The organism is Odoribacter sp. N54.MGS-14, from assembly GCF_000980295.1.
GTDB lineage: Bacteria > Bacteroidota > Bacteroidia > Bacteroidales > Marinifilaceae > Odoribacter > Odoribacter splanchnicus.
Genome location: NZ_LARL01000010.1, coordinates 1 through 57,671, shown reverse-complemented (window position 1 = coordinate 57,671; position 57,671 = coordinate 1). Strand labels below are relative to the sequence as shown.

Annotated in this window: 49 protein-coding genes, 4 tRNA genes and 6 riboswitches (1 of these 59 running past the window's edge); of the genes, 34 read left to right on the top strand and 19 right to left on the bottom strand. The window is 44.6% G+C overall.

Translation table 11 applies throughout. From position 1 onward, the window contains the following. Nucleotides 1–1,513, top strand: the 3' portion of a protein-coding gene (locus WS42_RS03905; RefSeq protein WP_046450765.1) for a helix-hairpin-helix domain-containing protein. 548 nt of this gene lie to the left of the window's left edge; 1,513 of the gene's 2,061 nt are visible here — the last part of the coding sequence; its start codon lies beyond the left edge, outside the window; its stop codon occupies nucleotides 1,511–1,513. Between the two features lie 6 nt (nucleotides 1,514–1,519). Here WS42_RS03905 and WS42_RS03900 read toward each other — a convergent pair whose 3' ends face one another. After that, a complete protein-coding gene (locus tag WS42_RS03900; RefSeq protein WP_013612288.1) occupies nucleotides 1,520–2,263 on the bottom strand; it encodes a hypothetical protein in 744 nt (247 codons plus the stop codon). Between the two features lie 85 nt (nucleotides 2,264–2,348). Next, nucleotides 2,349–2,507: a 50S ribosomal protein L34 gene (gene rpmH, locus WS42_RS15285; protein WP_013612287.1), complete on the bottom strand. Its 159-nt coding sequence runs from the start codon at nucleotides 2,505–2,507 to the stop codon at nucleotides 2,349–2,351. 208 nt (nucleotides 2,508–2,715) lie between these two features. Here rpmH and WS42_RS03895 point away from each other — a divergent pair, with 208 nt between their 5' ends. Further along, a complete protein-coding gene (locus WS42_RS03895; RefSeq protein ID WP_013612286.1) occupies nucleotides 2,716–3,585 on the top strand; it encodes a sigma-70 family RNA polymerase sigma factor in 870 nt (289 codons plus the stop codon). A 50-nt stretch (nucleotides 3,586–3,635) separates the two neighbouring features. Here the strand turns inward: WS42_RS03895 and WS42_RS03890 are convergent, their stop codons facing one another. After that, nucleotides 3,636–5,267, bottom strand: coding sequence for a sodium/sugar symporter (locus WS42_RS03890; RefSeq protein WP_022159336.1), 1,632 nt, complete (start codon nucleotides 5,265–5,267; stop codon nucleotides 3,636–3,638). A gap of 20 nt (nucleotides 5,268–5,287) precedes the next feature. Further along, nucleotides 5,288–6,442 (bottom strand): galactokinase, encoded by a 1,155-nt coding sequence (locus WS42_RS03885; RefSeq protein WP_046450764.1) that lies wholly within the window; start codon nucleotides 6,440–6,442, stop codon nucleotides 5,288–5,290. 264 nt (nucleotides 6,443–6,706) lie between these two features. Here WS42_RS03885 and WS42_RS03880 point away from each other — a divergent pair, with 264 nt between their 5' ends. Genes WS42_RS03880 through pdxT form a run of 3 tightly spaced genes read left to right on the top strand, consistent with a single transcriptional unit; the run spans nucleotide 6,707 to nucleotide 9,211 of the window. Beyond that, entirely contained in the window at nucleotides 6,707–7,681 is a 975-nt protein-coding gene (locus tag WS42_RS03880) for an aldose epimerase family protein (RefSeq protein WP_013612282.1), read from the top strand. 51 nt (nucleotides 7,682–7,732) lie between these two features. After that, on the top strand, nucleotides 7,733–8,602 hold the full coding sequence (pdxS, locus tag WS42_RS03875) for a pyridoxal 5'-phosphate synthase lyase subunit PdxS (RefSeq protein ID WP_013612281.1): 870 nt from the start codon (nucleotides 7,733–7,735) through the stop codon (nucleotides 8,600–8,602). Nucleotides 8,603–8,638: 36 nt separating this feature from the next. After that, a complete protein-coding gene (gene pdxT / locus WS42_RS03870) occupies nucleotides 8,639–9,211 on the top strand; it encodes a pyridoxal 5'-phosphate synthase glutaminase subunit PdxT (RefSeq protein ID WP_022159334.1) in 573 nt (190 codons plus the stop codon). A gap of 52 nt (nucleotides 9,212–9,263) precedes the next feature. On the opposite strand, the gene rfaE1 is transcribed toward pdxT, so the two are convergent. The 3 genes from rfaE1 to WS42_RS03855 all read right to left on the bottom strand — a co-directional run bounded on the left by rfaE1 (nucleotide 9,264) and on the right by WS42_RS03855 (nucleotide 14,540). Then, complete coding sequence (gene rfaE1, locus WS42_RS03865) at nucleotides 9,264–10,202, bottom strand: D-glycero-beta-D-manno-heptose-7-phosphate kinase (RefSeq protein WP_022159333.1); 939 nt, start codon at nucleotides 10,200–10,202, stop codon at nucleotides 9,264–9,266. Nucleotides 10,203–10,213: 11 nt separating this feature from the next. Beyond that, nucleotides 10,214–11,327 (bottom strand): peptide chain release factor 2 gene (gene prfB / locus WS42_RS03860; RefSeq protein WP_013612278.1). Its coding sequence is split into 2 segments (ribosomal slippage): nucleotides 10,214–11,263 and nucleotides 11,265–11,327, totalling 1,113 coding nucleotides; the frame shifts between segments, so codons are not numbered across the junction. A gap of 69 nt (nucleotides 11,328–11,396) precedes the next feature. After that, the gene (locus WS42_RS03855) at nucleotides 11,397–14,540 is read right to left on the bottom strand and encodes a glycosyltransferase family 117 protein (RefSeq protein WP_013612277.1); all 3,144 of its coding nucleotides are present in this window, start codon (nucleotides 14,538–14,540) and stop codon (nucleotides 11,397–11,399) included. A 261-nt stretch (nucleotides 14,541–14,801) separates the two neighbouring features. On the opposite strand from WS42_RS03855, the gene WS42_RS03850 reads away from it, so the two are divergent. From WS42_RS03850 to WS42_RS03830, 5 genes are all read left to right on the top strand, one after another. Further along, a tRNA-Gln gene (locus WS42_RS03850) sits at nucleotides 14,802–14,872 on the top strand. Between the two features lie 9 nt (nucleotides 14,873–14,881). Further along, a tRNA-Leu gene (locus WS42_RS03845) sits at nucleotides 14,882–14,968 on the top strand. 95 nt (nucleotides 14,969–15,063) lie between these two features. Next, nucleotides 15,064–15,147, top strand: a tRNA-Leu gene (locus tag WS42_RS03840). 60 nt (nucleotides 15,148–15,207) lie between these two features. Beyond that, a tRNA-Leu gene (locus WS42_RS03835) sits at nucleotides 15,208–15,291 on the top strand. Between the two features lie 169 nt (nucleotides 15,292–15,460). Beyond that, a complete protein-coding gene (locus WS42_RS03830) occupies nucleotides 15,461–16,465 on the top strand; it encodes an aminoglycoside phosphotransferase family protein (protein WP_087381465.1) in 1,005 nt (334 codons plus the stop codon). Nucleotides 16,466–16,468: 3 nt separating this feature from the next. Here WS42_RS03830 and WS42_RS03825 read toward each other — a convergent pair whose 3' ends face one another. Beyond that, nucleotides 16,469–17,077, bottom strand: a complete 609-nt coding sequence (locus tag WS42_RS03825; protein ID WP_022159330.1) for an NUDIX hydrolase — start codon at nucleotides 17,075–17,077, stop codon at nucleotides 16,469–16,471. A gap of 42 nt (nucleotides 17,078–17,119) precedes the next feature. Between WS42_RS03825 and pyrE the strand changes: the two genes are divergently transcribed. After that, entirely contained in the window at nucleotides 17,120–17,749 is a 630-nt protein-coding gene (gene pyrE / locus WS42_RS03820) for an orotate phosphoribosyltransferase (protein ID WP_013612274.1), read from the top strand. Between the two features lie 320 nt (nucleotides 17,750–18,069). Then, nucleotides 18,070–18,552 (top strand): hypothetical protein, encoded by a 483-nt coding sequence (locus WS42_RS03815; protein ID WP_013612273.1) that lies wholly within the window; start codon nucleotides 18,070–18,072, stop codon nucleotides 18,550–18,552. 70 nt (nucleotides 18,553–18,622) lie between these two features. Here the strand turns inward: WS42_RS03815 and clpX are convergent, their stop codons facing one another. Continuing rightward, nucleotides 18,623–19,837 (bottom strand): ATP-dependent Clp protease ATP-binding subunit ClpX, encoded by a 1,215-nt coding sequence (gene clpX, locus WS42_RS03810; RefSeq protein ID WP_013612271.1) that lies wholly within the window; start codon nucleotides 19,835–19,837, stop codon nucleotides 18,623–18,625. 51 nt (nucleotides 19,838–19,888) lie between these two features. Next, complete coding sequence (clpP, locus tag WS42_RS03805) at nucleotides 19,889–20,566, bottom strand: ATP-dependent Clp endopeptidase proteolytic subunit ClpP (protein WP_013612270.1); 678 nt, start codon at nucleotides 20,564–20,566, stop codon at nucleotides 19,889–19,891. A gap of 148 nt (nucleotides 20,567–20,714) precedes the next feature. Between clpP and WS42_RS03800 the strand changes: the two genes are divergently transcribed. The 3 genes from WS42_RS03800 to WS42_RS03790 all read left to right on the top strand — a co-directional run bounded on the left by WS42_RS03800 (nucleotide 20,715) and on the right by WS42_RS03790 (nucleotide 23,738). Beyond that, nucleotides 20,715–21,239 carry a superoxide dismutase family protein gene (locus tag WS42_RS03800; protein ID WP_087381466.1) on the top strand — a complete coding sequence of 175 codons (525 nt, stop codon included), beginning with the start codon at nucleotides 20,715–20,717 and terminating at the stop codon, nucleotides 21,237–21,239. Nucleotides 21,240–21,360: 121 nt separating this feature from the next. Beyond that, nucleotides 21,361–23,307 (top strand): heavy metal translocating P-type ATPase, encoded by a 1,947-nt coding sequence (locus tag WS42_RS03795; protein WP_022160228.1) that lies wholly within the window; start codon nucleotides 21,361–21,363, stop codon nucleotides 23,305–23,307. Next, nucleotides 23,307–23,738: a Fur family transcriptional regulator gene (locus WS42_RS03790; protein WP_013612267.1), complete on the top strand. Its 432-nt coding sequence runs from the start codon at nucleotides 23,307–23,309 to the stop codon at nucleotides 23,736–23,738. The genes WS42_RS03795 and WS42_RS03790 overlap by 1 nt, the downstream gene beginning before the upstream one ends. 175 nt (nucleotides 23,739–23,913) lie before the next feature. Here WS42_RS03790 and WS42_RS03785 read toward each other — a convergent pair whose 3' ends face one another. The 5 genes from WS42_RS03785 to WS42_RS03765 are packed head-to-tail and all read right to left on the bottom strand — an operon-like array spanning nucleotide 23,914 to nucleotide 28,827. Then, nucleotides 23,914–24,432: a threonine/serine exporter family protein gene (locus WS42_RS03785; protein ID WP_013612266.1), complete on the bottom strand. Its 519-nt coding sequence runs from the start codon at nucleotides 24,430–24,432 to the stop codon at nucleotides 23,914–23,916. Then, nucleotides 24,429–25,208, bottom strand: coding sequence for a threonine/serine exporter family protein (locus WS42_RS03780; RefSeq protein WP_013612265.1), 780 nt, complete (start codon nucleotides 25,206–25,208; stop codon nucleotides 24,429–24,431). The genes WS42_RS03785 and WS42_RS03780 overlap by 4 nt, the downstream gene beginning before the upstream one ends. Nucleotides 25,209–25,216: 8 nt before the next feature. After that, nucleotides 25,217–25,738, bottom strand: coding sequence for an acyl-CoA carboxylase biotin carboxyl carrier protein subunit (locus WS42_RS03775; RefSeq protein WP_013612264.1), 522 nt, complete (start codon nucleotides 25,736–25,738; stop codon nucleotides 25,217–25,219). A gap of 9 nt (nucleotides 25,739–25,747) precedes the next feature. Continuing rightward, complete coding sequence (locus tag WS42_RS03770; RefSeq protein WP_022160230.1) at nucleotides 25,748–27,232, bottom strand: acetyl-CoA carboxylase biotin carboxylase subunit; 1,485 nt, start codon at nucleotides 27,230–27,232, stop codon at nucleotides 25,748–25,750. A gap of 53 nt (nucleotides 27,233–27,285) precedes the next feature. Further along, nucleotides 27,286–28,827 carry an acyl-CoA carboxylase subunit beta gene (locus tag WS42_RS03765; protein WP_013612262.1) on the bottom strand — a complete coding sequence of 514 codons (1,542 nt, stop codon included), beginning with the start codon at nucleotides 28,825–28,827 and terminating at the stop codon, nucleotides 27,286–27,288. A gap of 217 nt (nucleotides 28,828–29,044) precedes the next feature. Next, nucleotides 29,045–29,230: riboswitch (cobalamin riboswitch) on the bottom strand. 359 nt (nucleotides 29,231–29,589) lie between these two features. Continuing rightward, nucleotides 29,590–29,793, top strand: a riboswitch (cobalamin riboswitch). A gap of 277 nt (nucleotides 29,794–30,070) precedes the next feature. Between WS42_RS03765 and WS42_RS03755 the strand changes: the two genes are divergently transcribed. From WS42_RS03755 to WS42_RS03675, 17 genes are all read left to right on the top strand, one after another. After that, nucleotides 30,071–31,534 (top strand): 4-hydroxyphenylacetate 3-hydroxylase family protein, encoded by a 1,464-nt coding sequence (locus WS42_RS03755; protein WP_013612261.1) that lies wholly within the window; start codon nucleotides 30,071–30,073, stop codon nucleotides 31,532–31,534. Beyond that, nucleotides 31,512–31,823, top strand: coding sequence for a NifU family protein (locus tag WS42_RS03750; RefSeq protein WP_013612260.1), 312 nt, complete (start codon nucleotides 31,512–31,514; stop codon nucleotides 31,821–31,823). Before WS42_RS03755 ends, WS42_RS03750 begins: the two co-directional genes overlap by 23 nt. A 14-nt stretch (nucleotides 31,824–31,837) precedes the next feature. Continuing rightward, the gene (locus tag WS42_RS03745) at nucleotides 31,838–33,130 is read left to right on the top strand and encodes an acetyl-CoA hydrolase/transferase family protein (RefSeq protein WP_046404257.1); all 1,293 of its coding nucleotides are present in this window, start codon (nucleotides 31,838–31,840) and stop codon (nucleotides 33,128–33,130) included. Nucleotides 33,131–33,196: 66 nt separating this feature from the next. Next, nucleotides 33,197–34,309: a 4-hydroxybutyrate dehydrogenase gene (locus WS42_RS03740; RefSeq protein ID WP_013612258.1), complete on the top strand. Its 1,113-nt coding sequence runs from the start codon at nucleotides 33,197–33,199 to the stop codon at nucleotides 34,307–34,309. Between the two features lie 172 nt (nucleotides 34,310–34,481). Beyond that, nucleotides 34,482–35,837: an aldehyde dehydrogenase family protein gene (locus tag WS42_RS03735; RefSeq protein ID WP_013612257.1), complete on the top strand. Its 1,356-nt coding sequence runs from the start codon at nucleotides 34,482–34,484 to the stop codon at nucleotides 35,835–35,837. Nucleotides 35,838–35,964: 127 nt separating this feature from the next. Further along, complete coding sequence (locus tag WS42_RS03730) at nucleotides 35,965–36,561, top strand: MarC family protein (RefSeq protein WP_013612256.1); 597 nt, start codon at nucleotides 35,965–35,967, stop codon at nucleotides 36,559–36,561. 154 nt (nucleotides 36,562–36,715) lie between these two features. Beyond that, complete coding sequence (locus WS42_RS03725; RefSeq protein WP_013612255.1) at nucleotides 36,716–37,306, top strand: DUF2284 domain-containing protein; 591 nt, start codon at nucleotides 36,716–36,718, stop codon at nucleotides 37,304–37,306. Nucleotides 37,307–37,509: 203 nt separating this feature from the next. Next, nucleotides 37,510–37,712, top strand: a riboswitch (cobalamin riboswitch). 225 nt (nucleotides 37,713–37,937) lie between these two features. Next, nucleotides 37,938–38,139, top strand: a riboswitch (cobalamin riboswitch). 127 nt (nucleotides 38,140–38,266) lie between these two features. Beyond that, on the top strand, nucleotides 38,267–39,370 hold the full coding sequence (locus tag WS42_RS03720; protein ID WP_046450763.1) for a 5-methyltetrahydropteroyltriglutamate--homocysteine S-methyltransferase: 1,104 nt from the start codon (nucleotides 38,267–38,269) through the stop codon (nucleotides 39,368–39,370). 8 nt (nucleotides 39,371–39,378) lie between these two features. Next, nucleotides 39,379–40,518, top strand: a complete 1,140-nt coding sequence (locus WS42_RS03715; RefSeq protein WP_013612253.1) for an acyl-CoA dehydrogenase — start codon at nucleotides 39,379–39,381, stop codon at nucleotides 40,516–40,518. Between the two features lie 43 nt (nucleotides 40,519–40,561). Next, nucleotides 40,562–41,344, top strand: coding sequence for an electron transfer flavoprotein subunit beta/FixA family protein (locus WS42_RS03710; RefSeq protein WP_013612252.1), 783 nt, complete (start codon nucleotides 40,562–40,564; stop codon nucleotides 41,342–41,344). 133 nt (nucleotides 41,345–41,477) lie between these two features. Then, complete coding sequence (locus WS42_RS03705; RefSeq protein ID WP_013612251.1) at nucleotides 41,478–42,470, top strand: electron transfer flavoprotein subunit alpha/FixB family protein; 993 nt, start codon at nucleotides 41,478–41,480, stop codon at nucleotides 42,468–42,470. Nucleotides 42,471–42,725: 255 nt separating this feature from the next. After that, nucleotides 42,726–42,926, top strand: a riboswitch (cobalamin riboswitch). A gap of 400 nt (nucleotides 42,927–43,326) precedes the next feature. Further along, nucleotides 43,327–44,232 carry a hypothetical protein gene (locus WS42_RS03700; protein ID WP_022160234.1) on the top strand — a complete coding sequence of 302 codons (906 nt, stop codon included), beginning with the start codon at nucleotides 43,327–43,329 and terminating at the stop codon, nucleotides 44,230–44,232. A 72-nt stretch (nucleotides 44,233–44,304) separates the two neighbouring features. Beyond that, complete coding sequence (locus tag WS42_RS03695; RefSeq protein WP_046450762.1) at nucleotides 44,305–46,707, top strand: DUF5018 domain-containing protein; 2,403 nt, start codon at nucleotides 44,305–44,307, stop codon at nucleotides 46,705–46,707. 99 nt (nucleotides 46,708–46,806) lie between these two features. Continuing rightward, nucleotides 46,807–47,328, top strand: coding sequence for a cob(I)yrinic acid a,c-diamide adenosyltransferase (locus tag WS42_RS03690; protein ID WP_013612248.1), 522 nt, complete (start codon nucleotides 46,807–46,809; stop codon nucleotides 47,326–47,328). A 12-nt stretch (nucleotides 47,329–47,340) separates the two neighbouring features. Next, the gene (locus WS42_RS03685) at nucleotides 47,341–48,465 is read left to right on the top strand and encodes an ABC transporter substrate-binding protein (RefSeq protein WP_370751979.1); all 1,125 of its coding nucleotides are present in this window, start codon (nucleotides 47,341–47,343) and stop codon (nucleotides 48,463–48,465) included. Beyond that, nucleotides 48,462–49,499 (top strand): FecCD family ABC transporter permease, encoded by a 1,038-nt coding sequence (locus WS42_RS03680; RefSeq protein ID WP_022159327.1) that lies wholly within the window; start codon nucleotides 48,462–48,464, stop codon nucleotides 49,497–49,499. The genes WS42_RS03685 and WS42_RS03680 overlap by 4 nt, the downstream gene beginning before the upstream one ends. A gap of 2 nt (nucleotides 49,500–49,501) precedes the next feature. Next, nucleotides 49,502–50,515, top strand: a complete 1,014-nt coding sequence (locus tag WS42_RS03675) for an ABC transporter ATP-binding protein (RefSeq protein WP_046403055.1) — start codon at nucleotides 49,502–49,504, stop codon at nucleotides 50,513–50,515. 70 nt (nucleotides 50,516–50,585) lie between these two features. Here the strand turns inward: WS42_RS03675 and WS42_RS03670 are convergent, their stop codons facing one another. From WS42_RS03670 to WS42_RS03655, 4 genes are read right to left on the bottom strand one after another with little or no spacing between them, the layout of a single operon-like run. Beyond that, nucleotides 50,586–51,539, bottom strand: a complete 954-nt coding sequence (locus WS42_RS03670; protein ID WP_046403056.1) for a PKD-like domain-containing protein — start codon at nucleotides 51,537–51,539, stop codon at nucleotides 50,586–50,588. Between the two features lie 13 nt (nucleotides 51,540–51,552). Further along, nucleotides 51,553–52,881 (bottom strand): DUF5074 domain-containing protein, encoded by a 1,329-nt coding sequence (locus tag WS42_RS03665; protein WP_046403058.1) that lies wholly within the window; start codon nucleotides 52,879–52,881, stop codon nucleotides 51,553–51,555. Between the two features lie 35 nt (nucleotides 52,882–52,916). Continuing rightward, on the bottom strand, nucleotides 52,917–54,944 hold the full coding sequence (locus tag WS42_RS03660; protein ID WP_046403060.1) for a TonB-dependent receptor plug domain-containing protein: 2,028 nt from the start codon (nucleotides 54,942–54,944) through the stop codon (nucleotides 52,917–52,919). A gap of 13 nt (nucleotides 54,945–54,957) precedes the next feature. After that, the gene (locus tag WS42_RS03655; protein ID WP_046403061.1) at nucleotides 54,958–56,097 is read right to left on the bottom strand and encodes a DUF5074 domain-containing protein; all 1,140 of its coding nucleotides are present in this window, start codon (nucleotides 56,095–56,097) and stop codon (nucleotides 54,958–54,960) included. Nucleotides 56,098–56,135: 38 nt separating this feature from the next. Beyond that, nucleotides 56,136–56,336, bottom strand: a riboswitch (cobalamin riboswitch). Between the two features lie 219 nt (nucleotides 56,337–56,555). Between WS42_RS03655 and WS42_RS03650 the strand changes: the two genes are divergently transcribed. Further along, nucleotides 56,556–56,738 carry a hypothetical protein gene (locus tag WS42_RS03650; RefSeq protein WP_013612240.1) on the top strand — a complete coding sequence of 61 codons (183 nt, stop codon included), beginning with the start codon at nucleotides 56,556–56,558 and terminating at the stop codon, nucleotides 56,736–56,738. Between the two features lie 66 nt (nucleotides 56,739–56,804). Beyond that, nucleotides 56,805–57,671 (top strand): EFR1 family ferrodoxin (locus tag WS42_RS03645; protein WP_286728220.1); only part of this gene is annotated, 867 nt, incomplete at its 3' end.

Here is a 57,671-nt window from a genome sequence, read left to right as displayed (position 1 = left end):
CAAGTATAAAGCGACGATCGGGCAACATCTGCAAGCTGGTTTGACTCTTGAAAATGATCCGGGTGAAGGATATTTTACCCGGTATCAGAAAACCGGTTTTGATTTTTTATCAGCCCACATAAGTATTCATACAGATCGTTTTTTCCAACGGATTCTTTTGGGTAATTACCGCTTACAATGGGGGCAAGGCTTAGTGGCCTGGGGTGGTTTTGCTTCCGGGAAATCGGAGGTTGTCGTCGGAAACGAGAAATCGGGCAAAGGTTTTTCGCCCTACACTTCTGCCGATGAAAATAATTACCTGAAAGGCGTTGCCCTGACTTTGAAACCCTGTCGGCAGGTAACGGCGGATGTGTTTTTTTCCAGGAAGAAAACCGATGGTAATATCGTGCAGGCGGATACACTGGCAGAAGAGGATCTGCTGTCGGTTTCTTTGTATGAATCCGGTTATCACCGTAATAATAACGAGTGCCGGAAAAAACATACCCTGGAAGAACTGACTACGGGAGGAGCCGTACATTGGAATGCACCGGCCTTTAAGCTCGGTCTGAACGCTTTGTATTATGATTTTAAACCGGCCTTGATGATCGGGGATCGTATTTATCAGCAATATAACGATACAGGGCACAAACGTTTTTTGATGAGTGTGGATTATAAAACTTCGTTTCGCGGAATATATTGGTTCGGAGAAACGGCTTTTAGCGGAATCGGTTCCTGGGCTACGATCAACGGGCTGAGGTGGGGAAATTCATTCTTATCTGCCTGTTTGCTTTATCGTCGTTACGATAAAAAATATATCTCCCATTATGCTGCCGGATTTGGCGAATATTCCAATACATCCAATGAGGAGGGGGTGTATTTCGGTACCGATATATCTCCTCTGAAAAACTTGAAGATTAATCTGTACTATGATTGGTTTCGTTTTTTCAGTCCCCGTTATGGAGCTACTATTCCCGGATCGGGGTGGGAACTGTTGGGACAGATCGGTTACCGGCATGGGAACTGGGAACATCGTTTTCGGTTAAAACGGGAGATCCATCCCGAAGATACGAAAGAAAAAATCTCTGTTCAGCGGGAAAAAAGTGAATACCGTTATCAGATCGGTTATCGGGTAACTCGTCAGTTGGAGTTAAGAACACGTTTCAGCCTTTCTCATTACCATAAAGAACAGATCAAGGAAAAAGGTTTCCTGGTCTATCAGGATTTGATTTATGCAACCCGGAATAGTCGTTTTAAAATGCAATATCGTTTGGCTTGGTTTAAGACCGATTCCTATCAGTCCAGGATTTATGCATACGAGAATAATGTGCTGTATGGATACTCCTTTCCTTCTTTTATGGGAGAGGGGTGGCGTACTTACCTGAACTTGAGTTGGAAACCGTTAAACAGCCTGACTTGTTACCTAAAGAGTGGATTTACGGTGTATCCCGACCGGGAAGTAATCGGTTCGGGAGTCACGAAAGTAGAAGGAAATAAATGGTATGATCTTGCTTTGCAGCTACGTTTTACCTTTTGAGATCGTTTATTCCGGTTTGTTTTTGGCATGCAACAAATGCATGATTTCTTCATCCGTCAATTTTTTCACGTTTGTGATGATCATATTCTCATGTAAGAAATTACCGTATTGATTACATTCGTCGATAATTCCTGCGAAAAGGGGTTGAAGCTCTGTTTTCAGAGGAAGGAGCAACAGCATCACGGCATAATTCCCTTTAAATTCCGTAGATTCGATACAGCCTTGAGCATTGTTAATGGCTGTTTCTGCTTCATTTTTCAGCGTATTTTGCTGAAAAGAGGGTAAGTCGCCGGGAACGCGGTAAAAAAACACACAGAAATACCGCAATAATAACCCTTGACCTCCCAGCCCTGTAGAGATAAACACACCGGGATCATCCAGCAGAGTCGATTGTAATAACATTCTGGATTGTTGGAGCGCTATAATCGCCCATTTTTTTAAGGGAGTGTCTTGTTTCGAAAAATTTTCGATAGCACGGTATACCGAAACATCGTCCAGAGTTGCCAATACGACCAGCATTTTCTTTTTGATTTCCGGGTCGATCGTATCGTCATAGAGGTCATTGATGTTTTCCAGGTATTGTTTGCTTGTTTTTTGGTAGTTTTCAGTTCGTTTACTGAGTAAGTTTACCATTTCGAAGTATTCTTTCTGCACCTTGATATCCACTTCTTCCTCCAGGATGCTGAGGTTGGAGCCGGCCATGGCCAGTAATTGATCGATATCTTCTATTTTCTTTCCCTGTTTACTCATGTTCGATGTATTTCTCAGACAAATTTAAGCTATTCCATATAAAAAAAGCTGCCCTCGGAGCAGCTTTTTTTATATCTGTAAAGAATTAGGCCTTGTGTCTGCGTTCATCAGATACGGTCAGCTTCTTTCTTCCTTTTGCTCTTCTTCTGGCTAATACTGCTCTACCTCCGGCAGTTGCCATTCTTTCTCTGAAACCGTGTTTGTTTCTTCTTTTGGTGTTTGAGGGTTGAAATGTCCGTTTCATTGTAAAATATATTTTAGCATTATTTTCTCACTTCGGACTGCAAAAGTAGGGATTTTTTTGGTGTCTCCAAAAAAAAGTTACTTTTTTTTATCTGATTACTTGTAACTAAGCCTTGGCTGGTCTCGTATTATTACTGAAAGATGAAAAAGAAGTCTGAAAATTTGTTTTTATAAATCAAATTATTAACTTTAAGAGCGATTATCCTGATATGAGACAGCTTAAGATTACCAAGCAAATTACGGGGCGCGAGTCGTACTCCATCGAGAAATATCTTCAGGAGATAGGTAAAATCCATGTTTTATCTCCCGAAGAAGAAGCCGATTTGGCAAAAAAAATCAGAAGTGGAGACCGGGCGGCAAGGGAAAAACTGGTATTGAGTAATCTGCGGTTTGTCGTTTCTGTCGCGAAACAGTATCAAAATCATGGGCTGACTTTAGGTGATCTGATCAATGAAGGAAATGTCGGATTGATCAAAGCGGCCGAATGCTTCGACGAAACCAAAGGATTCAAATTTATTTCTTACGCTGTATGGTGGATTCGTCAGTCTATCCTTCAGGCAATAGCTGAAAATGCCCGGCTTATCCGGTTGCCATTGAATAAGATCAGTACGATCAATAAGGTGAATCGGTGTTATACTTTGTTGGAACAAGAGTTCCAACGCGAACCGACAGAAGAAGAGATTGCAGAGAAAATGGATATGACGCCCGAGGAGGTAAAGGAAAACATGAAGATCGCCACGAAGCCGGTATCTATGGATGCTCCTTTGACGACCGATGAAGAATCTATTTCCCTCTACGATGTATATATCGCTCCCGATCCTTCTATCCAGGCTCCTGAAAGTTCACTGAATCAGGACTCACTGAAAACCGATATCGAACGTTCGTTCGCTGCTTTGTCGGTACGTGAAGCTACTATTTTAAGTATGTATTATGGCCTGAACGGATATTCCTCGATGTCACTCGAAGAAATCGGAACGAAATTAGGTTTGACGAGTGAAAGAGTCAGACAGGTGAAGACTAAAGCGATCCGGAAATTGAAAGAGGTGAAGAACAACAAACGGCTGAAGACCTATTTGTAAAATAAGGATAGAATCAGGGATGAAAGATAAGCTTTCATCCCTGTTTTTTTTTAGAAGAATGCGGTGTAGATCACTACCAATAAGATACAGATGATATAAGCACAAATATTGAATACTTTGTCTGTTTTAAACATATCGGCAGTCAGTTTGATCGCTTTCGGATCATCATCTGCGGGATTACTGCTCAGGCTGACCATAAAGATCACTACAATCGTCAACAAGGTTGCGTAGAACATTTGGTCCATGAACGGCATCTCGAGTGGTAAGAGTTTAAAGATCAGAGCGATTGGAATGGAACAAAGTACACCCCAGATCGCTCCTTTGTTCGTTGCTTTCTTCCAGAACAATCCCATTAAGAATACAGCCAAAATACCCGGGCTTACCAAACCGGTATACTCCTGAATGTATTGGAACATCTGATCGATACCTCCCAATAGCGGGGCCATACATACGGCTATGATCAAGGCGATACCGGCTGTTAAACGGCCTACGTTGACCAGTTTTGTTTGCGAAGCTTCGCGATTGATATATGGTTTATAGATATCCATCGTAAAAATGGTGGAAGTTGAATTCAGCATAGAAGCCAGCGAAGAAACGATCGCTGCAGCTAAGGCGGCTAGTACCAGGCCTTTCACACCGACGGGAATGAAGGTACTGATCAGCCAGGGATAAGCATTGTCATTGTTCAATGCGGTAGAACCTGCAATTTCGAAAGCACTTCTGGCGCCGTACAGGTCTTCGGAATACATTACCCAGGCAACGATTCCCGGAATAACTACGATGAAAGGAATCAACATTTTCAGGAAGGCTGCAAAGGCGATACCCCGTTGTGCTTCTGTCAGTGATTTGGCTGCCAGGGTACGTTGGATGATGTACTGGTTGAAGCCCCAGTAGTATAGGTTGGCTACCCACAGTCCACCGATCAATACATAGATACCCGGAAGATTGTTGAACTCCTTGTTATCGCGGGAGAGTACCATATCGAATTTATCACTGGCAGCATCGGCGATGTGAGAGATTCCATTCAGGATTCCTCCGTCGGGAGTGACGTAATGCAAGGCGATTAAGGTTGTAATAATACCACCGATGACTAGCAGAGCAACCTGAATGACATCTGTCCAGGCTACAGCCGATAATCCGCCATATAATGAGTAAGCTGCTGCGAAAATAGCCAGCGCGATAATAGCCGGAACGATCATACTGCCATCTCCAACACCTACAATCGTGTCGATGGCTTTACCACCCAGGAATAATACAGAAGTCAGGTTGACAAAAACAAAGAGAGCGATCCAGAATACAGCCAGGATGGTCTTCAGATTGGTCGAAAACCGTTTTTCCACAAATTCCGGAATCGTGTAAATCCCTTGTTTGATAAAAATCGGCAGGAAGAATTTTCCAACGATAATCAAGGTCAGAGCTGCCATAAATTCATAGGAAGCAATAGCCAGACCTCCGGCAAAACCTGAACCGGACATACCGATAAATTGTTCTGCTGAGATGTTGGCGGCAATCAGAGAAGAACCGATAGCCCACCAAGGCAATGCTTTACTGGCCAGGAAGTAGTCCTCGGCAGTTTTGGTGTGTCCTTTTTTAGTCCGTGATACCCACAGACCTACACCCACTAGTAGAATCGCGTATATTCCGACGATTACGAAATCAATTATATGAAAACTTGGATTCATAATAAAATTTTATGTGATTATTAATTTAATTTACGTGCTCCTTCACCGATGTCGGCGATATAAAATGTGGCTTCCAGATGGGTTTTGTCCTTGTAGATTTTCCCTACTTCCCGGATATAACGATCGACCTGTTCTTCTTGAATCAGCGTTACGGTACAGCCACCGAAGCCGGCACCGGTCATCCGTGATCCTAAAACTCCTTCCAGCTGCTGACCTTCTTCAGCCAGGGTATCTAATTCGATCCCTGTCACTTCGTAGTCGTCTTTCAGCGATCGGTGGGAGGCATTCATCAATTGCCCGAACGTTGTCAGTTTACCTGTTTTTAAGGCATCGATGGCTTGTTTGACTCTGGCATGCTCGTGCACAGCATGTTTTGCTCTGCGGTAAACGATCGGGTCGGAAATCGAAGTACAATACTGCCCGAATTCGGTGGGCGTCAATTCACAGAGGAAAGTGATCGGATGCCGGCTTGAAATAGAAGCGACCGCCTGTTCACATTCGCTTCTCCGTTCGTTGTACTTAGAATCTGCTAATCCTCTTTTTTTATTGGTATTGGCGATGACGAGCTTATATCCTTCCATATGTAAAGGGACATACTCGTATTTCAGACTGGCACAATCCAGAGCGATCGCGTGATTGGCTTTGCCCATGCCGACAGCAAACTGATCCATAATTCCACAGTTGACCCCGACGTAATCGTTTTCAGCTTTTTGCGAAATTTTGACCAGCTCGGTCATATCGAGGTGTACCTTCGTGACATCGTTCAGCATCACTGCTGTGACTACCTCGATAGAAGCTGAGGAAGAAAGACCTGCTCCATTCGGAATGTTTCCATAGTACAAAAGATCGTACCCCCATACGTCGGAGCCCCGTTCTGCAAATTCTTTCATCACGCCGATCGGATACTTGATCCAGGCGGTAGGTTTGTCTTCGAAAGCGTTTGCATTAGCGGTGTAAGAACGATCCATATTTACACTCGAAAAACGATTTTGACGGTCTTCACGCTTCGCTATCAAAAGATAGGTCCCGAAGCTCAACGCACAGGGAAAGACCAGCCCTCCGTTGTAATCCGTGTGTTCCCCGATAAGGTTCACCCGGCCCGGAGCAAAGTAGGTATGCTCCGCTCGTTTCCCATAGATTTCTTCAAATCTATGTTCTAATTCTAGTGTGTTCATATTTATTGTTAGTTGTGTTCTGCTCTATATGCTCTGCACGCAAATATTCGGACAAAAATATAACATTTTTTTTAGTAGCACAACTTAAACTGTTAAGAATGGTAAGATATACACGCTATATCTTTTCATTATTGATGGTGATTTTTCTCTTTTTTATTAAAGGAAATTAATATCTTTGCGAACAGTTAGTAAGAAATTAGTTATTTTTTGTTTTAAAGTGTAAGGGATTGGTAGAGTAATTGGAATAAATAGAAGTATTTACGTATGAAACCACAGATCTATATATTGAAAAATACGCACCTCGAAGTACATATTTCTACTTTAGGGGCAACTTTAACCCGCATGCTGACGAAAGATTTGCAGGGAAAGGTTGTAGATGTGTTGCTGGGTATGGAAAAGGCCGAAGATTACGAATCGCCGGAATATATTGCTAGCGGAGCTTATCTGGGAGCGATAATCGGACGTTATGGGAATCGGATTGCCCGGGGAAGATTTGAGATCGACGGTGTAAAATATCAGTTGGCGATAAATAATGGTGAAAACCATCTGCATGGAGGATTGTGTGGTTTCGATAAAAAGATCTGGAACGTCGGACAAGCCGGTACAGATTCGCTGACGTTGACTTATTGCAGTCCCGACGGCGAAGAAGCCTATCCGGGAACACTACAGGTGAAAGTCGGGTTTTCGCTGCAGGAGAAAGCTTTACGAATCGATTATGAAGCTGTTACCGATAAAAAATGTTTTGTCAATCTGACTCACCATCCTTATTTTAACCTGAATCCGGAGGCTGCCGATATTAAACGACATACCCTGAAATTATATACCGACCGCTATTTAAAGACCGACGATTTGATTCCGGACGGGACTTTTGTTACGGCTACCGGAGATTATGATTTCACTTCGCCGGCATCTTTACAAGGTGTGATCGGTAACCAGGGAGGACTGGACGACTGTTTTGTATTCAACAATTCCGGGAAACTGATTCGAATGGCAGAACTTTTTGATGATCAGACAGGTATAAAACTTTATGTATGTTCCGATTATCCGGGAGTGCAAGTGTACACGGGAAAATTTCTGAATGTAAAGCAGGCTAAGGATGGTAAACAATACGGACCTTATGCCGGAGTAGCTCTGGAAGCTCAGTTCTGGCCCGATTCTCCCAATCATCCTGAGTTTCCGTCTACACTTTTAGTGCCGGGAGAAATTTATCGGAAAACGACCATTTATGGTTTTGAATGAATTTGAGTGATTCAAATAATATTTTATTAAAACTGTTTATAACCTACAATTATGGGAAAATATGAATTAAACAAAAACCTTGCACAGATGTTGAAAGGTGGAGTGATCATGGATGTGACTAATGCAGAGCAGGCAAAAATTGCTGAGGCAGCAGGAGCTTGTGCCGTAATGGCATTAGAGAGAGTACCGGCAGATATCCGTCGTGACGGTGGAGTTGCCCGGATGTCCGATCCGCAGATGATCAAAGCCATTCAGAAAGCTGTTTCTATTCCGGTGATGGCCAAAGTGAGAATCGGTCATTTTGTGGAAGCTCAGATATTGGAAGCCATCGGTATCGACTTTATCGATGAAAGTGAAGTATTGACGCCTGCCGACGAACTTTATCATGTAGATAAAACAGCCTTCAAAGTGCCGTTCGTATGTGGAGCACGTAATTTGGGTGAAGCTTTACGGCGTATCGGTGAAGGGGCTGCTATGATTCGTACCAAGGGAGAAGCTGGAACCGGAAATGTCGTTGAAGCGGTGACTCATATGCGCCAGATCAACGATGATATGCGGCGGGTGAAAAATGCCGGAATGGAAGAATTGATGAGTCTGGCAAAAGAATTCGGAGCTCCTTATGAATTAGTGAAATATGTACACGAAAATGGGAAATTACCTGTCGTGAATTTTGCTGCCGGTGGTATCGCCACTCCTGCCGACGCTGCCTTGATGATGCAGTTGGGCTCCGAAGGGGTATTCGTAGGTTCCGGAATCTTCAAATCCGGTGATCCGGCAAAACGGGCAAGAGCTATTGTTCAGGCTGTTACCTATTATAACGATCCGGTGAAATTGGCAGAACTGTCGGAAAACCTCGGAGAGGCTATGTCAGGACTCGAGATTAAAACATTGGAGAATAAATATGCTGAGAGAGGTTGGTAAATCCGATATATCCATTTAAACTCAGTAACTTTTTACATGAAAATAGGAATTTTGGGTTTTCAGGGTGCTGTCATCGAACACCAGCGACACATCGAACAATTGGGGCAGGAAGCTGTCGTTGTCCGCTATACGGAACAATTGGCCGAGATCGATGGTATTATTTTACCCGGAGGGGAGAGTACTACCATGGGAAAATTACTAAACAGGACCGGAATGATGGAACCGCTCCGTGAAAAAATTCAGCAGGGGATGCCGGTTTGGGGTACGTGTGCAGGCATGATCCTGTTGGCAAAGGAGTTGGATCAGGATCCGGTTGTGCATTTGGGAATGATGGATATCACGGTCAGACGGAATGCTTACGGTACGCAAATCGATAGTTTCGATACTCAGGTGGTGATTCCGGAGGTAAGCGATGAACAGATTCCGCTGGTATTTATCCGGGCTCCTTATATTGTCCGTACAGGAGAACGAGTAAAAGTATTGTGTGAAGTGGAAAGACATGTCGTCGCTGCCCGCGAAAAGAATATGCTGGCGACTTCTTTTCATCCGGAGTTGACCGGAAATGCCGCATTTCATCAGTACTTTATCGGTATGTGTAGCGGTAAGTAAAAAAGCCTGTTCCCTTTCTGAAAATATTCGTTTCGGCAGGGAACAAGATTTTTTATTTTTGTTGTACTAATTCTTCGATGGTAAGCGTAGCTGTACCGATTTTCTTCACGACGATACCTGCTGCAATATTGGCTGTTCTCATCGCTTCGCTGATTTCAAAACCTGCCGCCAGGCAAAGTCCGAGTGTCGCTACGACAGTATCTCCTGCACCACTGACGTCGAAAACTTCTTCGGAATGGGTCGGAATATGAATGGGGGGAATGGGACCGATCAGGCTCATGCCTTTATCACTGCGGGTGACTAATAAGGCGGTCAGATGATTGTTCGTAATCGCTTCCCGGGCTGCTTTTTCAATGGCCCGGTCGGTATTGGGTACCGTATAACCGACGATATCACTCAGCTCTTTAACGTTGGGAGTGACGATATCGGCGCCTGAATATTTCTCCCAGTTTTTCCCTTTGGGATCGATAATGACTTTTTTATCGTATTTGTGAGCTAACTTAATCAGATAACGGCATAAATCTTCGGATATCAAGCCCTTGCCGTAATCTGAGATCACCAGGATATCGTATTCCGGTAAAATCCGGCTGATCGTGTCCCGGAATAGCTTTTTATTGTCCGCATTCAATTCGCTTTTATCTTCATAGTCTACCCGGACGATTTGCTGTTTTCCGCCGATAATCCGTGCTTTGGTGATTGTCGGGGAGGAAGTTTTCAACAGAAAGGTGTCGATATTTTTGTGGCGGCTGATCCGTTCGATTTCTTTACCGAAAAGATCATGGCCGATAACACCACATAATAAACTATGTCCTCCCAGACTGACAATGTTGTTGGCGACATTCGAAGCACCTCCCAACCGGGATTCTTCTTTTTGAATGTTGACGATGGGGACCGGAGCTTCCGGAGAGATACGGTCTACTTTGCCGAAATAATATTTATCCAGCATGACATCTCCGACAATCAGAATTTTACTGTTTGAAAAATCTAACATCTTAGGCTAATTTATTCGACACCTCCGAATTCCATCAGGTAGGCTTTTATGAAACCGTCGATTTTACCATCCATGACTCCGCCGACATCGGAGGTCTGAAAATTAGTCCGGTGATCTTTTACCCGGCGGTCATCGAAAACGTAACTCCTGATTTGTGAACCCCACTCAATTTTTTTCTTATTACTCTCGATCTTCTGTTGTTCTGCCATCCGTCTTTGTAATTCCATATCATACAACATAGAACGCAACAGACGCATAGCGTTTTCACGATTGTCCAGCTGAGAACGGGTTTCGGTATTTTCAATCAGGATTTCGCGGGTTTCACCGGTATCCGGATCTTTGTAATTGTAACGTAGGCGTACACCCGTTTCTACTTTATTTACATTCTGTCCGCCGGCTCCTCCCGAACGGAAAGTATCCCAACTGATATCCGCCGCATTGATGGCTATCTCTATTGAATCATCCACCAATGGTGTCACGAATACAGAAGCAAAAGAAGTCATTCGTTTACCTTGGGCATTGAAAGGAGAGACCCTGACTAAACGATGGACGCCGTTTTCACCTTTCAGGTAACCGTAGGCGAAATCGCCTTCCAGCTGCAACGTAACCGTCTTGATTCCGGCTTCATCGCCTTCCTGAATGTTACTGACCGTCAATTTGTAGTTATTGGCTTCTGCCCAGCGCATATACATTCGCATCAGCATGGAAGCCCAGTCCTGACTTTCTGTTCCACCGGCACCGGAATTGATTTTAAGGATGCAGCTCATCTGATCGGCTTCACCCCGTAACATATTCTTTAATTCCAGCTCTTCCACCAATTGCAGGGTTTCTGCATAGTGGGTATCCACCTCTTCTTCGGTAGCTTCGCCTTCTTTGGCGAAGTCAAAGAGGACGTTCAGGTCGTCTACCGAACGGGATACAGCTTCACAGCCTTCTATCCAGCCTTTCAATTCGCGTACCTGTTTCATCACCTTTTCCGCTTGCTTCGCATCGTTCCAGAAATCAGGAGCTTGGGTACGCATTTCTACTTCTTCGAGCTCTATTTTTTTACGATCGATGTCAAAGATACCTCCTCAGAGCGCCACTGCGTTCTTCAACTGCTTTCAGTTGATCTGTTGTTATCATAATATCGTTTTTTTTGTGTGTGTATATTTTATGCTGCATATCATCCGGTATGCAGCATAAAATGAATTATTATTTCCCGGCTTTGTCCGCCGTATCCTTCATCAACGGTTTATCGGGAGAAATATGTGAAGGATTATATAATCTCAATACTTTGTCCTGCAATTCCTGTGCCAGTTCTTTTTGTCCTGCCTGGGTGGCAAAAGCCAATAATTGCTTGATCACTTCGATGCTGAGTCTTTCCTCTTGTTGTATACTCGGAGTATTGGCAAATTTCGGCTCGAGTGAATTGGCATATTTCAACATCTGATAGTTGTTCGTTGCCAGTTCGTTGAGCAAGTGGTTCGCCTTTTCGGTTTCTCCCAGTTCGTAATACATCGGTATATAGAACAGCATACTATTGTCTGCCGGTACCTGATACAGTGGAATTTCTTCCAATGACTTATCCAGAACGGCGACCGCTTCGGCTTGTTTACCTTCGTCATACAGTTTCTGGGCCAACCGAAGGAAGGTATTCCGGTATTTCATGACGGCGATGGTCTGATCGTGGAAGAAGTCGATGTTTACTTTCGGATCTTTGATATTTCCCCATTCGAATTTATTCATGATATTATCGTAGAGGATATCGCTGTCGATCCGTCCGTAATCATAGAATTCGGCTTCTTTCGTTTCGATAGGTACGACGCGGTAGGCCGCCCCTTCGAGCTGGAAGTATTTTTCCAATCCCATATAGGCATCCGAACCCATACCGATTCCGAAATATACCGGACGTTCCCAGTTGTTCGTCGATAAAATATCCAGGACCATCAGTTGTGATTTGGTCAAGCCTTGCATCGGCAAATGCAGTCTCAGGTCTTTGACGATCTGATCTGCATCCTGGGGTTTAACCGTCCCATTGGCGATTACTTTGGCCGAATCTACCGGAAGGATAACGTTACGTGTCGGTATAAAATCGAGTTCCTTGATATATCCCTGTAATTTTGTCTGAGGCAGGTCGCTGGCGACAAACTCCATGACATCTTTCAGGTTTCCTTCTTTGAACTGATCCCTGATCAATACATAGTCCCGTTTCCCATCCCGGTATTGTTCATGAGTGAACGAAATCGGCACTCCGGAAGATTCATAAGCTTTCCGTTTCATCTGGTCGATATACCAGGAACCGGATAACAAACTTAAATTGACGACCCGGACATCCCGCCGTACTCCTTCCACTTCTTGTACATACCACAGTGGGAAAGTATCGTTATCTCCATAAGTAAATAAAATTGCATTCGGAGCACACGAATTGAGGTAATTACGGGCATGGGCTGTCGTGGCATAACGGGCATGACGGTTGTGGTCGTCCCAGTTTTGGGCGGCCATATTGACCGGAATGGCGAACAGACAGACCGTAGTAACGGCAATGGCCGATACCCGTGGATCTATATTTTTGATCTTTTTATTCAGAAATTCCCAGATAGAAAGCACACCCAGGCCGATCCAGATGGCATAGGCATAGAAAGAACCTGCATAAGCATAGTCCCGTTCCCGGGGTTCCATCGGAGTCTGATTTAAAAAGACGATGATGGCTATACCGGTCATGATGAACAAGAGCATGACTACCCAAAAATCCTGTTTTCCGGTTTTCCCCTTCCGGTATTGGTAAAACATCCCCAACAAACCGAGCAGAAAAGGCAACATATAATATTTATTGTTTGCTTTTTCATTTTTCAAATTGTCGGGTAATTCATCCTGATTTCCCAGGCGTAATTCATCCAGAAATTTAATGCCGGTGATCCAGTTGCCGTGCATGATGTCGCCATATCCCTGGATATCGTTTTGGCGTCCGGAGAAATTCCACATGAAATACCTCCAGTACATATGCCCTAACTGATAATTGAAGAAATAACGCATGTTATTACCGAAACTCGGGCGGGTGATGGTCTCGCCGTTGACCGTATAGGTCGGACCGTTGTTTCTTCCTGCCCAAGCCTGGTATTGATTGGCAAAGTTGGGCCGGGTATCGCTGTACATACGTGGGAAGAAACCACAAAACCGTTTGTCGTATTCATAGATGGTTTTGTTACCGATTTTTTCATAGACCCCGGTTTCTTTGTTCTGATAATAGATCGGTTCGCCCTCCTTCGTCCCTACTTGGGGAGCATTGAAATACTGGCCATAGAGTAAAGGAGCGTCACCGTATTGGTCACGGTTGATGTATGACAATAAAGAGAATACATTGTCAGGGCTTCCTTCGTCGATAGGAGGATCGCTTAATGAACGGATAACGATCATCGAATAAGAAGAATAACCGATCAGAATCACCATAAAACAAGTCAGGATGGTATTCCAGACAGGCATCCCTTTTTTCAGCGTATAACGGATACCCCAGACTAAAGCCCCGATAATCAGTAATACATAGATGATTACTCCGGTATTGAAAGGAGCCCCCATTCCGTTGACGAAAGTCAGCTCGAACCAACCGGCTACTTTGATCACGCCCGGGATGATTCCGAAATTAACTACACCCAGGATAAATACCGAAAGAATGCCTGTTTTGATAAATCCCCGTACGGTGGGTGTATATTTTTTGAAATAATAAACAAACACGATTGCCGGGATTGCCAGCAAGTTCAATAAGTGTACTCCGATAGACAGTCCGATCAGGTAAGCGATCAGGATCAGCCAGCGGTTGGCATAACGTTCGAAAGCGACATTTTCCCATTTCAGGATAGCCCAGAAAACTACCGCAGTAAATAAAGAAGACATCGCATACACTTCGCCTTCTACGGCTGAGAACCAGAACGTATCTGTGAAAGTATAAGTCAAAGAACCGATCAGCGAAGCTCCTAATATCGCAAACATTTGTCCCATAGTCATTTCTTCACCTTCTTTTACAATAAGCTTACGGGCCAGGTGAGTGATCGACCAGAACAGGAATAAAATGGTCAGCCCGGAACAAATGGCCGACATACAGTTGATCATATAGGCTTGGGTATCTGCCGATGGAGCAAATATCGCAAACAACCGCGAAATAATCATAAATAACGGTGCTCCGGGGGGATGTCCCACCTGTAAGCCCACAGACGTGGTGATGAACTCTCCGCAATCCCATAGGCTGGCCGTTGACTCAGCTGTGAGTATGTAAGTCATACTCGCGATAACGAAAGTGACCCAACCGGTAACCCTGTTAATCAGCTTGAAGCTTAAATTAGGATGATCTTTGATTTTATACATATTCATTAATTAAGATAAATTTGCGATTATTATGTGCGTAAAAAATCATTATTTCCTCCGTTTTGAAGCTTTCTTGCCCTTGGGGCGTATTTGAATAAATAGACATAAAGTGTTAAGTGTCTGGTTATCAAAAGATGACTTCGTAACGAAACAACTAATGAAGCACGAAAATAATTATTTTACTCGAATTTTCCTCATTTTTTTTGTTGGAAAAAAAAAAGGTCATATATTTGCACCGTCAAAAATGACACTATCAATGATTGTCCCATTGTGTAATGGCAGCACAGCAGGTTTTGGTTCTGTCAGTCCAGGTTCGAATCCTGGTGGGACAACACTTGATTGCCCAAGTGGTGAAATTGGTATACACGCTAGTTTCAGGTACTAGTGGCTTCACGGCCGTGTAGGTTCGAGTCCTATCTTGGGCACCAATTCAATTAAGGTTTACGATTTTAGATTGTAGATTATTTCCTGAGTAATCGTAAATCAAAATCAGCGGTCGTAAACTAAAAGTGTTCTTTTAAATGCCCGAATGGTGAAATTGGTATACACGCTAGTTTCAGGTACTAGTGGCTTCACGGCCGTGTAGGTTCGAGTCCTATTTCGGGCACCGACTTTGAAATTTACGGTTTCAGATTATTTCTAAAATAATCTGAAACGTAAAGGATTGGCCCAGGTGGTGAAATTGGTATACACGCTACTTTGAGGTGGTAGTGGTCGAAAGGCTGTGCAAGTTCGAGTCTTGTCCTGGGCACTGAAATAGATGAAGACATGAAAAACCGTTGTATTTACAGCGGTTTTTTTGTTTTCTGAAATTTTCGGAAACTTTGGGAAATTCGTAAAAAATTTCAACATTTGTTTTGACAAAAGTCTGCTTAGAAGCAGCTGTTTTTTAGGGTAAAAAGATTTCAATAACAGATAAAGTGAATCAGTTGATAGAGCAAAAGTTTCTGGCTTTATTCGAACAGCAATGGGGGAAGAAAGCCGACCGGACCGAGATGTTACCGGCTTCCGGGTCTGCACGTAAATATTGGCGTATATATTGGAACGGGGAGTCGTGCATTGCGGCCTGGAATCGAAATGTGGAAGAAAATCGCTTGTTTATCGATTTTTCCCGGCATTTTGCAGAGAAAGGATTACATGTGCCGCAAATTTATGCGGTATCGGAAGATCGGAAGGTCTATCTACAGGAAGATTTGGGTACGCAAACTTTATTGGACGTGGTCGGGCAGGAGCGAAAAGGAAATAGTTTGTCGGAGCATTCGATGCAACTTTACCGGAAATCTTTGTCCGAATTATTGCGGTTTCAGTTGATCGGGGGACAGGGACTGGATTATGCCCGTTGTGTCCCACGTCCTGTATTCGACCGGCAGTGTATCCTGTGGGACCTGAATTATTTTAAGTATTGTTTTCTGAAATTGGCAGGAGCGGATTTTTCAGAGCAGGCGCTCGAAGATGATTTTGTCAGGCTGACAGATGCTTTGGTTCAGGAACCTGCGGATAGTTTTATGTTTCGTGATTTTCAGTCGCGGAATATTATGGTCAGAGCCGGAGAGGTTTGGTTTATCGATTATCAGGGAGGACGGCAAGGGGCTTTACCTTATGACGTAGCTTCGTTATTGTATGATGCTATCGTAGCGATTCCTGATGAACAACGGGAAGAGTTACTGGATGGATATATCTGCGGATTACAGGCTTACCGGACGGTGGAGCCGGGACTATTCCGTCATGCTTTTTATCGTTTTGTATTGGTACGGCTGTTGCAGGCGATGGGGGCTTTCGGGCTTCGGGGACTTTACGAAAGAAAACCGCATTTTATCGATTCGATACAACCCGGTCTGCACAGCATTGACCGGCTTTTCCAGTCCGGTAGGCTGGGTGCCGATTATGCCGAAATCAGGCGGGTTTGCAGGCAATTGCTCGAATAACTCCTAGGCTTCGGTTTGGAGTTTATGGAATACTTCCCGGAGTGAAGGATAGGTCTGGTGCGATAGCTGGGAGAGATTGTGTATCGGATACCAGAGCACTTCTTCGATATCCTCTTCGGTCTGAGGAATAAAAGATTGACCTGAAGGGGCAGACATCCGATACCAATATGTTTTTTTCAGGAACCAACTTTCATTCCGGTAATAAATATGGAGGGTGGTGTCTAAAGGAGACAGAATACTTACTTGTTTTAACCCGCATTCTTCTTCTACTTCCCGGACGGCACATTGTTCCATCGTTTCTCCATATTCCAGATGGCCTTTGGGTAGGTCGATCATTCCTAATCGTTTGATGACCAATATATCGGAATTTTGTATGACTGCTCCTCCTCCGGCTTTGACATAGGTGAAACAAGACTTGAAAATAGTAAACAAATCCTCCGGATCTTCATCATAAAGTACGGCTTTGAAAGGGATGCCTTTTTCCAGAGTTTGGTAAATGAAATTTTTCGTGGTCATAAAATCCCGGTGCACCCAACGGATATCCCCTTCTTTTAGTAAATTCTGATTATCGGTCAATAAAAAACAGCTCTCTTTAAAAAATACTTTATACATTTGCAAAAATTCTAGTATTTAACAATACAAAAATAGATAAAAATGAATACAGTTGCAGAAAAAGTGGCATCCTATTTATTGGATATTAAAGCAATTAAATTGGAACCTACTCATCCGTTTACCTGGGCTTCCGGATGGAAATCCCCGATCTATTGTGATAATCGGAAGACGTTGTCTTATCCTGAAGTTCGTTCATATATCAAAGAACAATTTGCAGCATTGATCCGGGAGAAATATCCGCAGGCAGAGGTAATTGCCGGGGTTGCTACCGGAGCTATTGCACAGGGGGTGTTAGTTGCTCAGGAATTGGGATTACCCTTTATTTATGTGCGATCTTCAGCTAAGAGTCATGGTTTGGAAAATCTGATCGAAGGTGAGTATAAAGCAGGGCAAAAGGTCGTAGTCATCGAAGACCTTATTTCAACCGGTGGTTCTAGTTTACAGGCTGTCGAAGCTTTGCGGAATGCCGAATGTGAAGTGCTGGGCATGGTTGCCATTTTTACCTATGGCTTCCAAAAGGCTGAGGATAACTTTAAAAATGCATCCTGTGAACTGACCACTTTAAGTAATTACAATGCTATGATCGATCTGGCTGTGAAAGTGGGATATGTACAGGCTGATCAGGTGGAAAAATTGAAAGAATGGCGATTGAGTCCTGAGACTTATAAATAAGTTAAAAGAGTTATTGAGTTGCTGAGTTACTGAGTTATTGAGTTGCTGAGTTAAAAGAGTTACTGAGTTAAAAAGAGTTGCTGAGTAGCTAAAGTGAAAGAGGGGAATAGATTAAGGTGTTGTCGATTCATCGTGTTGGGGAAGGAAATTATTTTTAATGCTAGACTTATAATTTATTAACTCAATAACTCAATAACTCAGTAACTCATCAACTCAGTAACTCATCAACTCAGTAACTCATCAACTCAATAACTCAATAACTCAATAACTCATCAACTCATCAACTCAATAACTCATCAACTCTTTTAACTCATTAAATTATGTCGACAACAAAAATTACAAGTGAGATCTTAAAAATAGAGAGTCCTATTCGGGATGTTTATGCATTACTTTCCGATTTCAGCCGGATCGGTCGTTTGGTAGAGATGGCCAAACAAATGGGGATGACTAACGGATTGGAGATGGATAAAATCTCGGAAAAGATCGAATCTACCCGTTTTACAGAAGATGCTTGCTACATAACCTTAAAAGGTATGGGGGAGTTGGCTGTAAAGATCGTGGAGAAAGAAGAACCCAAATTAATAAAATTAGGAGGGGATGGAGCTACACCTTTTGAATTTAATTTATGGATTCAATTGTTGGAGAATGGACCTTACGATACCCGGATGAAGATTACTTTTCAGGGAGAGTTGAATATGGTGATGAAAATGATGCTGAAAGGAAAACTGGAAAAAGGAATCAATCAATTGGGTGAGGGGCTGGCAAAAATCCCTTATAGTTTGTTGAGTAATTCAGGTTTTTGAAACATAATTATTTTGAAAATATCCTCAGGTGTCAGGTGCACAATCGGATATTTTCAAAATAATTTTTATTTTATGCCCTCAATTTCTGGGCATTCACGCGATTCATCTTTTCTTCGGCATAAGCTTTGGTAATCGTAATATTTTTCTTTCCTTGCGAAGGTACTTCAAACATCAGGTCGGTCATAATTGCTTCGCAAATCGAGCGTAAGCCACGGGCGCCAAGGCGGAATTCGATAGCTTTATCGACGATATATTCATAGACATCTTCGTCGAATTTGAGTGTAATCCCATCCAATTCGAACAGTTTGATATATTGCCGGATAATAGCATTTTTAGGTTCTGTCAGAATATTACGTAATGCTGCCCGGTCCAACGGTTCCAGGTAAGTCAATACAGGGAGACGGCCGATGATCTCCGGAATCAACCCGAAAGATTTCAAATCCTGTGGGGCGATATATTGAAGGAAATTCTCCCGGTCGATTTTTTCTGTATTTTGGCTCGCATTAAAGCCGACGACCATCGTATTCATACGGGCTGCGATTTTCTTTTCAATACCATCGAAAGCTCCTCCGCAGATAAAGAGGATATTTTTAGTATTGACAGGGATCATTTTTTGATCCGGATGTTTACGTCCACCTTGTGGAGGAACGTTGACGATAGAGCCTTCCAGTAATTTCAATAGTCCCTGCTGTACTCCTTCGCCGCTCACGTCGCGGGTGATCGAGGGATTATCCCCTTTCCGGGCGATTTTATCCAGTTCGTCGATGAATACAATCCCTTTTTCTGCTGCCTCGACATCGTAGTCGGCTGCTTGCAGCAAACGGGTCAGGATAGATTCGATATCTTCCCCGACATAACCGGCTTCTGTCAGTACGGTCGCGTCTACGATGGTAAAAGGCACATGTAGCATTTTGGCAATTGTTCGGGCCAATAGGGTTTTGCCGGTACCTGTACGACCTACCATAACGATATTGGATTTCTCGATTTCCACTTCGTCGTTACCGGCTTTATGCAAAAGCCTTTTATAATGATTGTAAACGGCAACTGCCAGGTGTTTTTTCGCTTCATCCTGGCCAATGACATATTGGTCCAGAAAAGCTTTGATCTCTATGGGCTTTTTTACTTCGATATGTTCCAGGTTGAGTGTCGATTTACTTTTCATCTCTTCCTGGACGATATCATAGGCTTGTGAAGCACACTCATCACAAATAAAACCGTCCGTCCCCGCTATCAACAAATTAACTTCGTTCCGGTTACGTCCGCAAAATGAACATTTATCCTGCATCTTTTATTACTTTTGGGTCGATAAGAGCTCATCGACCTGCAATTTTCAATTTTATTTTTTAGCTCTGGTTAATATTGAATCGATCATACCGTATTCTTTAGCTTCTGCTGCTGTCATCCAGTAGTCCCGGTCGGAATCTTTTTCTACTTTTTTGTAGGGTTGACCGGAATGTTCGGAGATGATGGTATACAATTCTTTTTTCAGTTTCTGTACTTCTCTGGAAGTGATCTCGATATCCGCAGCCTGGCCTTGTACGCCACTCATCGGTTGGTGGATCATAATCCGGGAATGGGTTAGAGCCGAACGTTTTCCCTTGGTTCCGGCAGTCATCAGTACCGCTGCCATCGAAGCTGCCAAACCGGTACAAATAGTCGCTACATCACAATTGATATATTGCATCGTGTCGTAAATCCCCAAACCGGCATAGATAGAACCTCCCGGGCTGTTGAAATAAAGTTGGATATCACGCCCCGGATCGGCAGTTTCCAAAAACAACAACTGGGCCATAATGATATTTGCCACATCGTCGTCGATGGGTACTCCTAAGAAAATAATCCGATCCATCATCAAACGGGAAAAAACGTCCATGGTTGCAATATTCAGTTGGCGTTCTTCTATGATATTCGGAGTGATATAACTGTTCGTAGCTGTTTGAAACCGATGAAGGTTCAGACTACTGATCCCTTTGTGCTTTATAGCGTATTTTTTGAATTCGTCTTGTGGAAACATAGCTTTTTTATTAGTTTTCAAGGGGCTAAATTACAAAAAAACTATGCAATAGCAAAATCAATGGATATCGATCTTGAAACGGGCGACTTGAAACTTTATCCGGTGAAGCCGCGTATAATCCTATTACAGAATTTTAAATGGACGAGAAATGAGGTTAGTATTGTTTTTTCTTTTGGTTTTGTCGGTATTATGTATGTCTCAGACAATTGAACAAAAATGTATCGAGAAGCCGATTTATGAGCTGTCGGAAAATGGGAAAGGTAAAATTGTAGGTTCGATCGAAGTGAAAGAACAAGGGAAAGGAATAGCGATTCATGTCGTTGCCTCCGGCTTGAAGCCGGGACAATATGGTTTTCATATGCATGAAAAAAATACGATGAGTAATACCACCGATGACAAAGGGAATACGGTAATAGGTGGAGGACTAGGTGGACACTGGGATCCGGATAATACGCATAAACATGCAGGTCCTCATGGGGATGGACATCGGGGAGATCTGGAAATGTTACAAGTCGGGAAAGAGGGGACAGTCGATCAAACCGTGATTTCGACCCGGATACCTTTCAAGGCTGTCAAAGGGAAGGCTTTCGTTATTCATGCGATGCCCGATAATTTTATGGATCATCCGGTCAATGGAGGAAGCGGTGCCCGTATGTATGCTGCCCCTTTTTAGAGATTACAACGATTATTTTTAACACTGATAAGTCTTTTCACCAGGAACAGTATGGATCACTTTTGCAACCTGGTTGCAGGAATCTTCCCTTATTTTTGTATCGAACAAATGATAAAAGAATATGGAAGCTACTTGTCAGCGTTGTGCGCATACACATACTCATGCCGGAGATTGTGGGCATACTCATGATCAGCAAGGAACCGGATTTTTGATCCTTTCGTTTTTACTTCTCGTTGGCGGAGTTATACTGCGTTATCTGCAACTCCCTTTCTGGATGATTCCGGGAGTTGAAGTGCTATGGTTTTTACTGGCCTTTCTTCCGGTCGGATTTCCTGTGATGGTTGAAGTTTGGAAAAGTATACGACAGAAGGATATATTCAATGAATTTTCCCTGATGTTGTTGGCAACGATAGGGGCTTTTTGTATCGGTGAATATCCGGAAGGGGTAGCGGTGATGCTTTTTTATTCGGTGGGAGAGAGAGTACAACATCGTGCAGTCGACCGGGCCAGAAGGAATATCAGGCGTTTATTGGATGTCCGTCCTGAAAAAGCTTTGGTTTTACGGCAAGGGAAAGAACAGTCGGTTTTCCCCGGTGAGGTTGAGGTTGGAGAGATGATCATGGTAAAACCCGGAGAACGGATTCCGCTCGATGGATTGTTACAGGAAGAATATGCTCTTTTCGATACCTCTGCCTTGACTGGAGAGAGTCTGCCCCGGACTATAAATCGTGGTGAAGAGGTATTGGCAGGAATGATCGTCTCTGGTCAGGCGATAAGATTGAAAGTGACTAAGCCTTACGAACAAAGTGCTTTAGCCCGGATACTGGCTTTGGTTCAGGATGCTTCTGAACGAAAAGCCCCGGCAGAACTTTTTATCCGTCGCTTTGCCCGTATTTATACTCCTGTGGTATTTTTGTTGGCCTTATCGATTATGTTGTTGCCTGCTTTGGTGGCAGCTTTCCATCCCGGATTCGATTATTTTTTCAAAGATTGGGCATACCGGGGACTGGTATTTTTGGTGATTTCCTGTCCCTGTGCCTTGGTGATCAGTGTCCCTTTGGGCTATTTCGGTGGAATTGGAGCGGCTTCCCGGAAGGGGATATTGTTTAAAGGCGGTAATTATCTGGATGCTATTACTCACGTCAATACTGTCGTATTCGATAAAACCGGTACTTTGACTACAGGCCATTTTCAAGTGTCTTCGATGGAGGCGGATACCGTTTCATCGCAAAGGTTGTTAAGTATCCTGTTGACCTTAGAGGAAAAAAGTACTCACCCTGTAGCACAGGCGGTTACCCGTTATGCCCTGCAAGAGGGAGCCGGGAGAATCGGTGTCACGCATTTACAAGAATATCCCGGTTATGGATTAGAAGGTGTGATAGAGGGAAAAAATGTTTTGGTCGGTAATATTCGCTTGTTGACCGATCGGGGAATAACCGTTCCGGCAGGAATTTCCGAGCGTGTCGCTACGGTTGTTGTGTGTGCTATCGCGGGAAAATATGCCGGTCATTTATTGCTTTCGGATACGCTGAAAGCAGATGCTGTCGAAGCTATCGGGCGGCTGAAACAGTTGCATATCGATAATATTCAGTTATTATCCGGCGATAAAAAAGAAATAGTCGCTATCTTTGCTAAGACCTTGGGGATTCGGCATGCACGAGGTGGTTTACTGCCGGAAGATAAAGCGGCTTACCTGGAAAAATTGAATGCAGAGGCCGGTGTTTCTGCCGCTTTTGTCGGAGATGGTATGAACGATGCTCCGGTATTGGCTTTGAGTGATGTCGGTATCGCTATGGGAGGATTGGGGGCGGATGCTGCTATTGAAAGTGCCGATGTGGTTATTCAGACCGACCAACCTTCCAAAGTGGCTACGGCGATTTCGATCGGACGAGCGACCCGACGGATTGTAAAGCAGAATATTGCCGGTGCTATCGGGGTGAAGTCACTGATTCTGATTGCCGGTGCTTGTGGATTCGTCACTTTGTGGGCGGCTGTCTTTGCCGATGTCGGTGTGGCTTTGTTGGCTGTATTGAATTCCGTACGTATCCTCAGTAAAAAATTCGAATGATGATAGAGGAAGATTTTTGCTTACATAAACTAGTTCTCCGGGATATCCGGCCGACGGCCATCCGGGTGTTGGTGCTCCGCACTTTGTTAGAGATGAAACAGGCGATGTCGGTCTCCGATCTGGAGGCTCAACTCGATACTGTCGATAAATCCACGATTTTCCGAACTCTGACCTTATTCCTGTCCCACCATCTGATTCATGGGGTGGACGATGGAAGCGGTACGTTAAAATATGCAGTATGCGACGATAGTTGTCAATGCGCGGTCGAAGATCAGCATATGCATTTCTGCTGCGAATGTTGCCATAAAACTTTTTGTGTGAAAAGTATACATATTCCCTCGGTACAATTACCTCCCGGTTTTATCCAAACCGGTGCCAATTATGTGATTAAAGGCTTATGTGCTGCATGTGCCCTCCGGAAAAAGGAATAGTCTGTGAGGGTGGGGTCGTGAGCTATTTGCGGGGGAAATAAGATAATCTTTCTCGCACTAATTGATTCGTTGTTTCTATAAAAATCTTTCCCGGGACTGTTGTCTGTTGTAGTTAATACGGATAAAGATTTTAGGATATTTATTTCTATGTTTGTGATATTTGCCCAATCGGTTTTTAGGCTTGTTTTTTGTGATGAGGGGGTAGCAGCCGGGTCATAGTGAACGATTGTTTATAGAAGATGAACATGGCGAGTGAAACACCGATGACGAGTGCAAACATAACAAATAAAGTAGTCAGGCCATTGCGGAAGATTTCGACAATCAGTTGTTGTGACTGGGATACATCGTCGCTTTTCATAAAGCGGATGAGGGCAAGTACAGTTTTATAGGCATACATACCTGGGATCATGGGAAGTAGAGCCGGAAAAGAAAATACTTCCGCCGGACACCGGACGAGGCGGGCGGCTAACATACTTAGCATCCCGATTCCGAAAGCTGCAAAGAGTGAAGATATGGTCAGATTCAACGGGGTGTAATGTAATAGGTAGAAACGACAGGCATGGCCGAAAGCTCCCAGTAAGGCTACAACTGAAATAGCACGTTTGGGGGGATTGGAGATAACGGCAAATCCGATGGCGGCAATAGCGGCAAATAATCCGTCGGTGAGGACAGGTAACCAGAATTCGTTGTTCATAATATATCTTTTCCTAAAATTAATAAAGTCATGGATAAGCCGAGAGCGATACAAATAATTAATATCGTGGCATTGATTGTTCTGGATAAACCGACAAGGACGTGACCTTCGAGTATATCCAGGATGGAATTGATCAGCGGTACTCCGGGAATCAGAAACAGGACGCTGGTACCTAGTGCGATATCTTGGGTGGTCCCTAAATTGCAGAATACTCCGAGTGCGGCAGTCAGGGAAGCGATAAAGGAACAAATAATAAAGATGACCATATGATTCAACTGAAGTTTGGTGAGTTCCTGACGGATAAAAAAGCCGGCCAGGGTGGCAATCCATACCAATCCCATGGCGATCGGATCTCCTCCGAACAAACGGCAAAATGCAGCATTGGCACAGGCAACCAGCAACAGGACCATCCAGCGTGACATACGTGGGGTGTTGACAATGGTATTGAACCGGAGCTGCAGCTCGTGAAGTCCCGGATGGTGGTCATAAGCTTCCCAGCTCAGGGCACTCAGGTCTGATATTGTACGGAAGTTTAAAGCCATTGCTGGAATCCGTCGGACGTAAGTTCGTCGGATGGAGTAGTCTTCGGAATGTTTGACGGTCATGGTGATGTTGCGCTGAAAAATGGTCATATCCACTCCAAAGCCAAAAGACTCGGCGATGCGGGTCACGTTTTTTACAATACGTGAAGTATGGCTGCCGACTGCCATCAGTGTGGTGGCGTAATCCAGCAGAAAATTCGATAATTCCTGTATTTTTTTGCTGTGTTCCTGCATGGCTGCGTTTAGAGTTTGATTTCTGCTAAAATTTCGTCTTTACCAACGATTTGGCCGGTTTTGACACATAAACGACTGATTCGGCCTCTGTGGGTGGCGGTAATGATGTTTTGCATCTTCATGGCTTCAAGTATCAAGAGAGTGTCGCCTTTGTTGATTTCCTGACCGTTATCTACTTGGACGTCCAGTATTTTGCCAGGCATGGGAGATTTGATGATTATTGTCGCCAAGTCGCTTTGACGACTGGCCAGTATTTTTTTCCGTTTCAGAGAGAACGGAGTTTCAACAGAGAAAGTATATGCGACACCGTTGAGCAATATTTCGTATTCATTTTGTTTCCGTGAAACAATTTCTACTGGATAACGCAGTCCTTTATAAGATAAGACCAAAAATCCGTCTGCTTCCTCTATCAGGTCGAGGCGTATATTTTGCCGTTTCAAACTGAAATCATAATTATTCTTTACTGTAAATTCGAATTCCGTTTGTCTGTCGCTGAGAGCGATGTATTTACTGATTTCTTTATTATTCATATTTGGTACTTATAGATTTCTGATTCGTTTGTTCAATACCCAGGGGTCGATTTGTGTGTCGGGACCGATTTCAGGAGTATTTTCGTGTGTGTAGGTATACACGGCGAATAGAGCTGCGAGCAATTCTTCGTGCGGTTCGCGCCAGACCGTCGAATGGAGGCGGGTTTCAATGAAGGAGGTGTCGAAATCACCGTTACGGTAAGTTTCGTTGTGTAATACTGCTTTGCAGAAAGGGATTGTGGTACGGATCCCTTTCACATGGAAACGTTCGAGTGCCGAAAGAGTCCGTTCGATGGCTTGTTCGCGGGTGTCTCCGGTGACGATCAGTTTGGCTACCATAGAATCGAAAAAAGGGGTAATTTCTGAACCGGGGGCAATACCGGTTTCAATGCGGATGTGATTGCCTTGTGGTAAACGAAGTTGACGGATAACACCGATACTGGGAGAAAATCCGGCTTGTACGTCCTCTGCGTTGATCCGGCATTCGATAGACCAGCCGTTGAGGTGAATCTGAGATTGACGCAACGGTAATTTCCGGCCCGCAGCGATATTGAATTGTAATTCCACCAGATCGATTCCGGTGATTTCTTCTGTAACCGGGTGTTCCACCTGAATACGGGTGTTCATCTCCATGAAATAGAAATGCTTCTGATGGTCGAGCAGGAATTCCACTGTTCCCAGACTTTGATAGCCTGCCTGTTTTGCCAGGGAGACTGCTGCTGCTGCCATTTTTTTCCGGAGGCGTTCGTCGAGAGCGGGTGACGGGGCTTCTTCCATCAACTTCTGATGTTTACGCTGTATGGAGCATTCCCGTTCGCCCAGATGCACGACATTTCCATAATTGTCGGCTACAATCTGAAATTCGATGTGCTTCGGGTTTTCGAGGTATTTTTCGATAAATACCGAAGGATCGTTAAAGGCTACCTGTGCTTCTGCGGTTGCTATTTTGTAAAGTTGTTCGAGTTCATCCTGATGATGGACAATACGCATTCCTCGTCCTCCTCCGCCCGATACTGCTTTGATAATGACCGGATAGCCTAGTCGTTTGGCAATTTTCCGGGCTTCATCGAGGGTATGTACGGCTCCTTGGCTGGCTCCAAGCATGGGGACTCCGCTCTGTGCGGCAATTCCTTTTGCTGCAACTTTATCGCCCATAAGTCGGATGACTTCGGGTGAAGGGCCGATAAAGACGATTCCATTATCCCGGCAGCGTTCGGCTAATTCCGCGTTTTCAGACAGGTATCCATAACCTGGATGTAATGAGTCGATCTTATATTCCCGGGCTAGTCCAACCAATCTGTCGATATCCAGAAATTCCGGTATATTCCCATCGGTTTCCGGGAAATTGATCACGGCATCAGCAGCTGATAAATATACAGCTTCGGGTTCTTTGGCTGTTCGGACGACATAAGTTTTGATGCCCATGCGCCGGGCTGTACGGGCAATTCGGATGGCTATTTCGCCTCGGTTAGCTATTAAAACTGATTTTATCATATCTATTTCATTATCTTTTTATTTTGTCCCCCTTTTCTTTCGCTTTTATCTTTTTAAAGCGGTATATTTCCATGTTTCCGGCGGGGTAGACTGACTGATTTCTTTTCTAAAGATTTAAGTACCCGGATGATTTTCAGTCGGGTGACGGACGGGTCGATGACTTCATCGATAAATCCTTTTTCGTTGGCGATATAAGGATTGGCAACCTCCTCCCGGTATTGTGCCAGTAATTCTTTTTTCAAAGCAACGGGATCTTCGGCAGCGGCCAGTTCTTTGTGGTAGAGAATGGCGATTGCCCCTTCGGGTCCCATGACAGCGATTTCTGCTGTCGGCCAGGCAAAGTTGTAGTCGCCACCGATCCCTTTGCTGTTCATAACGATATAGGCTCCTCCGTAAGATTTTCGCAGTACGACGGTGATTTTGGGTACAGTAGCCCGGGTGTAAGCATACAATAATTTTGCTCCATGGCGGATAATCCCGGCATGTTCCTGATCAGCTCCCGGCAGGAATCCGGGAACGTCTTCAAGAGTAAGGATGGGAATATTGAAACTATCACAGAAATTGATGAAACGGGCAGCCTTGACAGAAGAGTTCATATCCAAAGTACCGGCCATCACCTGAGGTTGGTTGGCGACGATTCCGGTTACATAGCCTCCGAACCGGGCCAAGCCGATAATGATATTGGGGGCATAGTTTTCAGCTATTTCCAGAAATTTACCTTTATCGGTGATCAGCCGGATGATATTCCGGACGTCATAAGGTTTGTCGGGATCTTCGGGAACAAGGTCTCTGAGACTTTCTTCTATACGGTCCGCCGGATCGTCGGTGGCCAGATAGGGAGCATTCTCGATATTGTTGGAAGGAAGATAGGAAAGCAGCATTTTCACTCCCCGCAAAGTGTTCTCGTCATCGTTGAAAACAAAATCAGCGACTCCTGATTTGACAGCATGTACTGAAGCCCCTCCCAATTCTTCGGGAGAGATGGTCTCATTCAACACTTGTTTAACGACATTGGGGCCTGTAACAAACATATAACTGGTTGCGGCAGTCATAAAGATAAAGTCGGTGAGTGCCGGGGAATAAACGGCGCCGCCTGCTGCCGGACCCATGATCACCGATATTTGGGGAATGACCCCGGAGGCCAGTACATTACGGCGGAAAATACCGGCATATCCGGCCAGACTGGCCACTCCTTCCTGTATGCGCGCTCCTCCCGAATCGATCAGGCCTACAACAGGAGAACCTGTTTTCAGGGCCATATCCTGTACTTTTATAATTTTGGCAGCGTGTACAGAACCCAATGATCCTCCCTGAACATTGAAGTCCTGGGAATAGGCAAATACCTGTCTGCCGTTTATATTTCCAAATCCGGTAATAACTCCGTCTCCATAGGAACGTACTGTTTTACCGAAAGAGGTGGTGGCCGATGGAGAATAAGCATCGACTTCCTCGAAGGTGCCTTCATCAAAAAGAAATTCTATTCGTTCCCGGGCTGTCAGTTTGCCGCGGTTGTGTTGTTTTTCTTCATATGCTTCGCCGTATTGCCGGGCTAAGGCTTCCTGTCTCGCCAGGAATTTTTCAAACGATTTTCTCATGCTAAGTCAGTTTACATCTATTAATTGCTTTATTATTCTGGCAATCTCTTTTAAGATTCGTAAGTGTAGCCGATTGATAATTACTCGTTAATCATCGATTGTTACCGTTGAGCATGGCTTAAACTTAGCTTTCACAAAATAAAGAATACGCAGGGGTATATTTACCCGGACGGGTGTCGGTCTGATAAGGGCTGACTCTGGCTTTATTCCGCGAAAGCATTGTCAATTCGCTGAGGCAGGTATCCTGACTTTCACCGTTTTAGCCGTCCTTCCCGTCTTATGCTGACAGTGGACATGATTGGCCGAACTTTTATGGTGATTACAGTTGCGCGACAGTCCGTGATTTTCACACGGTTCCCTATTCTCCCCATCGTAATGAGGCACCTGAGCGATCTGATTCACATCTTGTAAAGAACTTCAATGGGACAAAAGTATAAAAAATCTTTTATCCGTTGAAATTTTAATAAAATCTTTCCCTTTTCCTTTGTTTTGTTGTTGATTATCAGTGAGTAAAAATTTGTAACTTCTTGTTTTTATAAGAGGCGGGTCTTTGTTGTCCGGATGATCGTCGATTATTTTTATGCATTCCGTTGTTTTTAATCGATTTTTTACTTCATCGGACGTTGAGAGAGGAGAAGGAAGTTCGGGTGAAGGAGGTGTTATTTTATGATTTTTTAGGAGAGGTTTGTTTCATTGCTGCAATTATTTTTCTCATTTTATTTAAAAATTAAAGAAAAAAAGTAGGAATATAAATTTATTTAGGTACATTTGCGTCGTCATGGTGACTCATCCTCACACGGAGGAATGAGTTGAATAGGGAATCCGGTGAGAATCCGGTACTGTACCCTCAGCTGTATGTTCTTTAAAAAGGGTTTTGCATTCTTATGGTCACTTTTTCCTCCGGGAGAAGGGAAGGCCGCAAAATCCGGAACAAGTCAGAAGACCTGCCTGACCTATAATTGCCAGTTGTTCTGGGGAATAAGGACAATGGGTATGTGCGTTGTTTTTCACAATTATTTTGGGAAAAGGGATACGGGTGTGTCCTGGAAAACACGAAGGCATAACCTCGTTTTGGGAGGATGTGTAAAGGATGCTTTTTTATTTTTTAAAAAGGCTGGCGCTATCGTTTCCGTAAAGGGAAAGACGTATGTTATATAGCATACGATAGTTGTCCTTTGTGTCTTTTGATTAGAGAAATAATTCTTTAAATATTGTATTGTTAATCAATAAAACGCCACTAATTATGATGACCAGAGCTGAGTACATTGAAAGCCTCCGCAGATTGAATCTGAAGGTTTATTTTATGGGTGAGCTGATCGAAAATCCTGTCGACCACCCGATGATTCGTCCTTCTATGAATTCTGTAGCCAAAACTTATGAATTGGCTGAAAAACCGGAATATCAGGATCTGATGACTGTTTATTCACCGCTGATCGGCAAGCGGATCAACCGTTTTTGCCATCTCCACCAAAGCACGGAAGATTTGGTGAATAAAGTGAAAATGCAACGTTTGATGGGACAAAAGACGGCAGCCTGTTTCCAGCGTTGTGTGGGAATGGATGCTTTCAATGCCATTTTCTCTACCACCTATGAGATGGACCAGAAGCTTGGGACAGAATATCACAAGCGGTTCACTGAATATATGAAGTTTGTACAGGAAAACGACCTTACGGTTGACGGAGCGATGACCGATCCGAAAGGTGACCGTAGTTTGTCGCCCTCCAGACAGGAAGATCCGGATATGTATATGCATGTCGTGGAAGTGCGGGAGGATGGTATTGTCGTACGGGGAGCAAAAGCTCATCAGACCGGGGCTGTCAATTCGCACGAACACCTGATCATGCCTACTGTGGCCATGAAAGAAGAGGATAAAGATTATGCCATTTCGTTTGCTGTCCCCTCAGATGCCGAAGGCGTATTTATGGTGTACGGCCGTCAGTCCTGTGATACCCGTAAAATGGAGGAAAATGCCGATATGGACCTCGGAAATGCACAGTATGGTGGGCACGAAGCACTGGTTGTTTTCGATAACGTGTTTGTTCCCAATGAACGGGTGTTTATGTGTCGGGAATATGAATTTGCCGGAATGATGGTAGAGCGTTTCGCCGGATATCACCGTCAGTCTTACGGAGGGTGTAAAGTCGGAGTCGGGGATGTATTGATCGGTGCAGCTGCCCTTGCCGCCGATTACAATGGCGTGCCCAAAGCCAACCACATCAAGGATAAGCTGATCGAAATGATACATCTGAACGAGACGCTTTATGCTTGTGGTATTGCCTGTTCGGCAGAGGGTGAAAAGATGCCTGCCGGTAACTATCAGATCAATCTGTTGTTGGCCAATGTCTGCAAACAGAATATTACCCGTATGCCTTATGAGATTGCCCGTCTTGCAGAAGATATTGCCGGTGGGTTAATGGTGACCATGCCATCCGAGCAGGATTTACGCAGCGAAAAGATCGGTCCTTATGTAGAGAAATATTTGCAGGGAGCAACCGGGACTTCTACCGAAAACCGGATGCGTATCCTGCGCCTGATCGAAAATATTACCTTGGGTACGGCAGCTGTTGGATATCGGACAGAATCTATGCATGGAGCAGGTTCACCTCAGGCACAGCGTATTATGATCTCCCGTCAGGGAAATCTGGCTGCGAAGAAAGAACTGGCTAAAGTGATTGCTAAGGTGGATGAAAGCAAAGATAGAAAGTAGTAGTAGTTTTGAGGAACGGGTCCGGGAGATCGTACTTTACCGGGTCCGTCCTCATTTACTGGAACATGGCGGGGATTTGAGTGTCAGGGAAATCCGGGGCCGGGATGTCGGAATTGTGTTTTCCGGAGCCTGTGGAGCCTGTCCTGCGGCACAAATTACGGTGGAACAAGTGGTAGAGAAAGGTTTGCGTCGTGAGCTTGGAGATAAACTCGGCCGTGTGTATCTGATCAACGAAACAGATGAGGGCTTACTCGCTTTTGCCCGGAAATTATTAAACCGAAAAAGGTGATCAAAACGAGGATTATGGAATGGAAAGAAATATATAAAAACAGGTTTGCGACAGTGGAGGAAGCTGTCCGTGCCATAGAAGACGGAGACCATCTTGTGTTCGGACATGCTGCCGGTTGTCCGCAGGTTGTGCCGGCGGAAATGATCGCACAAAAAGAACGCTTGCATGATGTCGGTATTTACCACATGCTTACGCTGAACGATGGCTCATACCTGACACCCGGGACGGAAGGACATTTCCGCCACATCACTAATTTTGTCGGGGGAAATTCGCGCCAGGCTGTCGCTGACGACCGGGCCGATTTTCTTCCTGTATTTTTTTATGAAATACCACAGCTGTTTGATGAGGTATATCCTGTGGATGTGGCGGTAATCCAAGTGTCTTATCCCGATAGTGAAGGAAATTGCAGTTTCGGACTCTCTTGTGATTATACTAAAGCGGCAGCAGAAAAGGCGCGACTGGTGATCGCAGAGATGAATGAAAATATGCCCTATGTCGAGGGAGATAACAAAATTCATATCTCCCGGTTGGATTATATTATTCCGACTAACCTGGCATTGCCCGAAATTCCGCTGCCTAAAATTACGGATGTCGAAAAAGCCATCGGGCGTAATTGTGCTTCTTTGATTGAGGATGGTTCCACCTTACAGTTGGGGATCGGAGCGATTCCGGATGCCGTGCTCCTGTTTATGGGAGATAAAAAAAACCTGGGTATCCATACCGAAATGTTTTCCGACGGAGTGATCGATTTGGTGGAATCAGGAGTGGTCAATGGCAGTAAAAAGACCTTGCATCCGGGGAAATTGGTTGCCACTTTCCTGATGGGGACGCGCCGCTTGTACGATTTCGTCGATAAAAACGCCTGCGTAGAAATGCGTCCTGTAGATTATGTCAACGATCCTCGTGTCATTGCACAAAATGAAAAGATGGTTTCCATCAATTCCTGCATCGAGGTTGACCTGATGGGGCAGGTGGCTTCCGAGACAATCGGACTGAAACAATTCAGCGGAACCGGAGGACAGGTAGACTATGTCCGGGGGGCAGCCTGGTCTGCCGGTGGTAAATCGATCATGGCTATGCCTTCGACTGCAGCTAAAGGTAAGGCTTCCCGGATTGTACCTTTCTTGGCGCAGGGTGCAGCTGTTACTACTTCACGCAATGATGTCGATTATGTGGTGACTGAGTACGGCATCGCCCGGTTGAAAGGTAAAACGCTGAAACAACGGGCTCGGGCATTGATTGCTGTGGCACATCCCGATTTCCGCCCTATGCTGGAAGAAGAATATCAGAAACGTTTTAAGGATTAACTGGTGGCGGATAACTTCCGGCGATTTATGGTCCCGGGGCTGTCCATCGTTTTATAATCATGTATTATGCAATTATTTAAATTAAAAACCCGTTTGAGCAAATTCGATCATTTTGCCGATTTTGCCCGTGAATTCAAGCTCTCGGAGCACGATTTGGTGATTACCAATGAATTCCTTTATGAACCTTTTATGAAATCTCTGAATCTCCCTTGTCATTTCATTATGCAGGAGAAGTTCGGTTTAGGAGAACCATCGGATAAAATGATGAACACTATCCTGAAAGAAGTGAAAGGAGTCGGTTTCGACCGGGTGATTGCGGTCGGTGGCGGAACGGTGATCGATATTTCCAAATTGTTTGTATTGAAAGGGGTGGAAGACGTTACGGAAGCTTTCGAACGTAAAATTCCGATCGTCAAAGAAAAACAATTGGTCATTTTGCCTACCACCTGTGGAACCGGAAGCGAGGTGACCAATATATCCATAGCTGAAATTACCTCCAAACATACTAAAATGGGATTGGCCGACGATGCCATTGTGGCCGACGATGCTGTGCTGGTTCCGGAGTTGCTCAAAGGGCTGCCTTTTAAGTTTTATGCCTGTAGTGCGATCGATGCGTTGGTACATGCCACCGAGTCGTATGTTTCGCCCAAATCCAATCCTTATACCCGTTTGTATTGCCGGGCTGCCATCGAAATAATCATCGATGTGTTTCAGGGGATTGCAGCGAACGGACCCGAATATCGTTTCGAAAGACTGGGGGATATGCTGATGGCAAGTAATTATGCCGGAATAGCTTTTGGAAATACAGGGGTGGGGGCTGTACATGCTTTATCCTATCCGTTGGGTGGTAGTTATCATGTACCTCATGGCGAATCGAATTATCAGTTTTTCACCGAAGTATTCAAACTTTATAATGCCAAAAATCCTTCAGGCGATATTGCCCGGCTGAACGACTTGTTGTGTGTACAATTGGGTGTGAACGAAAATCCCTATCCGGTACTCGATGAGCTTTTGGGTAAATTGATTCCGAAGAATAAACTCCGGGTGTATGGAATGAAACCGGAAGAAATTCAGGGTTTTACCAGCAGTGTGTTGCAGACTCAGCAACGTCTTTTGGCCAATAATTATGTCTCGCTGTCGGAGGAGGAGATCCGGGAGATTTATAAGGTGCTGTATTAAATCAATTTTTTAAGTTGAGAATTACATTGTAATCGTTTAGGAAATCCTGGATTTCGTTGAGAAAAATCCGGAGGATTTTTTGTCGGGAGCTTTGAGACTGATCAGGCAGAAACAAAGACAGAAAGCTGCCCGGCATTTAAAGTTTGCGTTATAATTATAAACTGAAAAAGTTATGGAAATAAAGGAAATGGTGGTGAAAGCCCGCAAGGCTCAGGAGATTTACGAACATCATTTTGACCAGGATCAGGTCGACCGGGTTATCCGCGAAGCTGCCCGTGTCATTTATGATCATGCCGAAGAATTGGCCCGGTTGGCTGTAAACGAAACCGGCATGGGGGTGTATGAGCACAAAGTAGCTAAAAACCGCAATAAATCGAAAGGGGTTTATTATAACCTGAGGGGTAAAAAATCCATGGGTATCATCGATATGGATGAAAAAACCGGATTGATCGAAATTGCCAAACCGATCGGTGTGGTAGCCGGGATCACGCCGATGACCAATCCGATTGTGACACCGATGTCGAAGATTATTTTTGCCCTCAAAACCAAAAACGCCATTATTATAGCTCCGCATCCACAGTCAAAAAGATGCTCGGCTCTGGCTGTAAATCTGATCAAGGACGTTGTGGCTCCGTTCGGGGTTCCTGCCGATCTGATCCAGGTGATCGACGAACCTTCTATCGATAAGACCAAAGAATTGATGGAAGCCTGCGATGTCGTTGTTGCCACAGGAGGGATGCCGATGGTGAAATCCGCTTACTCTTCTGGAAAACCCTCTTTCGGTGTAGGTGCCGGTAATGTACAGGTGATCCTTGATCGTAATATCGATCTGGAGGCAGCAGCTGAAAAGGTGATTACCGGACGTGCTTTTGATAATGGTATTATCTGTTCCGGAGAACAATTTTTCACTTATCCGGTAACCGATCGCGAAGCTGTGTTCAAGGCCTTTACTGCACATGGGGCTTATTTTGTTACTGCCGGAGAGAAAGAGCGTTTGCTGAATGTACTCTTCCCGGAAGGAAAAATAAACCGGGCTTTGGTTGGGCAGTCGGTGAAGAAGATTGCCGGTGCTGCCGGTATCGATCTGCCTGAAGGTATCCGTGTCATTGTAGCTGAAGCAACTGGAGCCGGACATGCCGATCGTATCTGCAAAGAAAAAATGTTTCCGGTAATGGGTTGCCTCGGATATGACAATTTTGAAGAAGCCTTACGGATCGCCAAGACTAACCTGAACATGGAAGGTAACGGTCATACAGCCGGAATTCATTCCAACGATCAGGCCAATGTGATTAAGGCCGGCACCGAATTGTCCGTTTCCCGTCTGATTGTGAACGCTCCTTGTGCAACCACTGCCGGTGGGTCTATTCAGAACGGTCTGCCTGTAACCAATACATTGGGATGCGGAAGCTGGGGAAATAATTCGATTTCGGAGAATTTTACTTATAAACATTTATTAAATATCACCCGGATTGCTCCGCTGTCGGCACGTATCCATGTGCCTTCGGATGAAGAGATCTGGGCGGATTGAAAATAGGGATTGTGGCCGGGTTTGCAGTGCCCGCAGTTGTTAAAAAATATTTCGGAGTGGTTTCATGATTTATAAGGATAACCTGCGGCCTGCAAACCCCAAAATATAGTTCGTAAAGTTTATATAGATGGATTTGCATTTGAGTATAAAGGAGATATTCACCGCTTTTATGGTGTTGTTTGCTGTGATCGATATTACAGGTTCTACGCCTATTATCATCAATCTCAATGCAACAGGAAAACAGGTGCAGGCAGGGAAAGCTGCTCTGATCTCTTATGCAGTCATGATTACTTTCCTTTTTGCAGGGGATGCCCTGTTGCAACTTTTCAATGTCGACATTTCTTCTTTCGCCATAGCCGGAGCATTGGTATTGCTGGTGCTTGCTGTAGAAATGATTTTCAGTGTAGAAATTTTCCGTAACGATGGACCTGCCGGGAGTGTAACTATTGTGCCTGTTGTCTTTCCTCTGATTGCCGGGGCAGGGACATTGACAACGACGCTTTCTCTGCGGGCAGAATGTCATCTCTCCAACCTGATCCTGGCCATTTCACTCAATATGCTTCTGGTTTATCTGGTACTCCGCAATGCTTATCTGGTGGAACGCATTTTAGGGAAAAGTGGTGTCTACGTCCTGCGTAAATTTTTCGGCATCATCCTGCTGGCAATGTCCGTACGGCTGTTTATCAGCAATCTGAGTATGTTGTTGAATTCATTTTCACGCTAAAGCCAATTATAGTAACGTTTTGTTTTTGAACGCCTTGTCAACGATTACTTACCGGTAACTATTCAGAAGTCGCTGTTTTATTCCTCTGTTCGGCTATAAAAAAGTACCCGCAGGAACCATCGGTTTTCAGCCAGGAATTAATTACTTTTGTGATATGGATTATGCTATTTCACATCATACTGTTTTTATGCCGGCCGGGGAGTATATCCGGAAATACCGGGATGAAGATAAATTCATTGTATTTTGCCGCAGATGTAATCGTTATGATCGTTGCTGGGCTTGTCCACCATACGATTTCGATATATCTGCAAGGATTGGCAAGTACAAATATATCTGCATAACAGGCACTCAGATCGTGCCTGATCCATCCTCTGTACCAACTATTCCTGCGGGAACAGAGAAAGAGGTCGTTATCGGCCTGTTGACAGAAGTGCGCCTTCAACTAGATTCTTGGTTGCGGTGGCTTGAAACGGAATATCCGGGTAGTCTGGCTTGTTACGCAGGGACTTGTCACCTTTGCCCTGACGATACGTGTACCCGTATCACCGGTCAGCCTTGCCGTCATCCTCATCTGATCCGTCATTCCCTGGAATCTTTCGGTTTCGATCTCGGCCGTACGGCTGAAGAATTACTTCATATTCCACTGGTATGGAGTGATGGGGTGAAATTTCCCGAATATCTGATGTTAGTCAGTGGTTTATTTACCGATGTGCCAATCGACATAAGCTTAAAACCTGCACCATAGTTTGGTTTTTCCGTTCCAGTGGTTGCGTCGGCAACCTGAAATGTGTCTGCGTGATTTTGTTGCTTTATGGTCTTATCTTTCGATCGATTCCAGCCTTTTATTTATACGCTTTAGGAATCGTTTATAAGCATCGGTGGGCTGAAATTTCTACCGGTGTTTTCAAAATAAGTTGTCTTAAAATTTGTAAAATAAATTTTATTCTCTATTTTTGAAGCGTATTGGCTTTCCTATGTCCATCCGGTATAGGAAATAAAAGGGAACCGGGTGTAAATCCCGGACAGGCCCCGCTGCTGTGAGCTTCTTTACAACGTCCGGACAATGCTTCTGCCACTGTCGTTTATACCTCCGACGGGAAGGCGTCTGGATTGGAGCAAGTCAGAAGACCTGCCATACAAGCAATCGTCTGTGCTTTCGCGGATTCAGAGCCGGACACCTGCACATATATATTACTGTACTGTTAAAACACCGGGGATAAATGCGGGTGTATGTGGGAGGCGGCAGAGTGTTCGTATTTCCTTCTGGCCTGTTTTTATTTGAAGGATCCGTCCGACGCATCCTGCCGGTGTTTTTAATTTTCTTTTGAATTTTTCAAAACAATAACCAACTTTTTTTTTATTCGATAAATTCCGTTATATTTGTGTCGGTATCAGGTTTCAGAATCGGTCATCACTGATTCAGGATTAAAATGGGAACTCCTGTGAAAATCAGGGACTATCCCCGTAGCTGTAAGTTCTATTCAAAGGTTGTACATTCGGAAGCCACTGCCGGTATGTCCGGTGGGAAGGCGTACAATCGGAACAAGTCAGAAGACCTGCCTGAGTACTTTTGTTTAATTCGTAGCTTTCGGGTGAAAGGTGACAGAATAAATGAACTGGTAAACTGTACTTGGTGTGTACAGGGCAGTGGTCATTTACATGCAATCTATCTTATCTGTGAGTTACCTTAATTCTGTTAAAATCAATGGAACAGGTAAAACTTCCGTTTAGGGCGGATATTGTCGGTAGTTTCTTGCGACCGGAACGACTGAAAAAAGCAAGAAAAGACTTCGAATCAGGCTTATTATCTCCTGCCGCACTCCAACAAATCGAGGATGAAGAAATTGAAAAATTAATAGCCGAACAAAAAGTTGTCGGCTTACAGGTTATTACGGATGGGGAATTTCGCCGTTCGTGGTGGCACCTCGACTTCTTTTGGGGATTAGGAGGCATAGAGAAAAAGGCAGTTGGGCAGGGATATGTATTTCACAATCTGGAAACCCGACCGGAATCTGTAAAAGTGACCGGGAAAATTACAGGATACAATCATCCCATGATCGCTCATTTCCGTTTCATCCAGAAACTGGCTGGCCAGGCGATACCCAAGCAAACGATTCCTTCTCCGGCACAACTTTTGGCCGAGTTGATCCGCGAGGGAAATATGGATGAAACCCTGAAAGTATATGGCCAGATAGACGGATTATTAGAAGATATAGCACAGGCCTATCGCCAGGTGATCAGTGGTTTCGCTGCAGCAGGATGTCGTTATCTCCAATTCGACGATTGCACATGGGGTATGCTTTGTGATGAAAAATTCCGCTGCAATCCACAGGTGAATGCGGAAGAAATGGCCCTCCTTTTTGCCCGGATAAACGAGATGGCTTTGAACTCAAGACCGGAAGGAATGACCATTACAATGCACGTTTGCCGGGGTAATTATCATTCTGCCTGGGCATCGTGGGGGGGGTATGAGCCGGTTGCCGAAACCTTATTCGACCTCCCGGTGGATGCTTTTTTTCTCGAATTCGACGACGAGCGTTCGGGAGGTTTTGAACCCTTACGCTTCATACAGAACCAAACTGTAGTCTTGGGATTGATTACAACCAAAAATGCTGCCCTTGAGGATAAACAGAAAGTGAAAAACCGCATTGCGGAAGCCAGCCAGTATGTTCCCCTGGAACGGCTTTGTCTGAGTCCCCAGTGTGGCTTTGCTTCTACCGAAGAGGGAAACAAACTTACCGAAAAGCAACAGTGGAACAAAATCCGGTTAATGTTAAAAATTGCACATTCCGTATGGAAAAATAAATAACGATTTATATGGATTTTTCAACATCAAAAACAGAAAATTTATTCTTGCAAATGATCCGGGAATTTGCAGAAAAAGAAGTGAAACCGTTGGCAGCAGCTGTCGACGAGGAAGAACGTTTTCCGGAAGAAACGGTAAAGAAAATGGCTGCTTTGGGAATGATGGGCATCCCATTCCCCAAAGAGTATGGCGGGGCAGGTGGCAACAACCAACTCTATTCGATGGCTGTCGAAGAATTGTCACGGGTATGTGCTACTACAGGGGTTATTGTTTCTGCACACACTTCTTTGTGCGCTTCTCCGATTTATGAGTTCGGCAATGAAGAACAACGCCGTAAATATTTGCCCCGCTTGTGTTCCGGCGAATGGATCGGAGCTTTCGGACTGACCGAACCGAATGCAGGCACGGACGCTTCGGCACAGCAAACGATGGCTGTGAAGGAAGGGGAGCATTATGTGCTCAACGGCTCCAAAATTTTTATTACCAATGCTGCTTATGCACACGTTTACATTGTCATGGCCATGACCGATAAGGCACAGGGGACGCGGGGGATTTCGGCCTTTATCGTAGAACGTGATTTTCCGGGATTCTCTATCGGTAAAAAAGAGAAAAAAATGGGCATCCGGGGATCCGCAACCTGTGAGTTGATTTTTGAAAATTGTATCGTCCCGAAAGAAAATCTGTTGGGAAAAGTGGGGGAAGGCTTCAGGATTGCAATGAAAACACTCGACGGCGGACGTATGGGAATCGCTTCACAGGCCTTGGGTATTGCTCAGGGGGCTATGGATGAAACGGTGAAGTATGTAAAAGAACGGAAACAATTCGGACGGTCCATCGGACAGTTTCAGAATACTCAATTCCAATTGGCCGATTTGCAGACCAGGATTCAGGCTGCCCGTCTGCTGGTGCGTAAAGCAGCTTGGAAAAAGGATATGAAACAACCTTATTCTGCTGACTCTGCACAGGCTAAATTGTTTGCAGCCGAAACAGCGATGGAGGTGACGACCAAAGCAGTACAATTCCATGGAGGCTACGGTTATACCCGTGAATATCCGGTGGAACGAATGATGCGGGACGCCAAGATTACAGAAATCTATGAAGGAACGTCTGAAGTACAACGGATGGTGATTGCAGCTGCATTACTCAAATAAGAGTGGAGAAAAGATAATCGATAAATGAAAAAATGATAAACGTATGAAAATAGTAGTATGTATCAAACAGGTGCCGGATACAACAGAGATCAAATTGGACCCCGCTACGGGGACGATGATCCGGGATGGGGTGCCCAGCATTATGAATCCCGACGATAAAGGGGGACTGGAAATGGCTTTACAATTAAAAGATAAATATGGGGCGGAAGTCACGGTAATAACCATGGGGCCTCCTCAGGCCGATGATATTTTGCGTGAGGCTTTTGCTATGGGAGCTGACCGTGCTATTCATTTGAACGACCGGAAATTTGCCGGTGCCGATACTCTCGCTACGTCGAATGCGATTGCCGGCGCTTTGCGCGTGTTGGATTTTGACCTGGTAATCACCGGCCGGCAAGCCATCGACGGGGATACCGCTCAGGTAGGACCACAGATTGCCGAACATTTGGATTTACCTCAGGTGACTTATGTTGAAAACCTGGAATTTGACGGGAGCAGGACATTTACGATCCGGAAGTCCACAGAAGACGGTTTTCAGCTGGTACAGGTAGATGCGCCTTGCGTGGTGACGGTGCTGGCAACGGCTAATAAAGCCCGTTATATGTCGGTCCGGGGAATTGTGGAGGCTTATAACAAAGAAGTTGAAGTGTGGGGCTTTGAACATATCAGTGTAGAAGAAGAAAAACTAGGCTTGAAAGGATCGCCCACCCGCGTATGGAAATCATTTACCAAAGGAGCAAAAGCAGCCGGAAAGGTGTTTGAAGTGGAACCTGCCGAAGCTGCCGATATAATCGTAGAGAAATTGAAAGAAAAATTTATAATCTGATGAACAGGTAGCAACGGATTGCAGACCACAGACTGTGGTAAACCTTAAGTTTTTATACCTTGAACATATACTTTTTTTCCGGCCATTGGCTGAGGTCTGCTTCCGTTTACCGTTCATTGTTAATTTGAATACAATGGATAAATCCCAATATAAAGACGTCTGCGTGTTTGTAGAACAACGCGAAGGTATCATACAAAAAGTGGCATTGGAACTGCTGGGTAAAGCCCGGGAACTTGCCGATACCTTGAATGAGAAAGTGATCGCCTTATTGCTCGGTTATGATATGAAAGACCAGGCTCAGGAGCTGATTGCTTATGGTGCCGACATTGTCGTGTGTGTGGACGAACGTGAATTGGCAGAGTACAATACCGAGCCTTATGCACAAGCTGTCAGCCAATTTATCCGTGAACGTCATCCGGCCATCGTATTGATCGGAGCCACGACTATCGGCCGCGATCTGGGCCCCCGATTATCTGCCCGGCTGACTACCGGCCTCACGGCCGACTGTACAGGCCTGGACATTTCGCCCGAAAATGATTTGCTGATGACCCGTCCGGCTTTCGGTGGTAACCTGATGGCTACGATCATTTGTAAAGAACATCGTCCGCAAATGTCTACTGTCCGGCCGGGAGTGATGCGTACAAAACCCAAAGATCCGGCACGGCGGGGGACGATTGAAAATATGAAAGTCAGTTTCGACCCGTCGAAATTCAGAGTTAAAATTCTGAAAACGGTGAAAGAACAGAAAACCCGGATCGACATAACGGAAGCTAAAGTGCTGGTGTCAGGTGGGCGTGGTGTCGGCAGTACGGCTGGTTTTGTCATGCTGGGTCGTTTAGCGGAAACATTGAATGCCGAAGTATCTTCATCGCGGGCAATGGTCGATGCCGGGGTTATGCCCCACGAACGCCAAGTGGGGCAAACCGGAAAGACGGTCCGGCCGGATCTGTATTTTGCCCTGGGGATTTCAGGGGCTATTCAGCACCTTGCCGGTATGGAAGAATCAGAATACATCATTGCTATCAATAAAGACAAATATGCTCCGATCTTCAATGCAGCAGATTTGGGGATTGTTGGAGATGTACATAAAATTGTCCCCATATTGACAGAAAAACTCCGGAAGTAAAAATCGGAAATGAACCGGGTGTTTGTTCAATTATACTCTTTCCTTTTCTATTGGTGACGGTAGCAAGAGGAAAGAGTATTTAAGAGTAAATCAATATCTTGGCACTGATAAATCAAATTGATTGCATCTTAAATGTCAAAGCTCGTATTTTTGAAATAATCGGCTGGTAAAGATTGTCCCAGTATATTTTTACGCCTTATATTAAAAATGATTTAAAAAATTACTTAAAATAAACTTTCATCTCTCTTTTTTTGTACTTTTACCGTCGATTTTGGTGCTGCTCGTTATTTTCGTAACGGAGCGGTGAAAAGGGAATCAGGTGTGAATCCTGAACAGACCCGCTGCTGTAAGCTTTTTAAAGTCTTTGGACATTACTCACGCCACTGTTTTACATGAACGGGAAGGACGTCCGGAGATAAAGCAAGTCAGAAGACCTGCCAAGATCAGAAACTTGGTGTTCTCTGGGATTAGAATGCCGGTTGTACTGATTTTTAATTGGAATTATTCTATTGGATGTCGATGGAAAAACGTTCGATTTTTTTGTGGATTTCCACAAGAGGAATAATTGACCGATGACAATTAACAATTGACAATGATTGGAAGCTTTACTTCCATCAAAAAACAGCTGAAAAAAAGGGAAATGAGTAGGGAAATTGAATGTTGAATGATTGATAATCAATATGATGTAAATATTTCCTAAAGTATGTTGTTTTACAGTAAACTGGTATTTGTCAATAGTCAATTAACAAACGTCCTGTAAGGGGCATCACTTTGTAAACTTTATGAAATTTCGACTAATTTAATCGAAGATTTAAACGTCACACTTTTAGGACTGGATACTGAAAAATTAGGGGCTTTGGAAAAAATCGGAGGGAAGCTGTCATTGAACTGTACGGCAGAATATTTGAAGTTGCCTGCCGGTTTGAAAAATTTGAAGGTGTTTGTAGTATCGAAAGGTATAGAACGCCTGGATATCCAGGGAATAGAAATCGAGGAATTGCGATTCAGCGGTACCGGATTGGAAAATACGACGGTGATCGGTGACGATATTTTTAAAGGTAAAATCAGTTTGGATAACCTTTCGGGATATTTCCCGAAATTAGAAGGTTTCCGGGAAGTGGGAAAACTGAATATCGGTTATCTTGGCCTGAACGGAGGGAGCATTGAAATCGGTAATATCCGTAAAATTAACGGGGATTTCTCTTACTGGGCCAATTCCAATGTAAAGGCCGTCGAATTTCCTGCACTGGAAGAAGTAACCGGTAATTTTGAATTATATTCCAATATCAAGGAATACCATTTCCCCGAATTGAAGTCTATCGGAGGGAAGGCAATCATAAGTATCGACTATTATGATGAAAAGACTTTTCCGAATCTGGCGACGGTCGGGGAGGATATGATGTTTCAGACCGGATATGACTATTATGGATCGAGGGGACCGGCCGTGGTCTTGTATCCGGCTTTGAAGCAGGTTGGGGGGACATTGGAACTGCGCCCGATCGGACCAACTCCCTGGGGAGATAATGAGAATACCGGTTATTTGAATCAAACTCTGGAAAATCTGGATTTCTTGTCCAGCTTGGAAAAAGTGGGGGGAATCCGGATTCATGATCATGGGAAACTAGCTTCTTACGAGGCAATTAAAAAGGCCATCCTGACCTGTCCCGAAGAGAAATGGAGTGTGGAAAATAATTTGTACAATCCGACTTACAAGCAATTGGTAGAAGACCAGCAATGGATAAAACCTGCTATTCAGGAGTAACAGATGAAGCCTGTTTTTCAACTGTGAGATTAATCAGCTGAAAAAGTTGTAAATGTAAAAAATGATAAACCTATGAAGATAAATAATTTAATATATATTGTGTTGCTTGGCATTATTGTTTCGCTGACGAGTTGCGAGGACGATGACAGCCTGTTTTCCGGAAATGAAAACTACATCACCTCATTCCGACTGGTTCAGCAGGGAGATTCCTATGCCGGGATAATTAAGGGAGATAGTCTGATTTTGAGTATCCCTGAAAATCTTTCTCTTGAGGGGGCGACAATGGAGATTTTGTGTAGTGAAAATGCCCGGATATCTCCGGATCCTGGTGAAGTTGAGGATTGGGGAAAGTTACAAAATTTTACAGTAACTGCTTACAATAATACTCAGCGTGTTTACAAATATATAGTACGGAGAACCTTGACGGGTAGCGAAGGAGATGTTCGTCTGACTTCGGTTGAAGATTTGGAAGCCTTTGCTGCTCAGGGGATCAATAAAGTCAATGGAAATTTGGTTATCGGTAAAGAAGAAGGAACTGTGAAGGAAGACTCCCTTACTTCTTTGGCAGCTTTGGCCTCACTGAAAGAGGTTGTCGGGACGGTGACCATAAATCCGACTTATGCCGGAACTTCATTTGCCGGTTTGGAAAATTTGGAGCAGGTTGGTGGATTGGTGATGGGACGTGTAATACAGAATGCAACCATTGGACTTCGGTGGATACGGGAGATCAAATTGCCAAATTTGAAAAAAGTAGCTTCAGAATTGACTTTCAGAGCTGATACCGTTGAAACGTTGAGTTTGCCTGCATTGGAAGAGGTAGGAAGAAATTTGTCGATTCAGATTAAAGATGTGAAAGATATAGATTTTTCGGCCTTATCGGTAATCGGAGAAAATTTATCCATGAAAGTGAACGGTGTCTTGAATGCCCCGGAAAAGTTGACTTTCCCGAAATTAAGTTTGATTGGAAATCAATTAGTATTGAGTAATGTTTATAGGGTGAGAGAGTTAGCTTTCCCGGCATTAAAATCGGCATCTGCTATTAAATTGGAGCAGATGAATGCTGTTGAAACTTTGGACTTCACCCAATTGGAGCAAGTCGCCGATTATTTTGAATTGTGGTGGACGCATCAAGTAAAAGAAATGAATTTTCCTTCAGTAAAATCACTCGGTGGGTTTAAAATTTATTACATTCAAAATTTGGAAAAAGTCAGTTTGGAGTCTTTGACTGAAGTCGGTCTGCGAGGATTCAGTATCGATGCATCTGATAAGATACAAGAGTTGAGTTTGCCTGCATTGACGCGAGTGAAAGGTGATTTTGTTTTAACCAGAATGGCAATAACGGAGGTCAGCTCATTGAGAGCATTGAAGGAAGTGGATGGAAATTTTGATTTCTCCTCGATGAGCGCATTGACGGCTTTCAACGGTTTCCCGAACCTGACAACAGTCGGGGGTAATTTCACCCTGTCCGGTATGGCAATCAGCGAATTAAAGGGATTCGATGCCCTGACCTCTATTGGTGGCTCGTTAAGCCTGAGTAGTTTGAATGAGGTTACTTCGATTGACGCTTTCTCCGCGTTGAAATCCATCGGTTCACAATGTTCGCTCAATGGGCTGAATAAATTACAGGATATTTCTTTACTGGCCCAGTTTAAGGGAGTACATTTGAACAATTGTATTTTAAACAATTTGGATGCCTTGACTTCCTTGGATCTGACCGGTCTCGAAGTAGATGCTCTGCAGATAACCGGGAAAAATGCTTTGACGTTAAAGGGTGGTAAAATCTTGAATACGAATCTGACCATTAACGGGGTACCTGGAATTTCTTTTTCAGGAATCGAAGAGGTGCAGAATGTATCGGTAAGTAATATGCCTGCAACTATTACCGGACGGGTAGAATACAACTTCCCCGGATTAAAGAAAATAGGGACTTTGTCGGTGAGTCAGGCATATGGTGCCAGCCTGGGTGTGCTTCGTTTTCCTGATTTGACAGAGATTAGCGGGAAATTGACCCTTTCCGAAGGATTCGGACAAAAAGTACAGCCGACGGAATTTCCGGTTTTAAGGATAGTGAATAACATGACCTATACCGGAGTCTGTGATGCCCTTCGTTTTCCGGCCTTGGAGGAGGTGACGGGTGAATTGAATATCAAAACCAGCTATGTGAATGGATCTTTTGTGAGCATGTTACAGGAAATCTATACTCCCGTTTTGAAAAAAGTCGGGAAGTTGGTATTGACCACTCATAATAAGAGTCAGGAAAGTTGGTGTAATAATGTCCTGACTAATCTGGATTGTTTTGGAGCCTTGGAAAATGTCGGAGTGATCAATATCGAGTACCAGTTAGGTCTGGTATCTTTTAAAGGATTGGAAAAAGCAATCGGGGGATTGACGGATGATACTTCTTGGGTTGTCGGGCATAATGCTTATAATCCGACTTTCGAACAGGCTAAAAACGGAGAATTGGAACAAAATTGAAGGAAATAATTTACATCGGACGGCTCCCTGCAGCTTTTAGTTGGCAGGGGGCTTTTCGTATTTTGTAAGGAAAGGCATTTTTTGTACTTTTACGCTTCAATGGAAACAAAGGGATACCTTCAGGTTTATACCGGAAACGGTAAAGGTAAGACAACGGCTGCATTCGGTTTGGCGGTACGTGCTTTATGTGCTGGTAAACGGGTGTTTATCGGGCAGTTTGTCAAAAGCATGAAATATAACGAAACCCGGCTGGAAGCCTGTTTCCCCGGGCGGTTGGCGGTCCGGCAGTTTGGAAGAGGATGTTTCCTTGATCACCGGCCCGAAGACGAAGACGTACGCCTTGTCCAGGAAGGACTCCGGGAATGTGCGGCAATACTGGCTTCGGGTGAATGGGACCTGGTCATCCTGGACGAACTGACTATAGCTGTGTATTTTGGTTTGCTCTCCGATAAAGAAATACTGGAAGTCATCGGGCTGCGTGACACAGGGACAGAGGTGGTGATTACCGGGCGTTATGCTTCCGAAGCTTTGCTGGCTTTGGCTGACCTCGTAACAGAAATGCGTGAAGTGAAACATTATTATACCCGGGGAGTATTGTCCCGGGATGGATTTGATCATTGAGATATGGATAGATTGATGCGGTTTTGGTTGCTGGGGCTGTTGTTGGCTCTTGGGGTAGGTTGTAAAAGTAAGCATTCGGCTTCTGCAGAAGACGCTTTGTCCGCGCTCCGGATGGAATATGCCGGGCGGATTCGGATAGATTCGAGTGAACATTATATATTGGTGCGGGTGCAAAACCCTTGGGATACGGCCCGGATTTTACATACCTATGTTTTGGTCGGCCGGGAAACTGAATTGCCGGTAGGATTGCCTGAAGGAACCTTGGTCCGGACGCCGGTGGAAAAAGCATTGGTATATTCTTCGGTACATTGCGGGCTTCTGTCCGAACTGGGGGCAATCGATCGGATTGGTGGAATATGTGATCTGCAATATATCGAAATACCTGAAATACAAAATCGTTGTGCTTCCGGGCGAATGGTCGACGCCGGAAATTCTATGAATCCGGATATTGAAAAAATAATCGACTTTCATCCTGATGCTATCCTGCTCTCCCCTTTTGAAAATAGTGGAGGTTATGGCCGGATTGAAAAATTAGGGATACCGATTATCGAATGTGCCGATTATATGGAGACCTCTCCTTTGGGGCGGTCTGAATGGATGCGTTTTTTCGGTTTGCTTTTCGGGAAACGGCGGCAGGCTGATTCGTTATTCACTGCTGTCCGTGCGGATTATTTACAGCTGTGTGATTTGGTCAAGTCTGTAAATCAGCGGCCGACGGTGATATCTGAATTGAAAAGCGGTTCCGCCTGGTATGTACCCGGAGGAAAAAGCACGACCGGACGGTTGTATCAGGATGCCGGGGCTACTTATATGTGGGCGGAGGACGAACATAGCGGTTCGATTCCTTTGTCTTTTGAAACGGTATTTGACCGCGGGCAGGATGCCGATTTCTGGTTATTCAAATACAACCGGCAACAAGATAAAACCCTGACCGAATTAAAGTCCGACTACGCTTCATATGCCGGTTTCCGGGCCTTTCAAACCGGGCAGGTGTATGGATGTAATTCGGGACAGGTACCTTTTTATACAGAGACCCCTTTTCATCCCGAACGGCTGTTGGAAGATCTGATCCGGATTTTTCACCCGGGAGTGTTACCGGCAGGAGAGTGCCGTTATTTTAAAAGATTGGAAAAATGAAATCTTTACCATCCGGATGGAAATATAGTATCGGTTTGATCGTATCGATCCTTCTGTTGTTCGCGGCGAACTTATGGGTAGGCTCGGTACGTATTCCTGCAGGCGCAGTATGGGATATTTTGTGCGGACATGCCGTAGAACGGGAGAGCTGGCGGTTCATTTTGCTGGAATCGCGTATTCCGCAAGGGATAACTGCTTTGCTGTGTGGAGCAGCCTTGGCTGTCTCGGGGTTGATGTTGCAAACCGTTTTCAGTAATCCGCTGGCAGGACCTTCGATATTGGGGATCAATACCGGGGCTAGCCTGGGTGTGGCCTTGGTGATGTTGCTCGGTGGAGGAAGTATTACTGCCGGGGTTTTCAGTATATCCGGTTTTCTGGCGGTATTGGCCGGAGCTTTTGCCGGGGCTATGATCGTTATGGGAATCTTGCTGTTCTTTTCTGCTTTTACAAAGAATAATTTGATGCTACTTATTATTGGGATCATGATCGGATACATCACCTCCTCGGTGATTTCATTATTGAATTTTTTCTCTACGGCCGAAGGAGTACATTCTTATATGATCTGGGGATTGGGAAATTTCAGCGGAGTATCTTCCGGGCAATTGCCTGTATTTGTCGTTTCGATTACCGCCGGTTTGGTTTTATCGGTCATGTTGATCAAACCTTTGAATGCCTTATTGTTGGGAAACCGGTATGCCGAAAATCTGGGTGTGAATGTGCGGCTTACCCGCAATCTGTTATTGATTGCGACCGGTATGCTGACGGCAATAACAACCGCCTTTTGCGGGCCTATCGCTTTTATCGGATTGGCCGTGCCGCATATTGCCCGCTTGATGCTGGGTACTTCGAACCACAATTCCCTGATGCCTGTGACCTTATTGCTGGGAGGGGCGGTAGCCCTGTTGTGTAATCTGATCAGTGTATTACCCGGCGAAACGGGGATTTTGCCATTGAACGCCATCACTCCCGTTTTGGGTGCTCCCGTCATTATCTATATTCTGGTCAAACAGCGTAAAATTCAATATTTCAATTGATTATGGAGACTTTACCTGTAATTGCAGCCCGTCAATTGGCTATCGGCTACTCTCATGGTAAGAACGGTTCTACAGTGGTACACCGGGATCTGTCTTTCGATTTGTGGGCGGGAGAGTTGACTTGTCTGTTAGGTCCTAACGGGGCAGGCAAATCTACTCTGTTGCGTACTCTTTCGGCTTTTCAATTGCCTTTGGAAGGTGAATTATGGCTTGAAGGACGTCCGCTGAGGGATTATTCCGAACGGGAAAAATCGCGCAAGATCGGCGTCGTACTGACCGATAAGACACAGGCCGGCGGATTGACCGTATATGAACTGGTAAGCTTGGGGCGTCAGCCCCATACCGGATTCTGGGGCCGTTTGAACCGGGAAGATCATAAGCTCGTCGAAGAGGCTCTTACGGCAGTGGGAATATCCCATAAAGCTACAAATTACGTGGCCGAATTGTCGGACGGGGAACGGCAGAAAGTGATGATCGCCAAAGCATTGGTGCAGGAATGTCCGTTGATTTTGCTCGATGAACCCACAGCTTTCCTGGATGTGGTAAGCCGTATCGAGATCATGACTTTATTGCATACCATTGCCCGCGAACAACATAAGACCATTCTGCTGTCTACCCACGATATCGACCAGGCACTGATCCAGGCCGACCGGCTGTGGTTGCTCGCGCCTGGAAAAGGATTGCAGTGTGGCGTTACGGAGGATATGGTCTTTAACGATGGACTGGACTGTTTGTTCGATCACCGGAAAATATGTTTTGACCGGGGACGTGGGGGCTATTTCCCCATCGTACAGGATTATCAGGAAGTTGTCGTCAGGACGGACGATCCCTGCCTTTGGCATTGGTGTGTCAATGCTCTGAATCGTTTTGGTTATTCCGGTCTGCCCGGAAATGCCGATAGAAAAAATTTACCCGTATTGACGGTTATTTCCCCGCATGAAATGAGTTGGGAAAAAAATGGAATGTCTACTATACTGACTTCTTTCGAGGACTTGACCGGATTATTGAAAAAATGACCGGGAAGGTTTTTGAATAAAAAGAAAACGGTGCGCATCAGTTTTTACCTGTTGGCACCGTTTTAACTTTTTATTTATTTGCTTCTGCAGCTTTGATCAATCGGGGGATGGGGGATACATTGACCATAGACGTGTAATCGATGGGAGAAAGTGTCCATACATCCCAGGAGAGATTTTCAAGTTGGCGATTGTCGACAAATGTCTGAGAATATTCAAAGTCGGCAGCTGTCGGCACCTGATTGCCCGAACCGAGCCAGTAGGTGGTATAGGCATCGTTCGATCCCATCCAATAATCGGCTGCATCTAACGGTTTCAATTCGTCAGAATCGTATTCGGAGAGTTCGTAGAGCCCGTTTGTAAAATCAGCTTGTGTCAGATGTAAAGTAGAACTTTTCAGTTCGATTTTACCGTCGTTATTACCGTCATAACCGAATCCTTTGATATAATTTCCTGATAAGGCGACATAAAGGCGGGGATCGTTCTTGGCAATAGCTTTGAGCATATCGATTCCTGTAAGAGTTTCCGTTTTATTCCAACGATATCCCCAGGCAATGAAAAAAACTTCCTGGTCTGCCGGTTCTTGTGGATGCTCCCCTGTAACCCATTGAATGGCAAAGACCGAGGTGTTTTCTCCGTTACCGGTCCAATTTTTCAGATCGGAGATCGCGAACCGATTACCGTTGACCTTCAGAAATAAGGTGTCGGAATCCTTGCCGTCCTGATTGGTTGCGGTCAGGATAATTTCAAAACTACCGGGGTCCTGAGAGGTGAAACGATAGATTGAGTCTGTGGAAACCGTTTTTTTGTTCAGTTGCCACTGGAAAGTGGTCTGTAACGGATTGTTCAGAATCGCTTTTAACTCGATCGTTTCACCCGGTAAACAGGTGGTTTGCCCACTTGGATTTCCGATAGAAACCTGAGGCGGAGTAGGAAGATACGGATCTTTTTTGTTGTCGTCACTACAGGAGGTCGATAGACCTGTAAGCAGACTCCAGAATAGAAATAAAGAATAGTATTTTTTCATTTACAAAATTCTTTTATTGAAAATTATAAGTAAAGAATGTTCCGGCTGGATAATTGGTATGATTCTTATAATTGGCGCTCAATTTCGGTTCGGTTTCGCTGAAATCGAATACACTGATGTGGTTGATCAGACGGTCGTTACCCCATCCTTTGATTGTATTCAGATAGACTTCGCCTGTAACCGGATTGACGGCTATGGTATTGTAAACACTAGTTGTTGTCACTATGTTTGCCGCATCGACCATCAGATCCGTCTGGTTTTTACTAAAAATGTGACGATAGATTTTGGTACCTGTGCCGTTCATGTACAAAGTATCTCCTTGTGCTGTAATACACGGAGTAGAAGTGTATGAGGCCGACTGAGTGCTAATGGCATCTCCCGGTAAAGTATTGGTTTTGATAATAGTATAATTTTGGGCATCGACCTTAGAGATTTCCCCGGCCGAAGTGGATACCCACAAGTTACCGTCCGACGATTTGACGACTCCTCTGACCGGATCATTGAATTCTATCGATTTGGAGATTTTGTTTTTTCCTTTTTCGATCACAAGGACGTTATTTCCTGCTGCAGCGAATATTTTCCCTTCCGTTACAGCCATGGTATTCTTATTAGCCCTTTCAGCTCCCTCGATGAGAAAGAGTTCGCCGCTGGATGGGTGGAATACCTTAATTCCTTCGTTGTCGCGCAGATAGATATCGTCGTCTCCCAGTACGGCAACATGAGTCGGACTGCTTACTTTATCTTCCAGTTCGGTCTTATAGCCGGCTTCTTTTTTCAGGGTTTCTGCATTGGCAACGATAAGATAACCGTCGTCTCCGCTTTTTTGTGAAATGATATACAGTTTGTTGTTGGCGATAAATAAGTCTTGGGAAAGAAGGCTCAGCATGCTGCCGTTTGCTTTGTAATAGGCACTGTCCGTGAGAATACCTTTCGGGCTGATGAATATCAATGTAGAAGGATCGGCCTGGTAACCTTCATTTAAAACAAAAGTACCGTATTTGTATTTACCGTACACTTCGATGGATGTTGTGGCAGAAGTCACTCCATCGGCATTGGTCGCGGTTAATTTAACATCGTAGGTCCCCAATTCGTTCATTTTGAAAGTAAATACTGTATCCTTAGAGACTTCATTTCCTTTGACGGACCAGCTCAGTGTGGTTGGCAGCGGACTTTCTACTTTCGCTTTCAGTACGATAGAGTCTTCCTGAGGCATTGCGAACACTCCGTTTACACTCTCGATAGATACTTCGGGAGGAACCGGATATTTGTCGTCATCGTCACATGATGCGAATATTCCTGCTAACAGGAGGCAAACTAAAAGCGTAAAATTAAATTTTTTCATGGTTTCTATTTATTTAAAGGATTTATATGATTCAATTAAAATTCGAATAAAAGCGAGAACAAGCAATTACGCAAAGGCATGGGATAATATTGGGTCGACTCATAGTAGGTATCGAACAGGTTATCTATCCGCATCTGAGGGGTTAGGCTTGTCCCATTCCGGAAGGAGTAGCGGTAACCGAGCAAGAGGTTATGTACGGAATAGGGATCCGTGGCATATGATTCGTCGGTAGTAATGAAACGCCGGCCGGTGTAAGTCATCTGCCAGACGAAAAAAGCATCTTTATAATCGATATTCCAGCGCAGATTCCACTTGAATCGCGGTACATATGGAATTTGCCGCATATAGGCGTTGTCGTCTACGTGTTGTTTCTTGCGGGTCCGGGATTGTGACCAGCTGTAATTACCCGAAAGAGAAGATACGAGTTCCCCGTAGTGGAAAGTGGTTTTTCCATAAAGTTCCACGCCATAGGAACGTACGTTTCGTTTGTTTTGCGGAGTCCACACCCATTGGTTTCCGTCTTTGGGGAGCCAAAGGATCCAGTTGTCGATGTTCATTAGATAACCGGAAACTTCGGCATCGAATAAGAGATGTTTGTTTATACTCTTCCGGTAAGAAATAGAAGCATCGTAAGAATACCCCTCTTCCGGCTTTACATCCGGATTACCGCCGGGGCGCCAATATAGGTCGTTCATACTGGGGAAACGATAATTATAAGCAGTACTTCCTTTCAATTTTAATTCTTTTTTCAATAGATTGAATACTATTCCTGCCGACCAGGTGGATACATTCCGATTGTCGTTATGTTCGAACATATATTGTCCGTTGATCATCATCCACCGGATAGGCGTCCACAAAGCGGAAGTTTGCCAGGAGAGTATGTTACGGTGGTGGCTGAAAGGGGATTCCACCTGAGGAATATCAAAATCGATACCGTCGAGCGTATATTTCGATGAGTCGATGTCTATGTAGCTACTCACCCGGATCAGGTCGTGAGAATAGGTTAACGTCGTGTTGAGAATAAGCTTATCGGTCGGGGAGTACGTATAATCGGCCACGACCTGTGCCGTGTTAGAGCGGTTTTTGTTTCCCTTGGGATCGAATAAACCTCCGTCATACCGGATATCGTAAGTTTGGCAGAAATACAGCCAGGCAGCCTTTACATGTAATTCATGGATACCCCGGCTGAAATCGAGTCCGGCATATCCCCGGAAATTATTTTCCTCCTGATCCTCCTGGGAGCGGTTGACTACACCGAGCGGTTGGGGGAGGTTACGGTAATTTTTCTGATACCAGGCGACAGCTGTCAGGCGGGTGTAGGGAGATACTCTGAAATAGCCTTCCTGCATAATTCCGAATTGAGAGTAAGCGGCATCCTGCCTTTTTTCACGGAAAGGAGTATTGGTCAGCACTTTATTCAGATAGGTATAGTCGTTGTCGGAATGCTGATAATATAATCGTGTCTTTGAAGCCGATTTATTACCGCTTATATTCGCCTGTCCACCGACGGTATATGTGTTGTACGATCCATACTCTGCCAGTACCCGTCCATTTACGCCTCGGTTCCAATCGGTGTCTGTGAATAAATTCACACTACCTCCGATAGCTCCGGTACCGTTTTTTACATGGCTGCTGCCATAGTACAGGTTGATGTTATCTGTAAAAAAGACCGGGATCTGTGAAAAATCGAAAGTACCCGATAAAGGAGGTGTGATATTGATCCCGTTCCAGTTTACCCGTGTTTGGGAAGCGCTGGTTCCACGGAAAGAAGCTGTCGATAATGCTCCTGTTCCCAGACTCTTGATGTAAATAGAGGTATGGTCGGTCAGGAGTTCGGCCAGCGAGCGGGTTTTGTTGGCTTGTAAAACGGCTGGAGAAATATGGGTTACCCGGGCTCCTGCGTTTGCCTCGTTGGCGTGTTGTATACGTTGGCGGATGACCTGCACGGTGTCTAATGTGCCGTATAGGGTGATCGAATCCCGGGATTGGGCAGGAGTGCGGAATCCCGACCCAAGGAATATGCCGAGGTATAAAATGAAGATCAGACTCTTGTATAGGTTCATGTCGCTAGGCTAATTAGGGGAAATACACTTGGCTAGGATAGATACCGACTCGAAAATTCCGGATGGAACCGTCTTTTTTGTAATTCCGGATATAACCGCGTTGTGCACTGTAATCCAGACAGTCACATAGATAGACCTCTCCTTGCGGACTGACTGAAAACCCATACATCATATCGATTCCGGGAAGATCGAGGTAGTGTTCGAATTCTCCCGTGCCGACATTCATCCGGTAAACACTTTGGACAGAGGTAATCCCTGCTGCCGTGTTACTTTTACAGGTTTTGACGTTGAAATAAATCCAGTTCAGTGTAGGATCGATATCCGTGCGATTATAGGTGATTGTACCGATTACGTCTCCTGCTTGTGGATTTGCCTTTTCACTGATGGGAAGGATATAAGAGACCTCGACTTTTTCTTGGTGGGGGTCGATACAAACCAATTCTATTCCGCAGACTCGATTTCCCTCTCGGATGTTCATCAAGGCCCATACTCTTTGGTATTTATCGACCAGCATCCGGCAGGTTTTGGTATTTTCGTCGTTTTTTACTTCCGGGATGACCCGGACAGCTTTTTTGCTGATATTGTCGGTATCGAAGACATATATTCCGCCGGTAGTCATTCCGAAGATTTTATTATCTACCGTTACCAGATATTCGACCGATCGCGGTATGGAGATATATTCCAGAGGTTCGCCATAAGGTTCCACAGTCCGGATACGCACCAGTTGTCTCTCCAAATCGGATACGATAGCTTCTGTCGGGGAAATGGCTACGATCTGGCGTGGAAATCCCGCTTGGGTATAGAGGATTGTACCGACGGAACCGAACGTTTCGGGATCTATAACCTCGATTTTTTTGGAGTTGTCCAAAGTCACAAAATATTTACCGTTGATCTTGGTGATGGATTGGGCCACATCACCAAGCGGTCGGTGATTCACTTCCCGGAAAATATCCGGAATGACTGATCCGTCTTTGTTTAAAACGGAGATACCGCCCATATTCTGATTGATTCCCCCTTCATTGAGAACAAGGGCTTCGATATTACCTTGGCTCACCGGCCCGTAGGGATAATCCGTTCCTGCGGAATCACAGGCTGTGAATAGCCCTGCTATTACGGCAAATATGAAAAAACAGAGAATTTTTTTGAATAGCATGATTTACTGACGTTTATGTTCTTCTTCCCTTTGAACGTTAAACAATGAATCACGTGGCAGGTCTTCTGACTTGTTTCCTTTTCGGTTTCCTTCCCATTCCGAATGAGGAACAGTGGATAAAGCACGTCCGAAAAGTGTTATGAAACTTACAGCAGTGGATCTGTTCAGGATTTACACCTGATTCCCTTTTCATTGCCGGACGAGACAACGATCCGGCAACTCCACGCAATTTTTACGTGACGGCAAAGATATATAAATCATTTTATAAGGGAAATGATATTTTGTGAATGTTTGTTAGTCCACAGGGACGGAGGCAATACTTTGTGCTGAACGGTTACTTTGGGAAAAACCTTTAGAATTTCTTTAAAATCGGGCTTTTATCCTTGTACAGGCAATGAAGTAAAACCTGTTCTGAACGGAAAACATGTCAAACCGATTATTTCAATGATGAAAACAAGATGGATTATCTCTTTTGCCCGACTTCCTGTTTCTGTGAAAAATCCAAATGCGCCCCTGTCGAAGGGAATATCGTGCCGGAGTTGATCGGTACGAATAATAGCGATAAGCAGATTTGGGAATTAGATGATATATGCAAATTATTCAAAATTAATAAACATGATTTATTGGTTTTACCGGAATAAAATTGCAGCTTTGTTCGGGATTGATCGGGTGGGAAAGATTTTGACAGACAGTTTATCCGATACTTTATGAAAATAGAGAAAGTACATGCGGTCTATTTTAGTCCGACAGGCACAACTAAAACAGTGATTACCCATTTGGTAAAATGTATCACTACGTTATTACCGGAAGTCGTGACGGAAGTGAAAGACTTTACGTTGCCGTCGGGGCGGAAGAAAGTGCCTGATATTCGGGAATCGGAGTTGGCTATTGTCGGTCTGCCTGTTTACGCCGGCCGTTTACCGAATCTGTTATTGAACTACTTGACCACCTGGCAGAGTAATGGGGCCTGGGCGGTACCTGTTGTGGTTTATGGGAATCGGTCCTATGGGAATGCGCTCATCGAACTGTATGATATTTTAAGATATAGAGGGTTTCATCCGATAGCTGCTGCGGCTTTTGTCGGTCAGCATTCTTTCACGACCCGGTTGGCTACCGGGCGTCCCGACCGGGAAGATCTGGAAAAGGCAGAACAGTTTTCGGCAGAGATCGTGAGAAGAATATTGCAACCAGGAGAATTTACCGGAATAAAGATTCCGGGACAAGGGGCTCCTGATTACGGTGGGTATTATAAACCCAAAGGAAGGGATGAAGAGGTGGTGAATTTCCTGAAAGCAAAACCTGTTACGACCAATGCGTGCATCGATTGCAGACGTTGTGCAAAAGTTTGTCCTATGGGGGCTATCCGGCAGGATCATCCTTCTGAGGTTTCCGGTATTTGTATCAAGTGTAATGCTTGTGTAAAACAATGTCCTGTACATGCCAAACAGTTGACGGATGAAGCTTACCTAAGTCATGTCGGTTTTCTTGAAAATAGATGGCAGAGTCAACCAGCAAGTGCAACATTAGGAAATATTTTTGAAGAAACATTCAGCGGAGGTATGAAAATTGAGTTT

Coding starts and splice junctions, on each gene's coding strand:
- WS42_RS03900 (WP_013612288.1), bottom strand. CDS start 2,263: ATGAGTAAACAGGGAAAGAAAATAGAAGATATCGATCAATTACTGGCC.
- WS42_RS03775 (WP_013612264.1), bottom strand. CDS start 25,738: ATGAATAATAAAGAAATCAGTAAATACATCGCTCTCAGCGACAGACAA.
- rfaE1 (WP_022159333.1), bottom strand. CDS start 10,202: ATGTTAGATTTTTCAAACAGTAAAATTCTGATTGTCGGAGATGTCATG.
- WS42_RS03825 (WP_022159330.1), bottom strand. CDS start 17,077: ATGTATAAAGTATTTTTTAAAGAGAGCTGTTTTTTATTGACCGATAAT.
- WS42_RS03730 (WP_013612256.1), top strand. CDS start 35,965: ATGGATTTGCATTTGAGTATAAAGGAGATATTCACCGCTTTTATGGTG.
- WS42_RS03785 (WP_013612266.1), bottom strand. CDS start 24,432: ATGAACAACGAATTCTGGTTACCTGTCCTCACCGACGGATTATTTGCC.
- clpP (WP_013612270.1), bottom strand. CDS start 20,566: ATGTTTCCACAAGACGAATTCAAAAAATACGCTATAAAGCACAAAGGG.
- WS42_RS03695 (WP_046450762.1), top strand. CDS start 44,305: ATGAAGATAAATAATTTAATATATATTGTGTTGCTTGGCATTATTGTT.
- WS42_RS03765 (WP_013612262.1), bottom strand. CDS start 28,827: ATGAGAAAATCGTTTGAAAAATTCCTGGCGAGACAGGAAGCCTTAGCC.
- WS42_RS03880 (WP_013612282.1), top strand. CDS start 6,707: ATGAAACCACAGATCTATATATTGAAAAATACGCACCTCGAAGTACAT.
- clpX (WP_013612271.1), bottom strand. CDS start 19,837: ATGCAGGATAAATGTTCATTTTGCGGACGTAACCGGAACGAAGTTAAT.
- WS42_RS03895 (WP_013612286.1), top strand. CDS start 2,716: ATGAGACAGCTTAAGATTACCAAGCAAATTACGGGGCGCGAGTCGTAC.
- WS42_RS03790 (WP_013612267.1), top strand. CDS start 23,307: ATGATAGAGGAAGATTTTTGCTTACATAAACTAGTTCTCCGGGATATC.
- WS42_RS03755 (WP_013612261.1), top strand. CDS start 30,071: ATGATGACCAGAGCTGAGTACATTGAAAGCCTCCGCAGATTGAATCTG.
- WS42_RS03770 (WP_022160230.1), bottom strand. CDS start 27,232: ATGATAAAATCAGTTTTAATAGCTAACCGAGGCGAAATAGCCATCCGA.
- WS42_RS03660 (WP_046403060.1), bottom strand. CDS start 54,944: ATGAACCTATACAAGAGTCTGATCTTCATTTTATACCTCGGCATATTC.
- WS42_RS03710 (WP_013612252.1), top strand. CDS start 40,562: ATGAAAATAGTAGTATGTATCAAACAGGTGCCGGATACAACAGAGATC.
- WS42_RS03750 (WP_013612260.1), top strand. CDS start 31,512: ATGAAAGCAAAGATAGAAAGTAGTAGTAGTTTTGAGGAACGGGTCCGG.
- WS42_RS03745 (WP_046404257.1), top strand. CDS start 31,838: ATGGAATGGAAAGAAATATATAAAAACAGGTTTGCGACAGTGGAGGAA.
- WS42_RS03890 (WP_022159336.1), bottom strand. CDS start 5,267: ATGAATCCAAGTTTTCATATAATTGATTTCGTAATCGTCGGAATATAC.
- pdxS (WP_013612281.1), top strand. CDS start 7,733: ATGGGAAAATATGAATTAAACAAAAACCTTGCACAGATGTTGAAAGGT.
- WS42_RS03795 (WP_022160228.1), top strand. CDS start 21,361: ATGGAAGCTACTTGTCAGCGTTGTGCGCATACACATACTCATGCCGGA.
- WS42_RS03885 (WP_046450764.1), bottom strand. CDS start 6,442: ATGAACACACTAGAATTAGAACATAGATTTGAAGAAATCTATGGGAAA.
- WS42_RS03690 (WP_013612248.1), top strand. CDS start 46,807: ATGGAAACAAAGGGATACCTTCAGGTTTATACCGGAAACGGTAAAGGT.
- WS42_RS03715 (WP_013612253.1), top strand. CDS start 39,379: ATGGATTTTTCAACATCAAAAACAGAAAATTTATTCTTGCAAATGATC.
- WS42_RS03740 (WP_013612258.1), top strand. CDS start 33,197: ATGCAATTATTTAAATTAAAAACCCGTTTGAGCAAATTCGATCATTTT.
- WS42_RS03815 (WP_013612273.1), top strand. CDS start 18,070: ATGTCGACAACAAAAATTACAAGTGAGATCTTAAAAATAGAGAGTCCT.
- WS42_RS03680 (WP_022159327.1), top strand. CDS start 48,462: ATGAAATCTTTACCATCCGGATGGAAATATAGTATCGGTTTGATCGTA.
- pyrE (WP_013612274.1), top strand. CDS start 17,120: ATGAATACAGTTGCAGAAAAAGTGGCATCCTATTTATTGGATATTAAA.
- WS42_RS03780 (WP_013612265.1), bottom strand. CDS start 25,208: ATGCAGGAACACAGCAAAAAAATACAGGAATTATCGAATTTTCTGCTG.
- WS42_RS03720 (WP_046450763.1), top strand. CDS start 38,267: ATGGAACAGGTAAAACTTCCGTTTAGGGCGGATATTGTCGGTAGTTTC.
- WS42_RS03735 (WP_013612257.1), top strand. CDS start 34,482: ATGGAAATAAAGGAAATGGTGGTGAAAGCCCGCAAGGCTCAGGAGATT.
- WS42_RS03725 (WP_013612255.1), top strand. CDS start 36,716: ATGGATTATGCTATTTCACATCATACTGTTTTTATGCCGGCCGGGGAG.
- rpmH (WP_013612287.1), bottom strand. CDS start 2,507: ATGAAACGGACATTTCAACCCTCAAACACCAAAAGAAGAAACAAACAC.
- WS42_RS03655 (WP_046403061.1), bottom strand. CDS start 56,097: ATGCTATTCAAAAAAATTCTCTGTTTTTTCATATTTGCCGTAATAGCA.
- WS42_RS03855 (WP_013612277.1), bottom strand. CDS start 14,540: ATGTATAAAATCAAAGATCATCCTAATTTAAGCTTCAAGCTGATTAAC.
- WS42_RS03705 (WP_013612251.1), top strand. CDS start 41,478: ATGGATAAATCCCAATATAAAGACGTCTGCGTGTTTGTAGAACAACGC.
- WS42_RS03665 (WP_046403058.1), bottom strand. CDS start 52,881: ATGAAAAAATTTAATTTTACGCTTTTAGTTTGCCTCCTGTTAGCAGGA.
- WS42_RS03800 (WP_087381466.1), top strand. CDS start 20,715: ATGAGGTTAGTATTGTTTTTTCTTTTGGTTTTGTCGGTATTATGTATG.
- WS42_RS03670 (WP_046403056.1), bottom strand. CDS start 51,539: ATGAAAAAATACTATTCTTTATTTCTATTCTGGAGTCTGCTTACAGGT.
- WS42_RS03650 (WP_013612240.1), top strand. CDS start 56,556: ATGGATTATCTCTTTTGCCCGACTTCCTGTTTCTGTGAAAAATCCAAA.
- pdxT (WP_022159334.1), top strand. CDS start 8,639: ATGAAAATAGGAATTTTGGGTTTTCAGGGTGCTGTCATCGAACACCAG.
- WS42_RS03675 (WP_046403055.1), top strand. CDS start 49,502: ATGGAGACTTTACCTGTAATTGCAGCCCGTCAATTGGCTATCGGCTAC.